The sequence below is a fragment of the Candidatus Magnetobacterium casense genome (assembly GCF_000714715.1).
GTDB lineage: Bacteria > Nitrospirota > Thermodesulfovibrionia > Thermodesulfovibrionales > Magnetobacteriaceae > Magnetobacterium > Magnetobacterium casense.
On record NZ_JMFO01000009.1, the window covers coordinates 1 to 57,671 of the forward strand.

A 57,671-nucleotide genomic window follows, 5' to 3' on the forward strand; every position below is an offset into this window, starting at 1 on the left:
AATAAGTAAAAATCAATCTTTGACAATAGACGATATTATCAGTGAGTTAGACATGATTCAAGAAATTATGGTGGAAATTGAAGAGATCAAAATTCCTGCAATTCAAACTCCATCTCCATTAGCCCAACGTATTCTCGATATCTTAAACATAACATTGCCACAACCTAAAACTGCTTAAGTTACTGTAGTGTCTACTGCTTATGGTGTGAACTTACTCTAACTGTTTGTTTTTTAAGCATTACATTGAAATTACGCTACCCTCTGTGCAGAACATCCGATATAGATAAAAGGTTTGCACGCATAATCAAGAAGTGCTTTCCCCTGTTTGGTGAGCAGATAGGTTATAATAGCTGTAATGATAGCTAAGATGATAAAATCCCTTAAATTAGTTGCAGGCGCCTTAGGCAACTCAAACACCTACGCTCTTCTTTGTGGTCATACTTATCTCCATACACTATTGTAATCACAGTGAAAAGAAAAAATCCAGTGAACAAAACTTCACATCCTGCCCCTCAAACTACCCTACCAGCCCATTACGGGGTCAAGCGGTTGATCCGGTTTTTGGACGTCTGCATGGTCAGCAACAAGACATGATAAACGTACCGTCCACAATAAGGATAGCCTTCCGGGCGCTGCGTGTGAACAAGATGCGTTCGGCCCTGACGATGATCGGCATTGTGATCGGTGTAGGTGCCGTGATAACGATGCTTGCCGTGGGCACGGGGGCACGTAAGCGAATTGCCGAGCAGGTGGCCAGCATGGGGAGCAATCTGCTGATCATACTGCCCGGTTCAACAACAGCCGGTGGGGTAAGGGCCGGCGGGGGGAGTCAGCCAACGCTTTCGCTCTCCGATGCCGATGCCATCCTGAAGGAGTGCCCTGCGGTGGACAACGTTGCCCCCAGGCTTAACGGAGTAGCCCAGGTGGTCTATGGCAGCCAGAACTGGTCAACGGCCGTGGAGGGCACAACCCCGGGCATCCTTGAGGTACGTGATTGGCCACTTGTTGCCGGACGCTCATTCACGATGGATGATGTCAGGGGTGCTGCAAAGGTCTGCCTGTTGGGTCAGACGGTGATAGAGAACCTCTTTGGCAGTATCAACCCTGTTGGTCAGATCGTCAGGATAAAGAACATCCCATTTACCGTTGTAGGGGTACTTGACAGGAAGGGGCAATCGCCAAACGGTCAGGACCAGGACGACGTCATATACATCCCCGTCACCACGGCGCAGAAAAAGGTCTTTGGCACGTCCTTCCCCGGAATGGTACGAACCATCATGGTAAAGGCAAAGGGGGTTGAGGAGTTGTATCAGGCCGAAAAACAGATAACCGATCTGTTGCGTCAGAGGCATCGTACAGGGCAAAAACGCGAAGATGACTTCACGGTGCGCAATCTCACCCAGGTGATGCAGACCGCACAGGAGTCCACTGACGTCATGACCCTGTTGCTGGGCGCCATAGCGTCGGTGTCTCTGCTCGTGGGGGGAATCGGGATAATGAACATCATGCTGGTGTCGGTTACGGAGAGGACCAGGGAGATTGGCATACGCATGGCAATAGGGGCCAACACTTGGGATATCAGGATGCAGTTTATCATAGAGGCCCTGACGCTGTCTCTCATTGGCGGTATCCTGGGGATTGCCGTGGGGTTGACGGCGGCTGAGGCAATCTCAATGATTGCGGGATGGCCAACGATTGTATCTGTCGTGTCGATAGTGCTTTCATTCTGCTTTTCCGGGGTAATCGGGATATTTTTCGGATTTTACCCCGCCTACAAGGCATCCCTCCTGGACCCCATCGAGGCACTGAGGTTCGAGTAAATCGAAAGAGAAGGGGGCGGCTCTGCTATGTTGAATTTTCTTATGGGGCTGTTGTACCATAAGAAAAGATAGATTGCTATGGAGGATAATTATGAGAGATACAAGTGGAAAAGCCTATGATCTGAATGCCTTGGTTAGTACATACAATATTGATAACGTCTATGAACAATATAAAAGGCTTGAATTTATTGAGAAACTGAGCCGCTACATAAAGTTGGAAACATCGCGGGTTATAGAATTTGGTTCAGCCATGGGGCATATGACGGCTCTTCTGTCGAGGATTGCCAAGACGGTTGTTGCCGTTGACGGCTCAGGGGATTTTATTGAGATAGCGCGCAGACGAATTGGCAACCCTGAAAATGTTAAATTTTACGAATCTTGTTTTGAAGACTTCAGGATTGACGAAACGTTTGATTGCATGATAATGCATCATACCTTAGAGCACATAGAAAGCCCTGCTCTTCTGCTGTCTGAGATAAAAAGTTTCCTTTATGATGATAGTCTGGTGGCAATTTCAGTCCCTAACGCTCATGCACTCTCACGACAGTTGGCCGTAAAAATGGGGTTATTGTCTTCCGTCTATGAGCTGACGGACAACGACAAGTGTCATGGGCATTATCGGGTTTATGACTGGAAGACATTGGAAAAACAAGTAGCAGAAAGCGGCTTTAACATTATTGGTAGGCATGGTCTTTCATTTAAACTATTTTCAGACAAACAAAATATCGAGATGTTAAACGCCAATATTATCGGAGAAGAGCAAATAAAAGGTCTTTGGCAACTGGGGGATGAATACCCTGATGTTGCCGGTGCAATTATGATAGTGGCGAAAAAAGACAACGTATGAAAAACGTATTGGTATTCCCTTGTGGTTCGGAATTGGGTCTGGAGGTCAATCGTGCCCTGGCTGATTCAAGGCACTTTACCTTGTTTGGGGCAAGCAGCGTTGATGACCACGGGAGATATGTTTATAAGAATTACATTGCAGGGCTTTCCTTTATAGACAGTGCTGATTTTATTGGTGAACTAAATAAGGTTGTAGAGCAATACGGCATTGATTTTATCATACCGGCTCATGATGGCGCCGTATTAAAGATGGCGGAGAATCAGGATAAAATCAAGGCCGTTGTGATTACCTCTTGCCGGCAGACATGCAGGGTTTGCAGGTCAAAGGGAAAGACCTATGAGGTCTTTGAGAAACTTATCCCGACCCCAAGGGTTTACACGGTAGCCGAAGAAATGACCTTCCCAGTGTTTCTGAAACCCGACACAGGCCAGGGAACAAAGGGAACTCATAAGGCAACCACAAAAGAAGCAGTTGACTTCTACCTAAGACAAGACCCGACATTACTCGTCCTGGAGTATCTGCCCGGAAAGGAATATACGGTTGATTGCTTTACGGACAGAAACGGAATCCTCCGGTTTGCCGCAGGACGACAACGAACAAGGATTTACAACGGCATCAGCGTTAATTCAAGGCAGGTGCAGGATGCCCGATTCCAGGAGATTGCAGCAATCATAAATGAGACGTTATCATTTCAGGGAGCCTGGTTTTATCAGGTCAAGGAGCGGACAAACGGCGAACTTGTCTTAATGGAAATTGCCCCGAGAATTGCCGGAACAATGGCGTTATTCAGGGTAGACGGTGTGAACTTCGTACAATTAAGCCTGTTTGACAGAATGGGACTTGAGGCGACTATCTTGTGCAACAGACTCGATATGGAAATAGACCGTGCCCTGTTTGCCAGATTCTCACCCGGAATAGATTATTCCTGTGTATATGTTGACTTTGATGACACCATCATTGTCAACAATTCAGTAAACACAAATATTATGAAGTTTCTTTATCAATCAAGAAATATGGGAAAAAAAATAGTCGTAATCTCAAAACACAAACATGACGTAAAAGAGACTCTGAGGAAATTCGCAATCAGCGAACTGTTGTTTGATGAAATAATCCTGCTTAATGAAAGCGAACACAAAAGTGACTATATCACGGAGATGAATTCCGTGTTCATTGACGATTCATTTGCAGAGCGAAAGGCAGTGCATGATAAATTGCATATCCCCGTTTTTGCATTGGATGCCGTGGAAGCATTATTGAGCTGGACAGTGTGATAAACTTTGTGTTGTTATTATATTGACATATCTATAAAGAAAATGCAAAACTATAAGTGGTATTTTAAAACCTGCATGAAGGAGGCAATAATGCCGCTTGATTATCGGGATGCAGCCCAAAGACACTATGAAGACGCCGAGTATCTTTTGGCAGATGCAAGATTGGCAAATGCAGACCACTTGTTCGGCTTTTCCGCTGAGTGTGCACTGAAGGCTGTTATGCTTTCATTGGGTATGCAATTCAAACAAAACAAAATACCTGTGGAGGAAAAGTACAGAGTTCATATAAACAATCTATGGGATGAATTCAGAGATTTTGCCAATAACAGAAATGGTGCCCATTATGTATCTATGCTCCCTGGTGGTTCCAATCCTTTTGCAACATGGGATGTTAGCCAGCGTTACGATCATCGTAGCGATATAATCGAAACTATAGTTGGAAATCACCGACAGGCTGCGAAGATAGTCAAACAAGTTCTTGATAGCGCTGTTTCAAATGGAGGTGTTATATGAGCACGGTATTTTTTAATAGTGCTTTGAATATTGCGCTCAATAAGATCAAGGATAACGTCGATAGCGGTAACATCATTCTGGTGCGAGACTTGCGCGGACGCATACGGGTATTAGCTGATGGACATGAGAGTGATCGGAAGGCAGCGTTTAAAAAGTGCAGCCAGGATTTGACAGATGCCCTTGGCGCTTACGGGTTTCCACAGGACAGGGCGGTGCTGTATGCAAGTGACATGGAACAGGTCTTTTCTCCTGCTGATCTGCAACTCATATATGAAAAAGGTGCCTTGAAGGTCTGGCTTCTTGACAGGCAGATCATTGGCCAGGACTGGATACGTGAACCGCTCAAACGCAGGACTACAAACCGGCGTGTTACGTTTTTCGGGATCAAAGGCGGCGTTGGTCGTTCAACCGCTCTGGTAATTTGGGCATGGCGGTTGGCCAAGCAAGGGAGAAAGGTACTGATTTTCGATCTGGACTTAGAGTCCCCGGGGGTAAGCAACACGTTACTACCTGATGCGTCTCTGCCGGATTACGGAATCGTGGATTGGTTTGTCGAAGACGGCGTAGGACAGGCCAATATCGTAGAAAATGCGATTATCGCCTCAAGCCCGTTGGCAAAAGACCTGCAAGGAGAAATCAGAATCGTACCGGCCTTCGGACAGGATAAGGAAAATTATCTGCCAAAACTCGCCAGGTGTTACGCAGAGTTCAGTGGCAATGAGCACAGGGCTTGGGGTGAGCGTCTGCAACAGATGGTTGAGACGGTGGAAGATAAAGAACAGCCTGACCTGGTTATCCTTGACAGCCGTGCCGGTTTGCATGATATCGCTGCAGTCTCTGTTACCAGAATGGACGCAGACACTTTTCTCTTTGCTGCTGACTCGTTGCAGACATGGAACGCTTACGCTTTTTTGTTCAAACACTGGCAGAAGTATCAACCAGATATAAGGGATTTACGAACAAGGTTGCAAATTGTGGGGGGCATGACACCGGAGACGGGGAGGGCAGAATACATCAATCGATTCATAGAGAGATCTTGGGATTTGTTCCGGGAGTATATTTACGATAAGACAGAAGCACAAACAACAGATACCTTCAGTTTTGATATGGACGATGAAGAAGCGCCACATTATCCGCTACAGGTAAATTGGCATCGGCCGTTGCAGGAGTTTGATCCCTTGCAAAACAGAGAGGTACTTGAAGAAGAGACTGTTCAGGCGGTCATGGGTAAGTTTATGACCGAAGCTGAACGTATAGTTTTTAGAGAGGAGGATCCCCTATGAAAACAGGTTGCAGATTCCCTCAAGAGATACGAGATCTGATAATAGATGCCTTGCCACAGGATACAGCGGTTTCAGGCGAGCCTCCGGATATTAAATATACCTTCATACCCAGGGGGCATTCAAAGGCATTGCAGCCTGATGCCATGCTGGTCAGTGGAATCCGAGGGGCAGGAAAGAGCTTTTGGTGGGCTGTCCTGCAACATGAGAAACGTCGCAAAATGGTAGCTCATCTCCTGCCTAAATCCAATATAGGTGAGAATACAAAAGTGTCATCAGGGTTTGGAGAGACCTCCAACACGAATAATTACCCTGGTAAAGATAAACTTGTGCAATTGAGTCAACAATTTGATCCCCGACAGATATGGCGTTGCGTTGTATTGCTCCAGGTTATCAAGGATACGGATGAAGGCATGTCATTGCCTGTTTCAGATTGGCCCGATAAAGTCCAATGGGTGATCGATAACCCGCAGAAGGTAGAGGAACTGTTGTATAGTGCCGATCAAAGGCTTGATCAAGCCGGTGTTTATCACCTGATTCTCTTTGATGCCCTAGACAGGACCGCTGATGATTGGCAAACAATGATAGCGATAATACGTGGCCTTTTGCAGGTTCTCCTGGAGTTTAGAGCCTACAGGCGTATCAGACCCAAGGCATTTGTAAGACCGGATCATATAGAAGATGCAAGCGTCTTTAGTTTTCCTGACGCATCGAAAATTCGTAGCCAAATGGTAGAATTACGCTGGCCTAGGAAAGAGTTATACGGTATGCTTTGGCAATACCTTGCAAATGAACCCAAACGAGGGGGGATTTTCAGGGAAGGCTGTCAAAATATCCTCAATCAATCGTGGGAACAGTATGAAGGTGTGTGGACGGTTCCTGAAAATATGCGAATCAACGAAGATATACAGAAAGAAATCTTTCATGCTATCACAGGCCCTTCGATGGGTAGAGGTAACCGCCGTGGTTTCCCATATACATGGTTACCGAACCACTTGGGAGACACCAGTGGGCAGGTAAGCCCAAGTAGCTTTCTCTCTGCCATCCGCAAAGCCGCTGAGGATAACCCGCGCTCAGAGTATGGATACACCCTTTACTATGAAAGTATCAAGAAGGGAGTTCAACAGGCCTCGCAGATTCGTGTTTGGGAAATGCAGGAAGATTATCCCTGGGTAGACAGATTAATGGAGAAACTGTCCGGTTTAACGGTTCCCTGTCACTCTGAGGAAATCACCCGTTGTTGGGAAAAAGACAATACACTAAATCGTCTTCAATCTGATATTGCCAAAGATCAGGATAAGGTTAAGCTCCTTCCTAAGCACTTGGACGAAGGACCCAATGGAGTCATGAAGGATATGGAATCACTGGGTGTCTTCAAGTTCATGCTGGACAAACGAGTTAATATTCCGGATGTCTATCGAATCGGTTATGGTTTGGGACGCAAGGGTGGTGTTAAAATTGCTGTCCGTGAATAAAAATTACCGAAATAATAAATGTATGCGATAGATACAAGTATGGAAGCCAAAAAGGTCTCGGTCCTTATGCCCACGTATAATAACGACGCATTTGTAGCGGAAGCCATTGAGGGCTGTCTTAGCCAGACGTACAAGAACCTCGAGATATGTATATCGGATGACTGCTCCACCGATAGGACTGTCGATGTCGTCATGGCATATAAGGAACGTTACCCTGACATCATAAAACTATTCGTTCAACCCTATAATATGGGCGTATACTCTATAGCGATAAACGTCAACAAGTCCCTGGATATGTGCCAGGGTCAATACATCGCAATTTGCGAGGGGGATGATATAATGCTGCCTGAGAGACTCCAACACCAGGTGGGGTTCCTTGAAAACAACCCTCACTGCATAGCCGTAACACATAACTGTGAGGTCTTTGACTCCGGGATGGGAAAGATTGATAACGACTTCTTCGGCTACCTAAACACCGCTGACCGCTCTACCAGTTATCTGATAAAGTTTGGCAACCATGTCCATACACCAACGGTGATGTTCAGAAATCTCAGGGATACCCCATTCAGGACCAATCCATCTATAAAGAGAATGCTTGACTGGTATCTGTTCATAGAGATGTCCATGCACGGCACAATCGCCCACCAAGACCTGACGCTGACACGATACCGACGACACGGTAACAATATAAGCAAGACAAACCTGACGGAAGATATACTCCTGACGCTTTCCCTCGTTGAGGCCAACTATCCCCGGTTTATCAGAGAAGTGCAGGAGGCAAGGGCATACATGTACCTGCATCAGTTCAGGAAAAACAAGATATCAGCCTATGGCAAGGGGCTTTTTTCGTATAACCCCCTGCTGCTGACCTACTCACTGGCAACGGCAGTTGCAGACAAGGTGGTAAAACGATGGCACCATTAAAAAAGCCGGGGGTTACAAGTCCCCTTGTGTTTGCTCTCGTTACAATATTTTTCATATGCTTGTGTGAGTTTATTATCGTTATATCCTTTGACGGTATAGCACACAGGCTTATATATCACAAAGAGCTGGTTGATACCGTGATGTTATCGGTGATGCTTACCGTGTTTCTGTACTACTTTTTGTTTCGTTCGCTGAGGGTGAAGCTCCTTGACAGTGTACGAGTCGTGGAAGATACAGAGAGGTCAAATCAAGAACTCCGGGGGCAAGTCTCCAGGATGCAGGAGACAGAAGTCTTGCACAAGTCCCTTATGGAAGCCATCCCTGATATAGTGTATAAGGTTGATTTGGATGGCAACTTCACATTCATAAACAGTGCCGTCAGGATGCTTGGCTATGAACCGGATGAACTGATTGGCAGGCATTTCAGCACGATAATAGCGCCGGAGGAGGTAGAGTATGTAAGCCGTGTGGCCGTGTTGCCAATGTACATGGGCAAGGCGCTCGGTGAGCATCACTCCCCTAAGCTCTTTGATGAACGTAGAACCTTCAACCGCAGTACACGTGGCCTGGAAGTACACATCATCAAAAAGCGTGTGTCCGATGCCGACAGTAATGCACAGGGTACTGATACAATTGTTGGTGAGGTAAACAGCTCCGGTGTATACAGATTTGACCCGGACAGGGGGCAACAGGAGTTTATCGGCTCACTTGGCATAATAAAGGCTGTTGAACAGTGGGGATCATCCGGGGTGATAAGAGACATCACTATGCGAAAACAGGAAGTAGACAGCCTGTTGAGACTAAAAAAGATGATGGAAGATATAACCCAGGGTGTCTCTGATAGCATGAGCCTCATGACCGATGATTTCAAAATATTGTGGGCAAACAAGGCTACTGAAAATAACACCGGATACACGATCGATGAACTTATAGGAAAGCACTGTTACGAAGTTACACACAACGTAGACAGTCCCTGTGACTCTCCCCTGCACCCATGCCCTATAAAAGAGGTCATGACCACGGGTAAGCCAACCACCATGTTGCACGTACACCTGGACAAGCACGGAAACAAGAGATACGTGGAAGTCACCGTATACCGAATGATCGAAGGAGATGGTAACAGTACCAACAGATACATCTACGTATCAAAGGATGTGACGGATAAAAAGAAAATGGAGGAGAGTCTGTTTGAGTTAAATAAACTCCTTCAAGAGCGGGTACAACAAGAGACCATGTTAAAGCTCGAAAAAGAGCAACTCCTGGTGCAACAGTCCAAGATGGCTTCCATGGGCGAAATGATCAACTCAATAACCCACCAGTGGAAACAGCCGTTAAATGCGATATCCGTTACGGTTATGGAGCTGGCTGAGGCACATACGTATGGAGAACTCAGCAGCGATTACCTTGATACGTTGAAAAACAATATACTGCAACAGATACAGTTCATGTCCAAAACGATGGATGATTTTAAGAACTTTTTGCGTCCGTCGAAAGAAAAAATCCCTTTTGACATAAAGGAGGCAATTCAGGATATAATAGCGATGTTTTCTCCTCTGTTTAAGAAGAGTAATATACTGATAAATCTTAGCGTTATCACGGAAGGGACATTTGAAATATCGGGTTATCCAAATGAGTTCAAACAGGTAGTACTGAACCTGCTCAACAATTCAAGGGATGCCATTATCTCAAAGACAGATCAGACACACCAGGAGGGTCGTATAGACATCAGTATAGGCACTGAAGATGAGAGGCTTATTGTTGTATCAATCCGTGATAATGGCGGTGGAATACCACCGGAGCTACTCGACAGGATTTTTGAGCCTTACTTTACAACGAAATCATCGGATAAGGGTACGGGCATAGGGCTATACATCTCAAAGACTATTATAGAGGACAGCATGGGGTGGCGACTTACGGCAAGAAATATTGAAGGTGGGGCAGAGTTCAAGATAGAGATACGTAACTTCTCAAAAAGTTGAGGTAACAGCCTTTTGACGCATGATTACATCCAAAAAGAGTAACCCACCACTGCCAAAAACCTACGCCTACGCAGAAAGGGGTCACAAGGGGACTGGTCCCCTTGCAGGGGAGGTCAAGGAGGGCCAGGTGCGACTTTTATGGCAGGGGTGCCTCACCCCCCTGGAGCGGAAAAGAAGCTCCGCCGCCCTCCTTGTTCTTCTTTGTTTCTTCTTTAGAATACGCCTTTGACTCTTCCTGTTTCGACGTCCACATCGACACGCCTGTAGGCCGGGTCTGAGGATGTGCCGGGCATCAGCTTTATGTCACCGGCCACGGGAACCACAAACCCTGCGCCCTTGTACAGGAGTATGTCTCTGACGAACAACTTCCAACCGGTGGGCACACCCTTTTTGTTGGGATTGTCCGAAACGCTGAGGTGTGTCTTGACCATGCATGTGCCGAGCTTGCTCAACTCTGGGTCGGACTCTATGTTTTGGGCCTTCTTCAGTGCATCGGCGGAGTACTCAACCCCGTCTGCGGCGTAGACCTTCGTTGCAATGTTGTGTATCCTCTCACGCAATGGCATCTCAAGCGGATAGAGAAACCTGAATTCGTTTTCTTCGTTGCAGGCGTCAACGACGGCATCGGCCAACTCAAGAGCGCCCTCGCCGCCTTTCTCCCAGTGCTTGGAGACTGCCACCCTGGCGCCGGCTGCCTCTGCCATGCGCTTGACGGCATTGATTTCGTTATCCGTATCCGTGTAGAAGGCGTTGATGCAGACAACCGGATTGATACCCGCACTCTTGACCGTCTTGATGTGATGAACAAGGTTGACGCAACCATTTTCAGTCCATCCGACGTTTTCGCCCTTGTACTCATCGGGGATCGGCCTGCCCGGAACCGGGATCGGGGCACCACCATGACACTTGAGCGCCCTCACCGTCGCCACAATAACGGCAGCATGTGGCTTCAGACCGGAGTATCTGCACTTGAGGTTCCAGAACTTCTCAAACCCGATATCGGCGCCAAATCCGCTCTCCGTCACGTTGTAGTCGGCCAGCTTCAGACCCACCCTGTCGGCGATGATCGACGATTGTCCAATGGCTATGTTGGCAAACGGCCCTGCGTGTACCAGGACGGGCTGTCCCTCGATTGACTGCAACAGGTTGGGGTTTAACGCCTCCACCATCCATGCCGTCATGGCCCCGGCAACTTCGAGGTCTTCCGTGGTGATAGGCTTACCGGTGCGGTCATAGGCGACTACGATCCTGCCCATACGTGCCCTGAAGTCCTTGAGGTCCGTGGCCACCGCCAGGATCGCCATTATCTCCGAGGACACGGCTATGTCAAAGCGCGTCTCCATCAGGGCGCCATCCATCTTGCCGCCAAGTCCGATGGTCATCTTTCTGAGCGACTGGGCACAGAAGTCCATTATCCATGCCATCTGGACGTTCTTGGGGTCTATGTCAAGACGCCTGAGTTTTCTCTTGGCCAACTGCTCATCCGTGTAGTTGTTCTCATGCTGCATCCTGGAGGTCAACGCAACCATGCCAAGGTTGTGTGCGTTCATTATGGCGTTGATATCACCCGTCAGACCCAGGGAAAACGGCGTCAGCGGGATGCACTGTGACAACCCTCCACCGGCAGCCGAACCCTTTATGTTCATCGTCGGGCCACCGGATGGCTGTCTGATGACTCCCACAACCCTCTTTTTCCTCTTGCCAAGGCCCTGGACAAGACCCATCGTTGTTGTCGATTTGCCCTCGCCAAGTGGGGTGGGCGTTATCGCCGTGACGTCTACGTATTTGCCATCGGGTCTGCCTGACGTGCGGCTTAGTACCTTCTTAAAGTCAACCTTGCCGACATAGTGTCCATGCGGCAAGAGCTCCTCTTTCTCAAGTCCCAGCTCCTCTGCGACCTGATATATCTGCTTCATGTGAGCYTCAGCCGCCTCGGCTATYTCCCAGTCGGCATGTTTTGTTGGATCCAGTGGCATTTAGTAATTCCTCCTTATGTTTGTTTAGAATCGCTTAACGTCTATCGCTTATCTATACCTTAACTGCCGCAATTTTGACAATGTCATGTTGAAAAGTATATCACATCCTGATGTTCAATTGTCAAGCCCTTTTCCTGATCAATCCGGGTGTATAAATTTTGTTACTGTAAATATTTCTGTGATGATAGAAGGTTACGCATTATGGGGTCAAGGGGACTTCTTCGTGCCCGGGGTGGCTCACCCCTCCCCTTGCGGGGGGTTCTGAAGGGGCCAGGAGCGTCCTGGAGCGAAAAAGAAGCGGAGCCGCCCCTTTCTTTCTTATTTGAGGGCCTCACAGCGTAATGAGGACGGCCTGTTCATCGCAGGCCGGGAACTTGGGACAGTTGATACAATCACCCCAGGTCTTGTGCGGCAGGAGGGACTTGTCGATCTTTTCAAATCCGTGCTTCAGAAAGAACTCCGGCACATACGTCAGGGCAAAGACCCTGTTTACGCCCAACTCTATGGCCTCCTTGAGGCATGAGTCAAGCAACCGTCCCCCGATGCCCCGCCGCTGACTGGAGGGATGTACGGCGAGCGACTTTATCTCCGCCAGGTCTTCCCAGAGGATGTGCAGGGAGCAGACCCCAACCAGAGGCTCCGGCAGGGATGATACTCCAGCCCCCTCTCCCTGGAGGTCCAACAGGGTATCTGCCGCAGTGTCACTACCGCAACAGACAAAGTACTCCCTGATGTTGCCGTATATCGTATGCAACGACCGCGGGAGCATCAACTGTATGGATGCAAAGTCGTTTATCAGCTTGTGCAGGGCTGTGGCATCAGTTATGGTTGCTTTTCTGATCTTCACCTATCCTGAACCCTCTAAGCAGGGCCTCCTTGTTGACGGACATGGCCTGTTCCTTACTCCTGGGCTGGTTGTTTTCAAGTGCGGCAAAGAGCACGTCCTGTGTAAAAAGCCCCGTTATGGCTGAAACGGCTCCGAGCATCACCATGTTTGCAATCCGGGTGTCTCCAAGTGCCGATGCTATGTAGTTGGCCTCAATCCCGCACGTGTCAACTTCGAGGCTGTTGTCTATGGTCATCAGCGATGAGTCGTAAAACAGTATGCCGCCCTTTTGCAGCCGCGGTGCAAACTTCCGCGATGATGCCTCCGTAAACGCTATCAGTATGTCTATCCACGTGATGACCGGTGGCCCTATGGCCTCTTCCGATATGACCACGCTGCAATTGGCCGTACCACACCTCATCTCTGCCCCGTAGGAGGGATACCACGTGACCTCCTTGCCCTCTATCATGGCAGCATAGGCCATGACCTTGCCCATAAACAGGATGCCCTGACCTCCACTGCCCCCTATAAGTACCTTCTTCTCCAACGCCTACTGCCCCGTCTTGTCCTTGAGCGTTGCAGGTCTGAAGACCTTTGACATCTCCGTGCTTATCCACTTCAGTGACTCCGTGGGGGACATGTGCCAGTCCGTCGGACAGGGAGAGAGCACCTCCAGGAAACTGAAACCAAGTCCGTTGAGTTGATTTTCAAAGAGTTTTTTGACGAGCCTCTTGGTGTTCAGGACGCTTTTGACGTTGTCAAGCGATGTGCGGGCGACAAAGACCGAGCCATCAATTGCAGCTATAAGCTCAGAGACCTTGAGGGGGTAGCCATCCGAAACAACGCTCTTGCCGCGCGGACAGGTTGTTGTGCGTTGGTTCAGGAGGGTTGTGGGGGCCATCTGCCCGCCCGTCATGCCATAGGTTGCGTTGTTGATGAAGAACACCGACAGGTTCTCACCCCTATTGGCGGCGTGTATGATTTCGGCCATCCCTATGGCTGCCAGGTCACCATCACCCTGGTAGGAAAACACCACCGTCTCAGGGTTGACTCGCTTAAGGGCCGTGGCCACGGCAGGGGGCCGACCGTGCGCACACTCGATTATGTCAAAGTTGAAGTAGTCATAGGCAAACACCGCACATCCCACCGGTGCTATCCCTATCACCCTGTGGCGAATCCCAAGCTCGTCTATGCTCTCCGCTATCATGCGGTGCAGGAGGCTGTGCCCACATCCTGGGCAAAACCTGAACGCAACATCCCGCAGACTCTCAGGCCTCTCAAATACCTTCTTCATCTATATCTGCTATATTATAGCACACTTTAAAAAATAGCTTGCCACCATGCGAATTGCCTCATCTAAAATCTATACGAAACAATACCCGTTGCCTCACATAAAAATCTAATTGCCTATTGAGTTAGCTCCGGTCAAAATCCCGCTCTAATGTCTGTGCTATCATAATGTGTAAATAACTCCCTCGTTGTTACCAACAGTCCTTTATAGACGGGCACGGTGAATTTATTCTACCATATTTGAAAGCTACCATTGCTTTAGCTTTTCGGTGATGAACTCAATGATCAACTGATGCTGCTGTATTCCCCTGTCTTTTATGTAAATGGGTTGTCCGAAGGCAAAGTATGCTGTTTTTGCCGGGTCTATGGCGCCAAAATCCTTGATTCGCTTTCCATTGCCCCAGACGTCGGTCTTAATGGCCAGGGGGATGACCGGTACATTGGCCCTGAGGGCCAGCTTGATCCCTATCGTATTAAACACCTTGGGGTCGAACGTGACACTCCTGCTGCTCTGAGGAAAGATCACCAGCGACCTGCCCTCTGCCAGGATGGTGCTGCCCTGCGTCAGGACTGCTGTGAGGTCCTCACGCGGATTGGTGCGGCTGACCACAATGGGGTTCATCGACATCAACAGATATCTGAAGACGGGATATGTAGCCAACTCCTTTTTTATGACAAACGTTACGTCCTTATAGGCCCCGATTATTGCCGGCATGGTAAGTGTCTCAAGGACGCTCATGTGGTTACCGATAACCACGCACGGACCACTGAGGTTCATCACGTTGTCCAAGCCTGATATATCAAACCGGACACCGGCGGCCTCAAGCCCGACAAGGATGCCCCTGCTGCTCATACACACCCCCGGATGCCCGTAGAACCGAGCGGCATACCTGGCCAGAAAACTGCCATGACAAACAACCGCCGCCATTGTCGGATAAAACATCAGCGTGGCCAGGTCCCTGGAGACCACTGGCCCGGGATCAGTCCTGTAACAACCGTCTTTTAATGGCAATTCCTTCATAACAGATAACCTGAAATTATTATAACATATTTCGGTAGTCCTGCACAAGTAGTGATGCTCGTAAATTTACCACCCTCCCCTAACCCCTCCCATAAAGGTAGGGGGATGGCAATATCACTATCACTGCAGGACTACCACTGTATCTACTCAAAAAAAAACCCAAGTATTACATACGGCAAACATCGGCCCATGCCCTGGGACTATGTAATCTGCCACCTGCAGGACCCTCTGCCTGCTCTGATGCTGTAGGGCCGGGTCTTCGCTGCACCGGCGCCACAGAGACTCATCCCTGATGTCGTCCTCACACTCGAACAGGTCACCAACAACGGCCACCGTCCCGATTGAGGCATCTACGATGACGCTGACATCCTGCGAGGTATGCCCTGGGGTTGCTATCACGCTGATGCCCGCAGCTATGATATACGGCCCGCCTGAAAAGTCATACACGGTGTATAAGTCCCCACGCGAGATGTCGCGACAGACTATAAACACCGCCTCCCGGAACAGGTTGTTGTTGCCGACGTGGTCGCAGTGGCCGTGCGTACAGACCACGTAATCAATGTCGCCAGTCCCCAGGCCCTCGCCATTGAGACAGTCAAGGATTATCTCCCTGTCATGCGGACTGCCGGTGTCTACGATGAGGTTCTTTGCCCCCTTGACAAGGGTTATCGTCCCATCCGCTCGTATCTGGTTGTTGCCAACATCAAGCGTGTAGCCAGGCTTTAGTACCTTTACCTCAATCAACGTCATAATAGTTCATCCCTAAAAAAAAGAAAGAACGGGGCGGCTCCACCTGGATTCCTGGTCAAGCCAGGAATGACACAATTGGAAAACGCCTATTACTGTCATTCCCGCAAAACATGTCCCTGGCTTGAACAGGGAGCGGGAATCCATGCCTTTGAACCATAAAATAAAGCTTACCATGCTTTTCTTAGAGGATACAATTCCTATACACAAATCCTGAATTCGCACCCGTCGTCAACATTTCTAACCGATATGGTAGCGTTCATGTTTTGTTCGATTAACGCTTTTGCCATATACAGGCCATTGCCTGTTCCACGTGCCTTGTGCTTGGTGGTAAAGTAGGGGTCAAATACCTTGTTTATTATATTCGGCTGGATGCCGCCACCGTTATCCTTGATGGTTATGATTGTATGGCCCGTGGAGTTGTCTTTGTATGCATTCAGCTTGATAACACCATTGATAACGTCTCTTTGTTCGAATACGTCCTTGGCATTGGTCAGGATGTTTAAGATTGCCTGGGCAAACTCATTGGGAAAACCCGGTATCATCAACTCATCATCCAATGTCTTGTCTATCACTATCCCCTTGTCTTTTATATATCCTGATAACAACATTATGGCTTTGTCTATCTCTTTGGCAATGTTGAAATGCCTCTGTTCTTTGTCGTTGACATAGAAGTTTTGGAAATTGACTATTATATCAGACAGTGCGTTAAGCTCAGACATCACGACATCAACATTGCCTTCTATGTAGGCAAGGTCTAATTCGTCATGCAAATAGGCGTCCTTTATGTCCTGGATTAACAGACCGATTGCACACAGGGGCTGCCTCCAGTGGTGGGATATGTTCATGAGCAACTCACTCATGGCTATATGGCGGGATTGCTCAAGCATGATCCTGTCTTTGACGCGATTCCTTTCAACCTCTTCATTGATCCTCTCTTGCAGATTATGGTTTATATCCTTTATTTTTCGTTCAATCTCTTTACGCTCGGATATGTCTATTCCAATGCCGACAAGACATTGTTTACCTTGAAGCTCTATCATAAATCCGTTGAAGTAGTATGGAATTAATCGGCCATCCTTAGTGTAAAGACTTGCCTCCACATTGCCTGCGCCATTTTTATACGTCTCGGTAATTGCGTTAATAACCGCTTCCCTATGCTCCCCTGTGAAGAAATCTGTCGGATGCATGGCAGATATCTCATTGCTCGAGTAACCTGTAACGGTCTCTATGTTTTGATTCCATCGCAAGAACTTGCCCGTATCGTCAAAGAGATAAAACACCCCTGGCAGGGAGTTTATAACAGCATCGGAAAATTTTATCTGCGCCAGAAACTTCTGTTCCAGCTCTCTTCGTTCTGTTATGTCGATATGTACCGCTACCCATACTGTACCATGCCCGCCATGCTGAAAGGTTGACACGGTGGCATAGCACCAAAAATGTGTGCCGTCTTTTTTGATGTTGAGTATCTCATCGCACCAGACACCGTTTTTATTGAGAGATTGCATGATCTCACGGGCCTTTTCCATGGGGTCTATGTCCGTTGGCGCATTCAGGACAGAGACGTGTCGGCCCGCCAAGTCATCCTGAGCATAGCCAAACATCCTGTCAAGCTGAGGATTGGTATAGACAATTACACCATCAGACGCCCTTACAAGTGATACCCCCTCGGCAACGTTGTTTAGTATCTCCTGGGATAACCTGACCTCGTCTTCGAGGAGTTTACGCTGCGTGATGTCGTGGATCGTTGAACATACGTAGTCCTTGCCGTCTATCTTGATTACCCCGGGATATACCTCCACATCTTTGATCTCACCCGTTGAGGTACGGTGACGGTTTGTCAGATACCGTAGCCTCCCCTGCCGGACACCCCTGACCATGTCGTTCAACTCTTCCTGCGGATTAAGTATGATATCGGTCAGTTGCTTGCGGCAAAACTCCTCCCTGTCATATCCGTAAAAGGCACACGCTGCATTATTTGCTTCGACAAAATACAAGATTTCCGGGTCATATATCCACATGATAGCCTGCGAGTGGGTGAATATCTCCCTGTACATCTCTTCGCCATTAAGCATGGTTGCCGACTACTGACAACAACGAAGCACGATCGTAAACTCCGCTCCGCCGTCAATGTTTCTGACCGTCAGATTGCCGCCCATGTTGGTCTCTATGATTGTCTTTGACATGTAAAGCCCTATGCCCGTGCCATCAGATTCCTTGGTCGTAAAATATGGCTCAAATATCCTCTCCATTATACCCTCCGGGATGCCACCGCCATTGTCTGTTATTGCTATTATTAGTTGGTCTCTGTCTTGAGAGTTGCGCAGTTGTATTTCGATCTTGCCATATATCCTGTCTCCGGTACTGCGTCTGTGCATTATTGCGTCTCGTGAGTTGTTGAGGACGTTGAGGATCACCTGCTTGAACTCATTGGGATAGCCTTCGGTAAACAGGCTTAAATCCTGTTGTGCCTGCACCTGGATGTCTATGCCGTGTTTGTTAAAGATATTGGCAAACATCGTCAGCAATTCCTCTATGGCCTGTTTTACATCAAAGCGGGCATTTTTCTTTGTCGGTTTGAAGAAATCCCTGAAGTCGTCGATTGTTTTTGCCATGAAATGGGTCTGACTCGTTATTAAATCAACCGACTTTTCAATATACTCCCTGGTAAGTTCACCAAAGCGATAGGCATCTTTTAAGTCCATGACGGTGAGTGCCACGGCATTGAGGGGTTGCTTCCACTGGTGGGCGATGAGGCCGATCATCTCTCCCATGGTGGCCATCTTGGATTGTTGCGTCAACATATGTTGCTGCCTCTGTGCCTTATCGATTGCCTGTTTTACACGGACTTCGAGGTTTACATTTAAGTCTCTCAGTTGCTCTTCCATCCTCTTGCGTTCAACCGCTATGGCATAGATGGAGGCCAGACGACTTATGATGTCGAGGTCTGTATCCGTATAGTCTCTCCCTGAATTTGCCAGGGCAATCTGACCAATCAGCCTGTCTTGTATGATTGCCGGCACCGACATAAACCTATGCAGCGGGACATGCCCCGGAGGGATACACCCCTTGTATGCCGGATGCCCCTGGGGATTGTTTGTGTAAAACCCCTGTCTGATATTTAACGCATGTCCCCCCAAGGCGTTATAGCCACCCTCACCCTTTGGAAAGATCAATCGCTGATGCCTGGTATCCACCGTGCAAATCCCGTCTTTCATCATATCCGTGAGGGAATGTGCCACCTCATCCTCGGTTGTCCTGTCTACTTCAGATACATACCCATGTGCACTGTCGGTCAACTGCATTGCCTGTCTGTTTACGATAACGGCAATATCAACAATGTCCTTATCCGGCGACAGCAGGGCCTCTGATAACTCAGCAACGGCCTTTTGGAGGTCCAGCTCCCTCTTCATCATCAACTGGGCGTCCTTAATGTCGGATATATCATGGAATATCTCAAACTTGGACACCGTTCCGTCGATATTTCGTATCGGGGTATCAAAGAGTGAGTACGTCCTGTTGTTCTTGTGGGAATACCACTGCCACGTAACGCTTCTGCCGGAGAATACCTCATCGTTCTTGCACCACGGACAGACTTCCGCCCTGCCGTGAAAGTACTCATGGCACTTACGGCCTCCCGGTTGACCAAACTCTTTGATTATCGCATCGTTTACAAACTCTATATCGCAGGCCTGGTTTACAATGTAGATGCCGTCTTTTATGGTCTCCATTATTCCCCTGAGCTTGTCCCTCTCGACCCTGATCTCTTCCACCATACGTTTTTTGTCGGTAATACCCTCTGCCATGGCGATATACAACACAGGTCGCTCATCCCCGATCCACAGCGGCACACATGTAAGACTCACCCACACCACGCTGCGGTCCCTGCGGATGTATCGCTTCTCCATGTTAAACTGAGATATCTCACCACTGACGAGACGCTCCATGCTGTCATGCTCGGGCCGTATGTCATCGGGATATGTTATCTCCTTAAACGTGTAGCTTAACACCTCATCCCTGGCGTAACCAAGAATGTCACAGTATGCCTGGTTGATCTGTATAAACTTGTCGGTGTATAACTCCTTGATGGCAATCCCCAGCGGCGCCTGTTCAAAGATGACCCTGGCCCTCTGTTCACTCTCCCTCAGTCTTTCCTCAATGGCCTTCTGCCCTGTGATATCTCCGGATATTCCGAGTTCATTGTCTACACTGATAACTTGGAGCTTCAACCTCAACTGCTTCAGCTCTGCTATGAGCTGCTCTTTTGTCTTGTCTTCATCTCGCATATAGTATATTATAGCAAATTTCGATTGCAGAAGAACCCTCCCCTAACCCCTCCCATAAAGGGAGGGGTACCCACTAATTTTCAGACACAGCCTCTATCTAAAACATTTGTGAGGGCTAAAAAAACCGCCAGCATTTTTTTATACACCCAAATTATGTCATCAGCAATCCTCAACGCAGGAGTATCTGCCAATCAGGTATCAGAGCTAAATTACCTGGTTTTAATGACCGACACTGCTTGCCACTCATGGCTCTGTATGACTATAACATTTTTATCTTCCGCCTCTTTTAAGAAATCCTTTGTTGCGAAGTGTGTTATCAATATGCGCACGATTTCTTTGGCGTTTCCGTCGGCATAGGTTTCAGCGTCCTTGCATTGAAGACGCACGGCCTCTACGTTCCTTTCCAGTTGTTCAAACACATCGACCATTTGCAAGTTGTCCAACGTACCGGTGGTATAGTATCGCTGGAGTCTTAGCTTTGCCTCGCCGACGATTAACACCGGTTTGCCATGTCTTGTGCCCTCGCCGAGGATATTTATCTCGAAATCTTTTTTGATTTCAGTTCTGATAAGGCTATCCAACAGTTCGATCCCGTACTTTGCCTTTAAAAATCCGGGTAGTTCTCTATATGCCTCATTTTCCAGGGCGTAGCTTACGCTCCTTGACAAGCCGCCAACGTCACGCCTAATAGAGGTTATATCCTTTGCCATCCTCTTCTGTTCAACCCCAACTCTCTCAAGCTCAACCCCCATTCTCTTCTGTTCAACCACAACTTTTTCAAGCTCAACCCCCATTCTCTTTTGCTCAACCTTAATCGAGGTTATATCCGTTGCCATACTCTCCAGTTTCTGCATCATCAACAAGAACATTTCCTTAAGCTCATCGAACTCACTTACACGCACGTAGCCGTTATTGTTGTCTTTAGCTATATCGTTATCTTTCACTGTCTGCTCCTATCTCCTGATTATCACCTTTGCCATTGGCTTTATAATAACAGGCCTTTACGCTCGTTTGCAATAGCACCCATACACATGGCATTTTTACGGCGCGTCAAGGGGACTTCTTTCCGGCCATACCACAACCGCCCCTTTCTTTATTTTGTTCGGACTAAGCCTTAAGGCAGGCTATGAACCCCTAAAGGGTTGAGTTTGTCCTGCAGCGCCATAGGATATAGGACACTACAGCGCCTGCCACAAGCATAGACAGGCTCAACAACTGCCCCATTGTCAGTGGGCCTGCAACCATTCCCAACTGTTGGTCAGGTTCCCTGAAAAATTCCACAATGAACCTGAAAAGCCCATACAGCATTATAAACAGAGCCAGGAGCGTCCCCCTTGGCCTCCCCCTGTCCTTAGCAAGCCACAGCACTGTAAACAGCACAACGCCCTCCAGTAAACACTCATAGAGCTGAGAGGGATGCCTGGGCATAGGTCCGGCAAAGGGGAACACCATCCCCCAGGGCATGGTCGTTGGTCTGCCGTAGAGTTCTGCGTTGATAAAGTTGCCGATCCTGCCCAGGCCCAGACCGACAGGGGCTGTGACAATCAGCAGGTCTGCCATAACCCAAAAGTCCAGCTTTTGCTTGCGGCAGTAGAGCAATCCCCCTGCCAAAGCACCTGCAAATCCGCCGTGGAAGGACATCCCGCCATGCCAGACGGCCATCAATTCCAAGGGGTACTCTGCATAGTATGCAAGGTTATAAAATGCTATGTACCCCAGTCGTGCCCCAATTATCAAACCAACGATGAGGTACAGGTAGAGGTTTTCAACGTCCTCTCTTGAGATAGTGAGCTTTTTCTTCTTTATCTGATGCAAAACCAGTGCGTAAGAAAAGACAAATCCCAACAGGTACATCAACCCATACCACCTGACCTGCATAGGCCCCAACTTAAAAATGTATGGCCTTATCTCAGGGTACTGAAGCATATCATGTCAATATAGCATAATGCAGACTATATAGCTTACCCCTTCAGGAGTTCAGATGCCGTTTTCAGGACATTATTAACGGTCAGGCCGAAGTACTCAAAGAGTTGTTTTGAGGGCGCCGAAATACCAAACCTGTCTATTCCGATCACCTTGCCCCTGAGACCGACGTATTTATACCAGCACAGGGTTGCCCCTGCCTCAATGGCTATCCTGTGTTCAACGTCAATGGGCAGAACCGACTCCTTGTATTGCGCAGACTGCCGCTCAAACAGCTCAAAAGACGGTACGCTGACCACCCTGACGGCAACCGACTCCTTCGACAACTGCTCGTATGCCCCGATGGCCAAATGCACCTCCGAACCGGAAGCCATGATTATCAGGTCTGGGTGCGCCCCGGAGTCGGCAAGGATGTAGGCGCCCTTTGTCAGTCCCTCGTGTGAGTTGTACTTTACGCGGTCAATAACCGGCACGGCCTGCCTGGTCAGGACGAGCGCCACCGGGCCATTTGGATGCTCCAAGATATAGCGCATGGCCGTTACGGTTTCGTTGGCATCAGCGGGTCTGATCACCGTGAGGTCTGGTATGGCCCGTAGTGCCGTAAGTTGTTCGATAGGGTGATGACTGGGACCGTCCTCGCCCACACCAATGGAGTCGTGCGTGAGGATGTACAGCACCCTGGCCTTCATCAGGGCAGACATCCGTATGGCCGCCATCATGTAGCTGGAAAACACCAGGTAGGTGCCACAGTACGGGATAAGGGAGTGACTAAGGGCCATGCCCGTCGTAATGGCTGCCATGGAGAACTCCCGTATGCCAAAGTGGATGTTCTTGCACGACCTTCCCGGTGCAAATATGTCGTACTTGGGCAGGTAGGTCATGTTAGACGGAGCAAGGTCGGCCGAACCTCCAAGCATCTGCGGTATGTAGTCGTTGACGATGTTGAGGACCTTTCCCGATACGGTACGGGTTGCTACCATGGGGGAGTCCAGGCCGTAGAGGGGCAAGGCTTCCTTCCAGCCATCCACAAACTTGCCGGCAATTACATCCTTCCAGCGGGTGTAATCTGCGGGGTATTTAGCCTCGTACTCCTTCAACAGCCGCAACCATGCCTGTTGTAGCTCATGCCCCTTGTCCACGGCAGTTCGACAGTGTGCCAGAACCTCATCGGGGACGTGGAAGGGTTCCGGTGGCCAATTAAAATGCTCCTTGGTCAGACGCAGCTCCTCCTCGCCCAGGGGGGCACCGTGGATGTCGGGGTTGTCCTGCTTGTTGGGACTGCCGTAGCCCAGGTGTGTATCAACTATGATCATAGAGGGCATGGTGTGTTCATTCCTTGCGGCGTCTATGGCCTGTTCAATGGCCTCAAGGTCGTAGCCATCAACGCGTTGCACGTGCCACCTTAATGCCTCAAACCGCTTACCAACATCCTCGGTAAAGGTCAGGTCTGTTGAACCGTCTATGGTATTGCTGTTGAACGAATACAGGTAAACGAGCTTGTCTAACTGCAGGTGTCCTGCCAGAGAGGCCGCCTCATAGGATATGCCCTCCATGACATCACCATCGCTTACTATTGCATAAATGTTGTAGTCTATAATTTTCAAGTCGGGTTTGTTAAAGAGGTCGGCCAGATATTTCTGGGCCATAGCCATCCCTACCCCCGCGGCAAAACCATACCCCAGAGGCCCCGTGGATACCTCTACACCGTGATCGATGTTGTACTCAGGATGTCCCGGGGTATTACTGTCAAACTGCCTGAACGCCTTTATATCTTCAAGCGTAATCTTGTGTCCCGTCAGATATAACAGCGAGTACAGGAGCATCGAGCCATGCCCTGCCGACAGAATAAACCTGTCTCTGTTGTGCCAGCGCGGGTCACGTGGATTGTGTCTTAAAAACTTAGTCCACAACACGTATGCCATATCGGCATCCCCCATAGGCATCCCCGGGTGCCCGGAGTTAGCCTTCTGCACCGCATCTATAGACAGCATTCTGATTGTGTTTATACATAGCTCATCAACCTTGGTCATTTATCAGCCTCCGATATTTTTAATTGAGATAGTGTATCATGGCCATAAGGAAAAATACAATGCTGCCGCAAATGCAGCTTCCTTCCCTTTCTCTTTCTTCTTCATTTTGCTTTTCTTGGGACAAATTGGTTACACTCAAATTAAAGGGCTTTGGAAAATGGGTGATAGTGAAAAGTTTTTAGAGTTAGGGGATAACTCACTGGACTTGGCGTTGCTCAAGGAGATATCCCTTACGTATGCACGGGGCAACCTGGTGCTGCCCCTGAGACGCGACGGCGACGTCCTGAGGGCGCTCGTCAGCGGTACGCAGGGGATGTTCGCCCTGCACGAGCTGGCACGAACGATGGGACTGACACCGGAGGCCATCAAGGTTGAACAGGACCGACTGCTCGACCTCATCAACCACGCCTACGGGATGATCGGTTCCGCTGCCGAGGTGATGAGCGACATGGCCGAGGGCGACTTCGACTCCGTAGCACGGACGTTCCAGTCCCCGCACGACATCATGGAACTCACCGAAGACGCACCCATCATCAGACTCCTCAACGCACTCCTGCAACAGGCCGTAAAGGAAAACGCCTCCGACATCCACATCGAACCATACGAAAAGGAACTCATCGTGCGGATGCGCATCGACGGTATGCTGAGAAAGGTCATCGCTCCGCCAAAAATAATCCAGGACGCCCTCATCAGCCGGATAAAGATAATGTCCGACCTTGATATTGCCGAAAAGCGCCTGCCCCAGGATGGCCGCATCCGGCTGCTCGTTGGTGGCAAGGACGTTGATGTCAGGGTATCCATCATACCGTCGGCGTTTGGGCAGCGGGCGGTGCTGAGGCTCCTGGACAGAAAACGCGGCACTCTTGGCCTTGACCAACTGGGGATGTCTCCAAAGTGTCAGGAGACCCTGGCCCGGATGCTTGCCTCTGCACACGGCATAATCCTCGTCACCGGTCCCACGGGCAGCGGCAAAACCACCACGCTCTATGCAGCGTTAAACAGCATATACAGCGACGAAAAAAACATCATCACTATCGAAGACCCCGTCGAGTACCAGATGCGAGGCGTCTGCCAGATAAACGTCAACCACAAGATCGGCCTGACCTTTGCCAAGGGCCTGCGCAGCATCCTCAGACACGACCCCGATATCATCATGGTAGGCGAAATAAGAGACATCGAAACGGCTGAGATAGCCATCCAGGCCTCCCTCACCGGCCACCTGGTGTTGAGCACGTTGCACACCAACGACGCCGCATCGGCCATCACGCGTCTGGTCGATATGGGGATAGAGCCGTTTCTGATCGCTTCGTCTGTCGTTGGCGTTCTGGCTCAGAGACTGCTCAGAAAGGTATGTCCCGAATGTGTACAGAGGGTTGTCCCCTCTGCCATCGAACTGGATTACTTCCGCTGCGATGCCACACCACCAGAGTTGTTGTCCCGCGGTGCCGGATGCCAACGTTGCAACCACACGGGCTATTGGGGCAGGATTGGCATATTCGAGCTGCTTGAGATGGACTCCGGGGTCATCTCACTCATAGACAAAGGAGTTGACTACACAAGGATAAAGACCCACGCCGTCAACAACGCAATGACCACACTACGGGCAGACGGTCTATCCAAGGTGGCCGCCGGTATCACGACCCTGGCCGAGGTGTTGCGTGTGACCCAGAAAGACCATGCCGATCAACCAACTCTAAGGGGTGAGTTATGATCTTTCGATATAGCGCCTACCGCACGGACGGCTCCAAGGAAACAGGCACCATCAACGCCGAAAACCACGCCGACTGTCTGCGACTCCTGCGCCAGAGAAACCTCTATCCCAGCGAAATCTCCGAAGAAAGCCGGATATCTTCCGGCAGGTTTTCACGCGGCAAGCGGGTGGTCAATCTCAGCGTCATCACCAGGCAGCTCTCCGTGCTGTTGTCCTCCGGTATTCCGATTGTGGAGGCGATCAGGACGCTTTCGGAGCAACAGCGTGGCTATGGTCGCGAGGTGCTGGCCGACATCAGGGACAAGCTCATGGCCGGGATGAGCCTCTGTCGGGCAATGGCAGGGTACCCCGATGTTTTTGCCGAGTTCTACGTCAACATGATAGGTGCCGCCGAAACCGGAGGCAACCTCGACGTAGTACTGGAGCACCTTGCACAGTTTCTGGAGACGCAGGAGGAGTTGCGGGCACGGGTGCGGGCGGCATCGGTCTATCCCATGATCATGCTGGGCGTGGGGTCTGTGGTGCTGTTATTCATCTTTATGTTTGTCGTGCCCAAGATAACGAAGATATTTGAGGACTCACGTCAGGCCTTGCCATTTGTTACGGTTGTCCTATTGTGGGTCAGCAACGTGGTGGAGCGTTACTGGTGGGCGTTGATTGCGCTGACGGGGGGGGGATGGTGGGCGTTGCGGGTCTTTGTTGCACGCAACCGGATGCTTGTCGGGGTGATGCTCAACAAGGTGCCGGTGTTAAATGCGCTCTATCTGTCGAGGTTTCTGCGGATATCGGGGTTTCTGCTAAACGGTGGAATTCCCGTGCTTGCGACACTCAAGCTGGCCGCCGGCTCCATCGGCAACGCCTACCTCCAACATCACATCATGGAGGCAGAGAGGGAGATTGCCGAGGGCGTGGATATGTCCGGTGCGTTGACTCTGCTACCCCCCCTCGTGCGCCAGATTATCGCCACCGGAGAAAAAACAGGTACCCTCCCGGACATGCTCCTGAAGGCAGCACAAGGCTATGAAAACGAATTCCACATGCAGGTCAAACGTCTGCTGACGATGCTGGAACCGGCGTTGTTGCTGCTTATGGGGTTGATCGTCGGCTTTATCGTATTTGCCGTGATGCTGCCAATCTTTGAGCTTAACCAGATTGTTAAATAGATACCGGGTAATAGTTCACCAGATATCACTTGTAACCTGCAGCGTTAAAGTGATATACTTTAGCTATGACCGATCAACTGAAGGACATAGAGGTTCTCTACCGCCGTGCATTTAAGGAATATGGAGCGGTTGCCCTGTGGAGTAGTTGCCCTGTGCCCAATCCGACCCGCGAAGATGCTTTAGCCATCACACGGAGTTTGAGGGTTGAAGGTGACCTTGCGGCACGGCGGCTGGCGGAACAGATCGAGGAGGCTTGTAGTGCCGCTGTCTAAGATTCAGACCGATATTTTGTGCCTTCTGGCAGCGCATCGCGACCTGGAAAGTTATGTTGCGGGCAGCACGCCGTTAAACAGGGATGCACCGCGCTATTCCGACGACATCGACATCTTCCATGACCGCGAAGAACGAGTGGCGCGGGCGTCTGAAGAAGATAGTGCCCTCTTGCAGGCCAATGGCTACACCCTCCAATGGCTACGACGCGAGCCAACCATTTACACCGTCCTGGCATCAAAGGAAGACGGGACAACAAAGCTGGAGTGGGTGGTTGACAGTGATTACCGATATTTTCCGACCGTGCGGGATGATGTTTTCGGCTACGTCCTTCATCCAGTTGATCTTGCTACAAATAAGGTTATGGCCGCAGCCGGACGGCGAGAACCGCGTGACGTGGTGGACTTAATAACGGTCAATGACCGGATTTTACCAATAGGAGCCGTTATCCTAGCCGCCGTCGATAAGTCTCCAGGTTTCACGCCCGAAGGGCTGATCAACGAAATCCGCCGCGTTGCCCGTTATACGGAGTCAGACTTTAGGCGCGTTGCCAGCGATCCGCCTGTTAATGCCGCCGAGATTATGACGCGGTTGCGGCAAGTCCTCAATGAAGCCGAAGCCTTTGTGGCCAGGATGCCGACCGATAAAATAGGGCTGCTCTTTTTGAAGGATGGCAAGGTGGTACAGCCTGATCCCGACCGCTTGGGAGATTATCAGACTCATACGGGGCAAAGACGCGGCCAATGGCCTTCAAGCCCTGAAATCTCAGTGGCCATGTTAGAACACTACAATCTGGCCAAGTCGCTTTAGGGTACATAGTTTTGTTGGCTATTTCTCAGCATTATAAAATAGGGGGACTTTATGAATTTGCATTTAATCAAATAGAAATTTGCTATAATATAATAATGGAACTTAACGAAGCCATAAGCCGATTAAAACAGCACGAAACCGAGTTGAAGCAACTTGGGGTTGAGCATCTTTTCATGTTTGGTTCAACCGTGCGTGGCGAAGCTAAAGACGATTCCGATGTTGACCTGTTTTTCGATCACCCCGAAGGATCAATGGGGCTTTTCCAGTTAATGGATATCAAGTACGCAGCCGCTGCAATACTTGGATGCAAAACCGACATCATGACACGGCGCAGCCTGCACCGTGTTTTGAAAGAGCAGATCGAGGCATCGGCCTTGCAAGTGTTCTGATGACCAGGCATTCGCCCGTACCACGTCTTACCGACAGGGGGGTTTGGGGAAGGAGATTAGAGATACGGCGGCAGATTCTCAAAGAGGGGGGTAGATTAGGGTTCGTTGAAAAATTTCTGGCAGTTGAAATATCCATGCAAGATATTTTAATATAGATCACCAATGCTGTTAATGCTGGTTATAACGTTTGGAGTTGTTTTTATCCCATCGGAGTGTTACGCGTGGGGGCCGTTGACCCACATGTACCTGGGCAGCGAAATTTTGGCCGCATCATACCTGATCCCTTCGGCAGTGTACAGACTCATCAACGCCTACAAGGATGACTTCCTGTATGGAAACATAGTTGCCGACATCGTCCTGGGCAAGAAGTACCTGCCACAGGACAGGAACTCGCATTCGTGGCGATTTGGCTTCTCCCTGCTCGACAACGCCAGAAACCACCAGCAGAGGGCCTTCGCATACGGCTACCTCAGTCACTTGGCCGCAGACACCGTCGCTCACGAAGTGTTGACCAAGGAAAAGAAAAACATCCAGCACACACTATACGAGCTCCAGGCCGACAGCCTCATCCAAAAAAAATACTGGCTCCAGGCAATCGCCATCGCCAAGAGCGTCCAGAGGCGAAACGACGTGTTGCTGGAGAACTCACTGTGTGACATCTTTTTCTCCTTCAAGACCAACAAAAGGATTTTCAAGAGCTTGGTCTACATGTCACTGTTTACATCGATCAGCTTTACGACGGTCTACGAACCAAAGGAGGTTTCCTATGTCCCCAAACGACGAACCATCCGAGAGCTGACGGAACAATCCCTCCTGCGGATAACCGACATCCTGACCAATGAACGCAACTCCCCAGTGGTCAAGATAAAACCTGCCGGAGAGATCGTCCACGGAAGACTGTTTAAGGGCCTGTTCTTAAAGTAACCCCCGGCCCTGCCCGTACCCGGCACATTTTCTTTTCCGTGCTCAAGTAGAATCGTCTACCGTAACGCCCCCTTTAATGCGCCGTAAATATGCTATAATAACAAAAAAAAGGACAATAGAAAAATGGCCAGAAGTCGTGATAAAGCAGTAATAACAGCCCTGCTGGTTGTGTTTTGTGTAATCCCCCTTGGTTGTTACAAACAACCAGCCGAACCGCTAAAAAAAGATGCACAACGCTTGAGACTCGCTACCAGCTCAACCACCGTTGAGTCCGGCCTGCTGGATAGACTTATCCCGGTCTTTGAGAGGAAGTACGGCATCAGCGTTGATATTATCATGGTAGGAAGCGGCGCATCCCTGGATTTGGCAAGAAATGGCAAGGCCGACGTTGTCCTGGTTCATTCCAGAGAGGCCGAGGATAAATTCGTATCGGATGGCTATGGCATCAACAGGATGGATGTCATGTATAACGACTTTGTAATCCTTGGCCCACCCGACGATCCCCTGCATTTAAAAGGGGAAACTGACGCCCTGACCGCCATGAAGGCGATTTACGATAAAGAGGCAACCTTCGTCTCACGGGGTGACAAATCCGGTACGTATGCCAGGGAGAAAATTCTATGGACAATGCTCAAGCTCAAACCATCGGGTAAATGGTATATCCAGGCAAGAAAAGACATACTAACAGCACTCAGAACAGCCTCGGAACGAAAGGCCTACATCCTCTCTGACAGGAGCACATACCTGTTTAACAGGGAAGAGTTAAACCTCGTTGTTGTCGTGGAGGCAGACAAGAAATTATTTAACCCTTACGGGGTCATTGCCGTTAATCCAACCAAAGTTTCCGGAGTAAATTATGAAGGGGCCATGAAGTTTATCAACTTTATCACATCCACAGACGGACAGGAGATAATCTGCTTTTACGGCAAGATGAGATTCGGTAAGCCATTATTTGTGCCATTGGCTGTTAAAAATAGCATCTGTCAATGAAAAAACTGCAAAACTCAATACTGGCTGGTTTTCTTCCTCTGGTCATACTGCCGGCGGTAATTATCGTGATAGCCTGCATAGCCGTACTGGGCAGACAGATCGATAAGAGTTCCAGATTGATGCTCACCAGAAGCGTAAATGGGGCTGAGATGGAGCTTCACTCCATAGGACATGACCTGATCGGTATCGCAGACTCAATAGCCGATGATGAAAGCATCATGAATACGACTAAACTTCGCGACAAAGAAGCCCTGTCAGACATATTACCAAGGATAAAAACCCTCTCAGGGGCAAGTGCCATCAAGGTTCTAACCCCGGACGGGATGGTCCTGGCACATGGATATTACACTGCCTCAACGCAATCATACGTTCACTATAGAGATATCATAAAGCGGGTGATAAACGGTGCAGATGTTACCAGCATGTTGAGTGTTGATACGGCAATCGTGATTGCATCATTTGTGCGAATCAGGGTAAACGATAAAACTGTTGGGGTACTGGAGGTTGCCAGGTCTGTGGATTATGGCTTACTGACTCAAATAAAGGCAAAGTACGGGTTAGACGCAATCGTTTACAGCGGCGACTTCCCGCAGGCAACTACGTTTAACGATTCCGCCATAATCCTCGACGCTGACCTCAAGGTCTTGGCAGATGAGGTTAAAGTCATCCGAAGGCAGACCATTAAAGAGATAACTCTTGGAGGAGCGAGATATTATGTCGTGGCCAACCCCATTGAGTTTGGCAATGAGTTATCAGGGGTGTTGATATTTGCATCATCAATGGAAAATGCCTTTCGTCAGAGGACAATATTAGAGATAGCCTTGCTGGGGGCTATTGCCGTCTTAGTGCTGATTACCGTCTTTATCTCTCATCGCATATCGCTGAAGATCGTGCAACCGATAAAGACCCTGTGCAAGGCTACGCAGGAGATATCCGACGGCTCTCTGTCCGTTGTGGTAGATGTAAAAACTCAGGATGAGGTCGGCGTCCTGGCCAACGCTTTTAACAAGATGGTTGAAGAGCTAAGGATATATCACAACCACCTCAACGATCTCGTATCAGAGAAAACCATGGAATTAGTAAAGATCAACGAGGAACTGACAAACGAGGTCTCCGTGCGTAAGGAGACGGAGGCCGCACTGCAGGAATTAAACTCACACCTCGAAAAAAGGGTGCGAGAGAAGATTAACGAGTTAAGACAACAGGAACAGATGCTCATCCAACAATCCAAGATGGCTGTCATGGGTGAGATGATAGGCGTCATAGCGCATCAGTGGAAGCAGCCCCTTAACGCCATCGCCATGATAATACAAGACTTGCAGGATGCCCACGAGTTTGGCGAATTCACCAGGAGTTATCTCGCCGATGCGGTGGAAAAAACAATGGCGCAAATCATGTACATGTCCGATACTATAGACGACTTCAGGAATTTCTTAACGCCGAGCAAACAAAAAAAGCCCTTTAAGATCAACTCCGCCATAAAGGAGGTAATCCATCTGCTGCACGATCAGTTGTCAAGGGCCGGCATAAGGGTTACCGTTGAGTGCATATACGATACCGTCCGGAGGAAGTGCAACGATGTTGAACCTGAGGTGTGTACCTGCAAGTCGGAGCTTATAACAGAGGGCTACCCCAACGAATTCAAGCAGGTCATCCTCAACATCCTCTGCAACGCCAGAGACGCCATCGTCAACAAAAGACGGCTCAACATCTCCGCCAACTCAAACGAAACCGGAGCTATACTCATCGTATTGTCTAAAACAGATCACTCTGTAACACTGGAGATACATGACGATGGCGGCGGCATACCACCGGAGGTAGCAGAGAATATATTCGCTCAGTACTTTACGACAAAAGGAAACGAAGGCACGGGAATAGGGCTGCATATGGCAAGGCTCATCATAGAGCAAAACATGGGAGGCAGAATTTTTGCCTCAAATGACACAAAGGGCGCAGTCTTTACGATAGTGCTACCATCCGTAGACGCAGGCGAAGAGACTCAAGTAACATCAACGCAAACGGCTATTAATTGATTGTCACACCTTACCCCTCCTCAACCGTCACCTGCTCAAACTCCTTCAGGACACCGTTTAGTTCTTCCTCCGTCCTTCGCAGCCTGCCCTTGCAGTCCTTTATCAGTTCTATGGCGGTCTTGACGCGCTCGGTCAGGACGTCAACATCGATGGTCTCCTTTTCTATGTCGGTGATGATTGCCTCTATTTCCTTAATAGCCTGAGAATAGGTCTTTTCTTCCTTCATCCTTTACCTCTTTGGGTTTATCTTCGATGACCCTCACACGGGTCTTGGGTCGCACGGTGCTGTAAATCACGCCCTGCATGAGCTGTGTGCTCAGGACATCGCCCGTTTTTACCGCATCGGCTGATTTCAACACCTTGCCGTTGACGGAGGTAATGCTGTAGCCACGCTTGAGGATGTTTTCCGGGTTGAGGTGGGTGATGCTGTCATTGAGGGCCTTCAGACGCTCCCCCTGACGCACAATGTAACGCCTGGCGCTAAACATGAGGGTCGTCGTCCTTGTAAACAGGTCGTTGCTGCGACGCCGGATGTCCTTTACGTCCCTGTTCAGCAGGAGCCTGAGCCTGTCGGTCATCGACGCAAGCACGCCCATGTGTCTGGATATCAACCGCCCCGAACCATATACCACCTTGACGTAATTGTTCAGCGCATACTTGTTTTTCAACACCACTGCCCCGGCTGCGCTCTTGAGCGCCTTTGCAAGAGACTCTATCCGTTCTTCAAAGGTCCTCAGACGTTCTATCAGAAATACCGCAGCAGCCGTTGGGGTCTTGACCGTCATGTGCGCCACGACATCAACCACCGTCCTGTCCCTCTCATGGCCGATACCGGATATCACCGGCATGGACATCATCGCTATCTGACGGCCTATGGCATAGCTGTCAAAACAATCGAGGTCCGCCGCCCCTCCGCCACCCCTGACGATGACCACAACGTCAATGTCATCCCTGGCCGCCTCACAGGCAAGCAGCGCCTTTATGATCGAACCCTCCGCAGCATCGCCCTGCATGACGGCCGCAAACAGACTGACCCTGAAGCTGTAACCAAAGGAGTTGGCTCGCAGGTGTTTTGTGAAGTCCTCATAGCCGGCCGCCTTCAACGACGATATAACGGCTATGCGCTGAGGCACCAAGGGTATCACCAAAGCCTTGTTTCTGTCTGTGAGACCCTCACGGCTGAGGCGGTCAATGATCTCCTGTCGTTTTCTTGCCATATCGCCGAGGGTGTAGGAGGGGTCGATCTTGGCGATGTTAAGGCTCAGACCGTAACGCTCGTGGTAGGTCAGATTGGCCTCGATGAGTATCTTCATCCCCTTGGAGAGCGTCCGTGCGGTGACTGTCTGGAACTCCCTGGCGATCGCCTTGTAGCGCGATGACCATATGGCCGCACGCAGTTGCGCCTTGATGGTAGAGTCGTCCTTTTCTACAAGCTCAAGGTAGCAGTGGCCTTTGGCATCGACGTTGAGAGCGGCTATCTCGGCCGTTATATAGTACGAATCAGGGAATGTCTGCGATACTATATCTTTTATGTAGAGATTAAACTCATACAGGCTTAATATTGCCTTTGGCACCTTTGTCCTCTATTGTCAAAGCCTTGAGTCTTTCTTCCGATGCTTGCCGCCATGGTCATTCAAGTCCGGCAGAGTATAATACGATAGCCTTCACCATTTCGTTTGCCTGTTTTTATATTAACATCTTTTGGCCATAAGTTGGAAGTGATGGCAGTGTATACTGATTTTTATTCAGGGCTGCTTCCTATTGCTATATTGTGAGGGTTTTTTAAGATAAAAGAACGCCCTTCCCGCGTTAGTGATCCCATACAGTAGATTGTATCCTGATTGCCATGAGCTTGAAGGGCCTTCTGATAGTCCGTGTCTATCATTTCCATCTGTATTTTTTTAGGTTGCTCATCCACAAATGCAAGGATAGTTACTTTGCCCATCGTAGCTCCATCTGCTGCTCTTTCGAGTTTTACAACGGGGCCACAAAGCTCAAAGTCATCTCGTGCATTTGTGTCTCGAAACAGCCTGGCGGCTTCCTTGAAAATAGGTATACTATCCGGAAGAAATACGATTTTGCTTTGGATGTTTGGGTCATTCAATGGGCGGCTCCTTGACCAGGAAAAACTGATCTCTAATCCCTTATCGGATTCCCCTCCTGATGCAAGGCCATAGATAGCATCGCATAGATTTGCACTGACTCCTTCATTAACCACAGCTTGAAAATCCTGAAAACTACTTTTTGCAACAGCGCTGCTTGCCGCATGATTTGCCGCTGAAATAGCCTTGGCTAATGTTATTACTACCTGCCTTTCAAAAGGTTCTTCCATTTCAGGAGTTTGCACCTTTAAATCCGGCACAACACGCGAAATGACAGTTATCACATAACTTCCATGTTCAGTTTGTCCCAATCGAACTTTTTTTAAATATTCCATAACCCGTGTTGGTTTTCTGGTTTGATAGATTGCTCGTTTCTCTATTGCGGCACAAGCACTTGCCATAATTAAGTCACGTGAACTTTGAACTATTTTAGACCCCTCTTCTATAGAAATAGTGCCATCCGTTGATTCAGCATCAGAAACACGCAGACGTATTATATCAGCAGAAGCAGTATTTAAATCATTAACTATCTCGAATTGAGAGCGTTCCTCAACTACCTCTAAGGTCTTGAGCATATCTAACATACGTAAAACAAAATCACTATATTGGTTGGTTAATGGCAAGATTATTTCAAAATCACCCTCCTTAATCAATACTGTCCACTTATCTGGAACTGTCTTCACCTCATGCCATCCAGTTGCACGTAGATACATAAGAATATCAAGTGGTTTAAGGTTTGAGAGTACTTGTTTATCGTGAATAGAAGCCTTCATGGTAATCCCCCATTACTTATACGTTCCATTATTTGGCATATGTCATTAACCTTAAATTGTTGTGTTCTGGGTAGGGTAACAGTTATCGTTTCTTCATTGTCTGTTTCAGGAAATCCACGCAATGACATCCAGTATCCACAATGCCGCATTGATAGTTCATCTTCTGAATGTAGTAACCACTCATTTATATCCTCCGGTACAACAACAACAACCAGCAGACGAGGTATTAGGTAGTCTTCACCCCTCAGCTCATTGTAGTTCTTAATTTTAAGAGGATACCTTACACCATCACTAAATATTATGTCTTTTGCAGTACATTTTAACTGTAATTCTATTTTTGGTGATTTAGCGGTTCCTACTCCTCCAATTCCACTGATGCCCATATCTATACTGTCAACATCTGTGTCATATTTATAGCAAATAAAACCGGCTGCTGCTACTACAGCTCTAACATAAGCAATACTAAACTGCTCTTTCTGTTGGTTCATATCCATCGTAATTAAGTAGCACCCACATTTCTATTGTAACGCTCTCAAAGAATCCCTGTCAATCCCCTGTGGACAAACAACATCCTCATTTCCCTATGGTATGTTCTATGCTCGTCTTCATTCTATGTAATAAGCATCAGAGAACGTCTGCGATATAATGTCTCGTATGCAGAGGTTAAACTCATACAGGCTTAATATTGCCTTTGGCACCTTTGTCCTCTATTCTCAGGGCATTGATCTTTTCCTCTGATGCCGGGGGTACTATCTTTATTGCCATCAGTTCGTCGATGCCACGAAAGACGGAGACATCGACCATGTCCCTGTGTTTTTTGTCACTGTAGCGGGCCGTCATGGATGCCGCCAGTCTCAGGAGTGCATCATCGACCTTGTCCTCTGTGGTTGTTAGCAGTGTGAGCGGGCTTCCGGTTGACATGACCTGCATTGTGATATCGCCTGATGTCACCTGTGTTTCAAGAAAGTTGTTGTCGGCCTCATTTCTGCCGATAATGGCCTTACACGTCTCAGAGAGCCTGAAGTGTCTGCCGGCCCGCAGCACGTTTATGTCACGCATGGATGGGTTGGGGTCGTGTGCCAGCAACTCCCTCAGTCTGTAGGAGTATATTGCATCGGTGAGCAGGCATCCACCGGCCGGGACTGGGTAGTCAGTCAATCCGAGGCTTGCCGCCAGGCCCATCTGAGGCTTTCTGTTGCGACCGTTGAACCCGTACAAGTGTCGCCTATCGACAAACCCGGCCAGTTCAGGGATGGTAGGTTTGAGGTGTTTTGCACACAGCGGTCGCAGCACCAGGCCATCGACCCCGGCCTGCCTGTCTATCACCGGGAAGGTGTCGCGTCGCTGACTCATCGGGCGTTGTCCGATGACCTCGCCAGTGACGAGGAAATCCGCCCCGACAAGGCCCATCAGGCGCTTGGCCTCCTTGAGCATCAGGATGCGGCAGTCGATGCAGGGGTTCATGTTTTTTCCGTGGCCGTACTGGGGGTTTTTGACGAGGTCAACGAAGGGTTGTCCCAGGTGGCAGAACCTGACCTTGAAGCCAAACTGCCCTGCGTGCGGGATGTCGTCGTTGAGGTAGGCCGTGTTCTCTCCTGTGTCGCAGCCAAAGTGCGTCAGAAAGCGCACCGCTATCACCTCCACACCAAGCTCCACCATCACAATGGCAGCAAGGGTGCTGTCCAGTCCACCGGAGTATAATACGATAGCCTTAACCATTTCGTTTGCCTGCCTTTATATTAACATCTTTTGCCCGCAAGTTGAAAGTACATAGTCACACACTTGGGTTTTTTCCAAACAGGCACACACGGAGAGAGGCACATAGTATTCATGCTGGTTTACAGTCAAAAAACAGCCTAAAAATTCAAACCTCGTAGATACACGCTATTCAAAATAAATCTTGACGTAACGTAGGTATGTATTTGAGAACAACAACTCGTAAAAATACGGATGGTTCAGTAACCACATACTACCAGCTTGCACATAACACACGAAACCCTAAAACCAAAGTCCCAGAGGTCAAAGCGAGGCTGGGCTATACACCAGAAGAGACTTGGCGACTAAGGACTACTTGTTTAAGGTAGAGACCAGACTCAAGGAAAATATAGCCAAAGTCAAGGAAGACGTCAACAAGACAGAACTCAGACTCAGGGACGAAATCGCTAAGGTCAAGGAAGACAGCGCCAAGATCAGGGAAGACGTTGCCAGGATTGGCGGTGAAATGGTCTTGCTCAAGTTGATGTTGGGCGGTATGCTGGCCGGCATGATATCCCTTATCGTTAAGACGTTTTTCATGCAATAGCCGATTTCTTTTTCCCGCTGCATAATCGACCGATGTCCCACCCACAAACTCAAGGCTCTCGCAGGAAGGGGTCAAGGGGCTCGCCGACCCTCTATGTTTTTCTTCAGACTGCGCACAATATCGGGGTTGCTTGCAAAGTGCAGGTGTATGTAGCTTGCGAGGCAGTTGGGGGCGAGCCAGATGCCCTGTGTCCCTTGTGATGTTTCCAGGGCGTTTTTGACACCGGATGGCATTTCAACGATCTCCGAGTAATGGAACTCGTGCCCCCTGACGATGTTGCCCTTCCTGCCGATAATCGTGTCCTCAAGCAGGACGGCCTGCCTGTAGCCGAGGCTCACGCGCCTGTCTCTCATCACTGCCCTGGCTGCAAATACGCCGACCATCGGGTAAAAGACGCCGTCCAGACCGGTGACGCCCTCCGAAAGATACATGAACCCTCCACACTCGGCATACGTCACCCCCCCGGCGGCCACAAAGCCCCGTATGCTTTCGAGCATGGAGGCATTGGCCGAAAGCCTTCCGGCGTACAGTTCGGGATAGCCGCCGCCCAGGTACAGGGCATCTGTGCCATCGGGCAGTTTTTCATCGTTGAGGGGGCTGAAGGTGACAATGGTCATCCCTTGGTGTTGTAACATTTCGAGGTTGTCTTCATAGTAGAAGCAAAATGCGTTGTCGCGGGCAACTGCAATCCTCAGAGTGGGGAGACTGGCGACGTTGCTTGTTGCAACGCTGACAGATGGCCCTGGTTTTGCGTCAACGGTACGGGTGTTTTTCAGCAAGGCGTTGAGGTCGATATTATCTTGGATGAGGCGGGTGAGTTTGTCTATGACTTGGGGATTGAGGCATCCGTCCTCGGCAGTGAAGAGACCGAGGTGTCTCTGTGCAAGTCCGGCGTCGGGGGCAAACGGTATGCCGCCCAACACGTTGACATCGCAGTATCGTGTGATGGCGTCACTGACAAGACGGATGTGTCTGTCGCTGCCGACCCTGTTGAGGATCACCCCTGCGATGGCGAGTTCGGGGGCAATGCCTCTGACGCCGGCAACGATAGCGGCTGCACTTTGCGCCATCCCGCGCACGTCAACCACCAGGACAACGGGCAGTGACAGCAGCCGTGCGACAGCAGCCGTGGAGGCGTCTTCGCCGTCAAACAGCCCCATCACGCCCTCTGCAACCGCAACATCGGCGGCGGCGGACTTGTCGTTGAACAGGTCTCTGACGTATGGGGCATCGCACATATAGGTGTCCAGGTTGTAGGACGTCCTGCCGGTGACTACCCTGTGCAGTCCCGGGTCTATGAAGTCCGGCCCGACCTTGAAGGGTGCCACTTTCAGTTCCAGTCTGCCCAGGGCCGACATCACTCCAAGCGAAAGCGTCGTCTTGCCCGTCCCACTCTGGATGGCTGCTATGGTAAAAGCGTGTCTCATGTCAAGTGATAGTTGCCTGTAACAAGTCAATCGCATTTGACCGTAAGAGAAAAGAAAGGGGCGGTTTGTGGCAGGGGTGCCTCACCCCCTCCGCCCCCCTTCAGAACCCCCCGCAAGGGGAGGGGTGAGCCACCCCGGGCACGAAGAAGTCCCCTTGACCCCATAAAGGATAGCTTGTTTATCCACCGAAAACTTATGCACCTTTTATGATACAATATTAGTTTAACAATGTGTTATAATATACCCGGCAAAAGAAAAAAAAAGGAGGACATCGTACTATGAGTTACAAAACAGGGATTTATATTTTTTTGATGATGTTGTTCATCACCACGGCAAGCGCTGAGATGAAACAATCTGCCAAACCAAAGGACCCTTTAAGGGGAGCGCCGTTTTCTGACCCGGCAAAGATATTTCAGATGCCGGACAGTTGGGTCAAACAACCCATCAAGTATGAGCAATGGGCCGAAGGGGCGGACTTGGCCGTGGCGTTAGACCAGCAACTCTATCCGGCGATCCTGCCGCTGATACGGCAGTACGAAAAACAGAACAACCTCAAGATAGCCGTCGTGGAGGGGACGTGTGGAACGGTGGCTGGAGCGGCAATGCGAAAGAATGCCGATATCACCGGAATGTGTTGTCCACCGGGGGATAATGACCGCCTGCCAAACTTAAAGTATCACACGCTTGGCATATCGTCGGTTGCCCTGCTGGTCAACAAGGACAATCCCGTTGACAACATCTCCATTGATGATGCCCGCAAGGTATTTATGGGAAAGCTCCACAAATGGTCTGATACCAAGGGAGCAGGCGCTATCAAGACAGACATGCCGATAAAGCCGGTCGTTCGTCTTCACTGCAAGACACGCCCTGGGCACTGGTGCCTGCTCCTGGCCAACGAGGACCTCTTTGGACACCGCCTGACCGAAATCGGCACCATCGCCGACATGCTTGCCACGGTGGCATCTCTCAAGGGCGCCGTTGGATACGAAACCCTCTGGCACATGGAAAATCTCAAGTACGCAGACAAGGTCAAGCCCCTGAAGATCGAAGGTATTGACCCCGCAGACAACGACAAACTCGCCAGAGGCATGTACACAATATATCGGACGTTTAGCATTACGACGTGGGAGCAGCCTGGCCTATCCAAGCCACAGGCAAACAAGCTTGTACAGCATATTTTGCAAAACCTCAATGCCATCGACAAGAGCTACTACCTGGCGCCCGTAGACCAGTTGAAGAAGTACGGGTGGAAGTTCCAGGAAAACGAACTCGTCGGTGAACCGTAGGCAATGAACAAACTCTTGCGGTTGATTTCGGGGCTATCCCTTACGGTACGGATGCTTGTGCTGACCGTGATCGTAGGGTTGAGCGCCGGAGGGCTGCTGGGGATGCTCCTTGACAAGAGGATCAACGATGCCCTCAACACTCAGCTCAGAGAAAGGTTAAGCGTCAAGGCCAAGGACGAAAGGAGTCATTTTGACAACGTGATGATTAGCTATCACCAGTCAATCAAGCTGTTTGTACAACGTGTAGACTTTGCCAAATACGTAGCCAGGGCCAACTTTAGTGCACAGGACAAGGCAGAACCGGTTATCAGCCTTAAACACCCATCCTGGTTGCCAAAGTCATCGGTATTGCGCTTCTTTGCGCATATAGAATACGCTATGCTCTTGGACCCTGCCGGAAGGGTCAGGGAGATATACCAAGCAACTGACAGGCCTATACCTAAGCAATTGTTAAAACCCGATCCGGCTCTTATCAGTAGTATTAATAGCCAGTATTTTATTACCACCTTTAACAACGTCCCCTACATCCTGGCCGGTGACTCCCTGGAAAACGACGACGGCTCACCCCTGGCAACCATGATAATAGCAAGCCCCATAGACGACAGCTTTCTTGCCGATGCCATAAAGCCAATCAATCAAGCGGAGGCCGTGGTGCTTGTGGACAGTTTCACCAAGAGGGTTATGTGCAGCAACACACCGGATTTATTACAGGCAGGTACGCACATCGACTCACTGAAGGAGCGTTATCTGATGATGGGCAAGTCGTTTCTTGACTACGGTGAGGCGGATACCTCCATGCAGTTTATATCCCTTATAGCCAATAGTGAGGTCAACAGGTTAAAACTCATAATCCTGTCCGAGGACAGGAAACACCGACTGTTTATGGCCACAATGCTGATACTGTCCTTTATGATAGTCCTGTTTTATATAATGAGACGCATAAAGGGTGTAAACATGCGCATCGAGGAGTTTTCCAAGAATGTACTTGGTGTAAACGGCTTTACGTCAAGCGGACACGCAGACCAGCTTGCCATGCTTGAGAAGCGTTTTCTGCGATTGTTTGATGAGATGCGTCTGACCAAAGACCGGTTGTTTGAAAAAACCGTAGAGTTGGGCAGGAGCGAACAACGTGTACGCACTATCATAGACAACATCCCGATGGGGATTGTGACACTCCATGAGGGTGCAAAGATACTATCCATAAACCCGGCCACGGAGAAGCTCTTTGGCTACACGGAGAGTGAGGCAATGGCGCTTGACATTGGGACATTTTTGGGGGATAACACTAATATCGGCGAATTTTACAACCCTACCGAGATAAGGGTCTTTGAGATGACGGCAAGAGGCAAGGACGGTTTTTTCCTTCCCATAGAGGTGGCCATAAACTCCGTTGAAATGGGTGGTGAACGGATATCAATAGCCATCATACGAGACATCACACGCCGCAAGCAGACCGAAGAGGCCATAAAACGTGCAAGGGAAAACCTCGAAAGCAGGGTCGAACAACGCACCAGCGAGCTATCCCTTGCCAACCAGCAGCTCTCCCTTGAGATATACGAGCGAAAAAAGACCGAAGAACTCCTGCGGCGCAACTACGACATACAGCGTGTCATAAGCTCCGTGCTGACAATTGCCCTGGAACCGTTGCCGTTGGCGAAGCAGTTGTCGCGCATCCTTGACGTGATACTCTCAATTCCCTGGCTGTCGATCCAGTCCAAGGGGTGCATATTCCTTGTGGGCGATGAACCCGGGGTGCTTGAGATGGTGGCCTCACATGGGTTTTTCCAGGAACAGATAGAGACGTGTTCGAGGCTACCCTTTGGCAGGTGCGTCTGTGGTAAGGCAGCCGGCTTAAAACAGGTGGTCTTTGTCAGTGAGATAAACGAGCTACACGACATACGATACGAACACGTTGCACAACACGGTCACTACTGTGTGCCGGTTGTATCGAGGGAGCATGTCCTGGGGGTCATCAACCTCTACGTTGTGGCCGGACACGTCAGAGATACACAGGAGGAGGGGTTCCTCACAACCATAGCCAACACACTCACCGGGATACTTGAGCGAAGATTTACAGAACGCAAACTCAAGTATGCCCAGGATATGTTTTTCAGCTTCATGAAAAACTCCCCCATGGCCGCATTTATAAAGGACGAAACCGGCAAGTACATCTATGCAAACGAACAAATCGCCCGCTTTACAAACATGAAGATAGAGGACATCGTCGGTAAGACCGATCTTGACCTCTTCCCCCCCGACACTGCCGCCGAAATACGTGCCCACGACGACATGGTGTTGGCCGTCAACAAGACGATTGACCTGGTAGAGACCTTCCGGCAGGAGGATGGCGTACATCAGTGGCTTGTCATCAAATTTCCGTTCAGGGACGAAACGGGAAAGCGAATGCTTGCCGGCATGTCTATCGATATGACCGCACGCAAGCGCATCGAGGAGGCCCTCAGGAAGTCGGAGGAGAAGTACCACAACATTATCAACACCACCCCGGAGGGGTTTTTCGAAGTAGACCACAACATGCGTATAACCGAGGTCAACGACTCCCTGTGTCAGATGCTCAACATGACACACGCCGAGCTTGCAGGGCAACAGTTGTACGACCCAAATACGGCACCTCTGCTCATAGTTGGACAAGAGGACGAAGACGTCCTGGTCAACAGCCTTGCCAACGTATTTAAGACCGGCAACAGTACGGCGGCAAATGTCACGTTTAAGAGGCATGACGGCAGGCAATTCCACAGTCGCATAAACATCTCCGCCATAAGGGACACGGACGGTGTCATCACGGGTGCATTTGCCCTGCTTGCCGATATCAGTGAGTTGGTGGAGATGAGGGATGCCCTGTCGCTGCACGCACGGGAACTCAAGCGCAGTAACGAAGAGCTTCAGGAGTTTGCCGGCGTGGCCTCACACGACCTGCAGGAGCCCCTCAGAAAGATCATCGCCTTTGGTGACCGCTTAAAGGACAAGCACGCCGCCAACATCCCCGCCGATGGCCTGGACTATCTGTCACGGATGCAGGGTGCGGCACAGCGGATGCAAACCCTCATCGACGGCCTGCTCAACTTCGCACGCGTCACCACCAGGGCAAAGCCCTTCTCACCCACAAACCTCAATGACATCATACGGGATGTGTTGTCGGACCTGGAGGCTCGTTTAATCAAGTCCGGCGGGCGGGTTGAAACGGACATGCTGCCCACCATTGACGCCGATAAGTTGCAGATGCACCAATTGTTTATGAACCTCATTGGCAACGGGTTGAAGTTCCACAAGGTGGGCGTTCCCCCCGTGGTATCGGTCAAGTGCATGGTTGCCCATGACGGTTTTTGCGAAATCACGGTGGCCGACAATGGTATCGGGTTTGACGAAAAATACCTTGACAGATTGTTTAAGCCCTTTCAGCGCCTCGTAGGCAAGGACAAATACGAGGGCACGGGTATGGGTTTGGCCATCTGCGAAAAGATCGTCAAGCGTCACGGCGGAGAAATCATCGCACAAAGCGCCCCAAACATGGGGGCAACGTTTCGCATCAGATTGCCGTACTCACAATCCCAGCAGGGACAGCATCAAACCGAAACAACGTGATGATAAAATCCCCTTTAAGGCAAGAAAGAAAGGGGCGGCTCCGCTTCTTGGCGCTCCAGGTCGCACCTGGCCCCTTCAGAACCCCCCGCAAGGGGAGGGGTGAGCCACCCCGGGCACGAAGAAGTCCCCTTGACCCCATTTTACCATGCTTTTTTTTGCTTTATTGACAATCCGGTCTGATTAATTGTACCCTACTTGATAATGTGTCAAGGGGTGAGGTGCGTGGTGCAATTTATCCCCTGGCACTGAATAAGATTAAGGAGCAAGTGGTCAAATGGACAAGGCAAGGGTGCAAATCGTGGAGGATGAGGGGATCATAGCGTTGAGCTTAACGCGGAAACTGGAAAAGCTGGGATATATAATTACGTCGGTGGTTCCGTCGTCTGAGGAAGCTATCAAAAAGGCCGAAACAGATATGCCCGATATCATACTTATGGATATAGCAATCCAGGGCGCAATGGACGGCATAGATACTGCCGCAGAGGTATCACGACGATTTAATATCCCCATTATATTCATGACCGCATACGCCGATGAACAACTGCTGGAACGTGCAAAGATAACGGAACCTTACGGTTACATTGTAAAACCCTCCACCGACAAAGAGATACATATAATGATCAAGATGGCTCTGTACAAGCATGGCATGGAGCAATGGCGCAAATCGGCAGAATACAAGGAAACACTCCTGCGGGAAATCCACCACAGGGTCAAAAACAACTTCCAGATAATCACGAGCCTACTGAGCCTGCAGTCCGAAAATATCACCGACAGACGCATTGTAAATGTCTTCGTAGACAGTTTTAACCGAATCAAGGCAATGTCCACCATACATACAAAGCTGTATCAGTCCGACGATCTGTCAAAACTCGACTTTGGGGAGTATGTTAGCGAACTCTGCACAGAACTTGTCAATTCATATGACATGCATCCAAACACACCGGTTTTAAAGCTGGATATAGATATCGCACAAATAGCCATTGACGTTGACATTGCAACCCCCTGTGGACTGATCATCAATGAGATCGTCTCAAATTCCATGAAATACGCATTTCCCGACAACGCTTCTGGTGAGATATTTGTCAGCTTTAAAAAAGATGATGACGACAATTACGTCTTGCTGGTTGGCGATAACGGCGTTGGCATTCCAAAGGACTTTGATCTGAGCAAATCGAGGTCGTTAGGTATGCAGTTGGTACATGACCTGGCAAAGAAAAAACTAAAGGGCAGTATCGAAGTAGACACCACAAAAGGAACCGTCTACAGGATTGTCTTTAAGAAATTAAAAATCGACATACCGTAACTGAAACAGGCAGGACAGAATTCGTCTGCTTATCACGGATATAGGTTTAAAGGACATATGGACTTATCCGCACAACGAAAGCATAGCATATTTTGGGACAATGTTTCCCTCACGATAAAGATCGCCACCATTATGGTAATCCTGGGTATAACGTTGCTACTGGTATTAAGCCATATACATAGAAAAATGATGGATGAGATATTTAATGCACAACTCCATAAACAGTTGGAGTCTCAGAACAAAGAAAACAGACAGATGTTTGATAGTTACTTTCTCAGCTATCAGCACAGTGTGGGGGCATTGGCAAATAACTATGAACTAATCGCCTATATACAAAACGCCTCATGGGACGGCGGCAAACCGCCAAACACGGCTGACGACCATGAACTCCCCCCGTGGCTGCCCAAGGCATCGGTGCTCAAGTTTTTTGTAGGGTTTGACTATGCGATGCTCTACGACAAAGACGGCAAACTCCGGGGGGCGTATAACGCAACCAACACCCCCCTGCCTGCCGAGTTCAGGGAGCTGACACCTCTGCGGTTGTATCCGGGGCAATCTTACATGAAACGCCTTGACAGCGGCAACTACGTCCTGGCCTCCAAGGACGTCAAAGACGCCACAGGCAACAAAATGGCCGTCCTTGTAATAGCCCATCCCATCAATGATGACTTACTCACAGACGCTATGGGGCCTCTCTCCAATGAAAATACCGTGGTATTGGCCGGCGCCAACGACCATACCATAATGGCAAGCAATAAACCCGAACTGATACCAAATGCAAAAAGGATTGAAGACCTGAAGGATAAATTCATATTTGTCGGCAAACATTTCCTGGACTATGGTGAAGATGAGGTCCATGTAATGCTTGCCTCGATAATCTCAATGGATGAGGTTAAAGAGATCAGGGCAAATGTGCTCTCAGGCAGCCTCAGATTTAACATTATTACCGCCGTTGCGCTTATATTGTCTTTTATCGTGATCATGCTCTATATCACGATGCGTATCAGGAAACTGGACGACTATGTGGCAGACGTCTCCAGGGCACATCTTGGCCTGCATTCGATTGAATCAATGGGCGGGGATCAGCTCCGTGTCCTTGAGCGGAGGTTTCACCGCCTGTTTGACGAGCTGATGACGTCAAGATCGCAACTTGAGCGACGTGCCTCCGATATGGAAAAACTCAACGACGAATTAAAAGAAGCCACCGCACAGTTGATCCAGTCGGCAAAGCTATCGGCCCTGGGAGAGCTTACCGCCGGTGTCGCACACGAACTCAACCAACCCCTGAATGGCATAAAAATAGTCTGCCAGTCGGTCATTAAAGACATACAAAAAGGCCGCCATAACACCGACGAATTGCAAACCGACCTTACCGATATCGTGGAACAGGTTGATAAGATGGCTGCCATCATTGACCATATGCGGATATTCACGCGCCGTACCGAGGCCATGAACACGGAACTCATAGATATAAACATCGTAGTGGAAGGGCCGTTTAAACTGTTGGGGCAGCAATTGAAACTCAACGGAATCGATGTGATAAAAAACATGGCACCCGACCTCCCCCGTATTAATGGCGACATCATAAGGCTTGAACAGGTGTTTATAAACCTGATAAATAACGCCAAAAACGCCTTGAAAAATGTACCGGAAACCAACCCGGCTACGGACAAGACCCTTAAAGTGAGTACCTACCTGACAACCAACAGCGACCTGCCCTCCTGCCCCAATGCCATAGTCGTAGAGGTAGAGGACAACGGCTCCGGTATCCCCGAATCTATACGGGATAAGATATTTCAACCATTTTTCACTACCAACGACCCCGGCAAAGGCACCGGTCTGGGGCTTTCCGTATCAAAGAAGATCGTAGACGAACACGGTGGTACGATCTCTGTCCAGAGCGATGCCGACAGGGCAACGATATTCAGGGTCGTGCTGCCGATAGGCGAAAATAAACCTTAAGTAGTCTTTGTATGGAGGCAATTAAAATGTACAAGGTACTGGTGATAGAAGACGATGAGGTAGCCAGAAAGCAATTGGCTAAATTCATTAAACATGAGGGGTTTGAGGTAACCGAGGCAGAGGATGGTCGTGCAGGGATTGATCTGTTTCGTTCGGAGAAGCCGCATATTGTCATTACGGATGTGAAGATGCCCAACGTTGGCGGTATGGAGGTAGTTCATACTATCAAGGAGTTATCACCTCATACCGATATAATCCTGGTTACCGCCTTTGGCGAAACGGACGTTGCCATAGCGGCGCTTCGTGAAGGGGTCATGGACTATCTGAAAAAACCCGTAGACCTTAAGCTAATGAGAACGGCACTTGGAAGGGCAAAGGAAAATATTCTTATGCGGGAAGAGTACAACTTGCAACCGGCCATATTGCTGGTTGAAGACGAAGACCTGCCCCGCAAACGCCTGGTGAGGGTCCTGGAGAAAGAGAGCTGGAAGGTTATTCAGGCCGCAGACGGCGAGGAAGCTGTAAAGCTCTTTAAATCAAATAAAATAGATATTGTCCTGACGGACATCAAGATGCCTAAAATGAACGGTCTTCAGGCCCTGCATAACATGAGAGCCATAAGCACAGATTTTGAGTCTATCATCTTTACCGGATACGGCGACGAGGAAAGCGCCATACAGGCAATGCGTGAGGGGGCTATCAGCATGCTGAAAAAACCCGTCGATCTTGACCAGTTGATTGTGACGATAGAAAAGGCCGTAGAAAACCTCCAACTCGACAGGGTGTTAAGGTACCGCAACCGTGAACTTGAACTTGCCAAACAGATAATCACCCAGATAACCGCTGAACATGAAGTCATCATTAACCTGCAGCAGTCGGTTATACAGCAGACGATGGATTTTGCAAGGAAGTTACTGGATGCCATCCCTATGGCACTGCTTGTTATAAAAAGGGATTTTACTGTGGTATACGTCAACAAGTCTCTTTCAAATATAATAGGTAATACCCCTGAGAGGTTAGATGAACCCATGCTCATGAAAATGAAAAACATGGGTATAAAAGAGCTTTCCACCAATCAACTGACTGAAAAGATCAGCCGTCTGTATGAAACCCCGGGCAGTATAGAGGTCATTAAAACCGGTGAGTTCTCATACCTCACCCTGACTCTGATTAAGATCGTTGCCGAGGAACGGGATAGCTATGTCTTGATTGCAGTGCGCGGGGAGAGACCCGATGCCAGAGTCTAGAGCATGAATGCCAATAAGGTAACCGTACTGATTGTCGATGATGACAAGATAATAAGAGAGCAGTTAGAGAAAGAGGTGCTGAGGGGATTTTTTAACGTTGAGGTGGCAGAGGATGGCAAAACGGCCATTGAAATAATAAAACGCAGAGAGATCGGAATTCTCCTTGTTGACGTAAACCTCCCTGACATCAATGGGATTGACCTTATTCGCAAGGTCAAGGAGATAAAGTCCGGATGTGAGTTGATAGTCATCACCGGCTATGGTAACATCGACGTAGCCATCCAATCGCTGAGAAACGGCGCCATTGACTACATAGAAAAACCCGTCAACATCGATGAGTTTCAGGCAGCCCTGGGCAGGGCGCAGGAGAGACTCTCAGAGAGAGACCTGCTTATTGCCACCAGTTCAATTCTGATCATAGACGATGACGAAATAGTTACAAGAAGGCTTAGAACCTTTTTTGAACGAGAGGGCTATGAGGTCTTCACCGCGGCAAATGGATTAAGCGGACTGGAGACCATTGAGTTCAATAAAATAGACGTCGTCATCACGGATATACGGATGAAGGATATGGACGGCATAGAAGTGCTCAAAAGGGCAAAGAGTTACTACAAGGATATCGAGTGCATAATGGTAACCGGTGTTAAAGACAACGATTATGCCATAAAATCGCTTCGTGCCGGGGCTGCCGATTACATAACCAAGCCCGTCAATCTCGACGAACTGCTCATGTCGGTAAAGAAGACCGTGGAGAGAATAAATCTCAATCGGACTCGTCTCTATAGGGCCAGGGAGCTTAAGATATCCTCAGAGATTATCTCAAGGATGAACGAAGAGCTTGAAAAACGTATACAGGAGCGTTCACGTGAACTTGACCATATCCAGGCACAGCTATTTCAGACCTCCAAGCTGGCCACCCTGGGGGAGATGTCGGCGGGGATTGCCCATGAGATGAATCAACCCCTGGGGGGCATAGCACTCGTTGCCAAGAGCTTTCGCAAACTCCTTGAGAGGGACAAGCTGACAAGGCAGGAGGTGGAATCAGGCCTTAATGATATAGAGACGTCGGTTAAGCGAATGTCCAGGATAATTCAGCATATACGGACCTTTGCCCGGCAGGATACCTTGAAATTCACGGAAGTGGATGTCATTGATACGGTAACCTCAGCATTCAGTCTCCTGGATGAGCAACTCAGGTTGCATGAGATAGAGGTTGTTAAAGACCTTGCCCCCGGCCTGCCCAAGATTATCGGCGAACCCTTTCAGCTGGAGCAGGTATGGATAAACCTCATCACAAACGCAAGGGATGCGCTCAATGAAAAGGCCAGGCAACTGAAGGCCAACAAGGCCAATTCCACGGCCTACAACAAATGTCTGAAGTTTTCCGTCCGGCACAACATCGACACTGCCTCGGTGGTTGTTTCGGTGAGCGACAACGGCACGGGAATGTCTCCGCATGTCAGGGAGAGGGTGCTGGAGCCGTTCTTTACAACCAAGGAAGTCGGACAGGCAACCGGCTTGGGGCTGTCCATAAGCTATGGCATCATCAAGAGTCACAAGGGCAGGTTGGAAATAGACAGCATCGAAGGCGAAAGCTCTACAATCAGGGTATTGCTTTCAACGGACTATCCCCAGGAGGATGTCTCTGCCTGAGCATCAAAATCTTTTCGTGTATTGCAGTTGCCTGAAAGAGAGTTTAAACTCTGTTCCGCCCTTTGTGTTCATTTCGATTTTCCCTTTGAGCTGATACTCAGCCAGTATCTTTATCAGCTTTAATCCCAGCGACGACGACTTGTTTATGTCAAAGCCATCAGGGATGCCCTTGCCGTTATCCCTGACGATTAATTCGTATGCCTTTTCATGACCATTGGTGGCACAGACCTCTCTGAGTGATATGTGAAGCTCACCCGATGTCATTTCGGTAAAGGCGTGTTTGAGGGCGTTTGTCACAAGTTCGTTTATGATAAGGCAGCATGGCACGGCCGTGTCCATTGCTATATAGACGTCATTGATATCCATGTTCAGTGCAATCCTGGATGGTTCAACGCAGTATGAATGAAGGATATCGGTTACGAGTTCCCTAGTGTAATCGGCAAAGTTCACCTCGGAGAGATTGTCGCTTTGGTATAGCATCTTGTGTACGAGGGACATGGACCTTATTCTGTTTTTCATTTCCTGGCACATGCTTATGGTTTTTTTATCCCCGATGTCTTCAATATGTAGGTCTATGAGGCTTGAGATGATCTCCATATTGTTTTTTACCCTGTGATGAATCTCTCGTAGCAAGAGGGTTTTTTCCTGAAGTGATGCCTGGATTTTCTCTTCGTAGAGCTTTCTCTGGGTGATGTCCTTGAATATGTGGATTGAGCCTTTAAACTTGCCATCTTTGGTAAATATGGGAGAAGCGGTTATCTCAAAATGGGCATTAAGTGCCGGATAAAAAATCTCTTTCATACACGCCCCCCTGCCATCATAGGTCCTGAGATGAAGACACTGGGAGATATCGTTGTCAATGCAATCGAATATCTCATAGCATGGATTGATGCCGGAGGCATCCGGTTTAAATCCGAAGGTATCGGTGAAGGCCCTGTTTGCCTTAATTATGTTATAGTGTTCGTCATGAATGGACAGGCAATCAGTGACACAGTTAAAGGTGATCTCCCATTCGTTGACACTTGTTTCGAGTTTCCTGACGTATGTATCTATTTTCGCCTGCATGGTCTGTTTTTCTGTTGCCTTGTCGATTGCGATCTTAAGTTCGTCGTATTCCAGGGGTTTCTGGATGTAGCCAAAGGCGCCCTCTTTCATTGCCTCGATAGCCGTATCAACGCCTCCGTGGCCGGTTATGAAGATGACCTCGGTTGTTTTGTTTTTCTTTTTCACCTGTTTTAAAACCTCTATGCCATCCATCCTGGGCATTTTTATATCGGCAACGATAACGTCAGGGGCTTCACGTTCAAATACCTCCAGGCCCTCGATACCATTTTCAGCCGAATAAGTCTCAAAGTCATCAAGCACAAGGAGGTTCTTGAGTCTCTCTCTGATAATAATCTCATCGTCTATTACTAATATCTTTGTCATTGGGATGTCAGAATTTCGAGGATTTGTCTGTATCTGTCGGCGGTCTTTGACACGACGTTATCGGGCAGTACCGGGCCGGGATAGGTCTGTGCCCAGTCCTGCGTCAACAGGTAGTCCCTGACTATTTGTTTGTCGAAGCTGTCCTGCCCTCGTCCGGATGCATAGCCGGCAGCCGGCCAGAACCGTGAGGAGTCCGGGGTCAGGACTTCGTCTATGAGGATCAGCCCGTTATCGCAGAGGCCAAACTCAAACTTCGTATCGGCGATGATGATCCCCCTGGACAGGGCGTGATTGGCTGCCCGGTTGTAGATATCTATGCTCAAACTCTTTAGCGTTTCGGCCATCTCCGCACCAACAATGGAGACGGTCTCCGCAAAGGATATGTTGACGTCGTGTCCGGTATCGGCCTTGGTGCTTGGGGTGAAGATTGGTTGTGGCAATCGCTGTGATTCCTGCAGTCCTTCCGGCAGGGGTATGCCGCAGATGCAGCCGCTTCTCTGGTAGTCCTTCCAGCCGGAACCGGTGATGTAGCCGCGCACTATGCACTCAACGGGCAGGGGGGTTGCCTTTTTCACAAGCATGGTTCTGCCGCTGAGGATTGCCCTGTCTTCTTCCCCTGTGATGCCGGGGAAGTCGTTGACCTCGGCAGAGACCAGATGGTTGCCAATGATATCCTCCACGAGCCTGAACCAGAACACGGATAGCCTGGTCAGTATCTCCCCCTTTGACGGTATCCCCGATGGCAGTACCACGTCAAAGGCAGACAACCTGTCCGTGACCACCATCAACAGGTGTTGTCCGCAGTCGTATATGTCTCTGACCTTGCCACGCTTGATGAGCCTAAGCCCCTTGATGTCTGTCTGTAGAACTATTTCACTCCTTGATGTCATAATAAAATCCTTTCAGTCGTTTTTTTTGACAGTACTACACAAGCAGCGAACCCCCATCACCCCTCCTACCATACAAGGAGGATTGCACATCACACACTCTTTCTGAGGTCGGCAATGTCCTGCAGGGTAGTGTCGAGTTTATTTTTGATATCTGCGTACTTTGATGGTGCCGATGATTGTGTGAAGATTGTCAGGGCCTCCTCATATGCCTTGACGGCCCGCTGTAGGTTGTCCTCGGCGTTATGGACAAGGGCAAGGGCACAGTAGCAGTTACCCAGACTGTGCTGAGTCATACCATACTTGAAGGGATACTGTTGCGCAAACTCGAACTTGAGCGCCTTTTCATAGTACCGGATTGCCTTGTAGAGGTTCTCCGCCTTGTCGCAACACGTGGAGAGTTCGCCGTAGGCGTTACCCAGATGGCATTGCGTTATAAAGTAGTCAAAGGTGGAGCGTTGTGGCGAATAGACCTTGAGGGCCTCCTTGAAGGAAAAGACGGCCAATTTAAGGTTTGACTCCTTGTTCTGCGTCTGGGACAGTATGCTGTAGGCGCTGCCGAGATTGTTTTGAGTCATACCGTACTCCATCGGATACTTATCGGGCGTGTAGACCTTCAATGATTCATTAAATGCCTGTATCGCCTCTGCCAGGTTGTTTTCCCTGTCGCGTATCTCAGAGAGCAGTCCGAAGGTGCTTCCCAGGTTGTTTTGTGCCATTCCGTAGTCTTTTGCGTATTCGGTGGGCGTCCACACCCGCAGTGACTCCTTGTAGGCAGTAACGGCCATCTGGAGGTTTTCTTCCTTATCCTTTAGTTCCGCCAGGTCACAGAGAGAGTTTCCGAGGTCGTTTTGTGTTATTGCGTACTCTGTGGCAGAGAACTCCAGCGAGCGAACCGTCAGGGCATCCCTGTAGGCCTCCACCGACTTGGTCAGAAATTCGGCCCGGTCCTGGAACGATGCAAGTTCCCAGTAGGCGTGCCCCAGGCTGATCTTTATGTGTCCGTATTCGATGGCATGTTCCTGGTTGTTTCTGACCCTCAGGGCCTCTTCGTAGGCGACAATGGCCTTGGTAAGGTGCTTCTCCCTGTCGCGGCATACCGAGATTGCCCTGAAGGCATGACCGAGGCTGGTCTGGACGTGTCCATACTTTTCGGGGTTGTTTTCGGCGGTGTATACCTTGAGCACCTTTTCGTAGGCCTGGATGGTTTTTTGGATATTTTCCTCCTTGTTGCACATTTCGGAGAGCGCCCACCACGCATTTGCAAGGTTATTCTGTGCTGCTCCGTAGTCAGCGGGATAATCCTTTACCGTATACACGGTCAGGGCGTCTTCATAGGCCTCCAGTGCCTTGAGGATGTTTTCCTCCCTCTTGTTGCCAACGGCCAGCTTACGAAAACAGATACCCATGTTGTTCTTTATATGGCCATAGAGTACGGGCATTTTCTTCTCCGACACACGCTCCAGCACATCGGAATATATGCCCAGGGCATCCTCGTGGTTGTTTTCCTCAAGCAGTATATCGGCCCTCTCCACGGCGTCTGTGATGACGCTAAGGGCTTTGTGTCTCATATGCTTTACGTACACAATCAGTATGACAACTATCGCAACCGGTACTCCAAGCAGAACTAATTGTATGTTTTCAGTCATCCCCCCCACCTTTATTTAAAACAGATAATATCGAATCTATTGAATCTTGGGCAGTTTGTGCCACTTCCGTGTTTTCATCAGCCAGCAGCCCCTGAAGCGGAACGATATGTCTCTCCTGCCCGATGATACCAAAGGCATAAGCCACATCACCTCTGACATTGGGACTATCGTCACTCAACAACGGCACGATGCTGTCGGCAATATCCTGTACAATATCAAGACCCTGCTCCTTCAGCGCCTCGACCAGCGCAATGGCCCCTATGCGCACACGCAGCCTCTCATCCCTCAAGAGCACCGCAACAACACCGTACATACCGGCGTCATACCTGAGCATGTCGATGATATTATCAAGGAAACCCTTTTCCATATAATCGGCTATCATTGCTTCAAGCCCCTGCTGATTCCCAGATGAATCCATGTCTACTAACGTAACCGTTGCTTCATTTTTAATGTATGTTCCAAATATACTCAAACTATTTTACAGGATTAGGTAAAAAAAGTGCCAATATGCAATATAAAAATTTTGTATCTTCTTTATATGGTAGCACTCCGGTCCGGCGTGGTCACATCGCTTAAACACAGTGACAATGGCATGCTACGAAAACATAAAAGTGGCTTAAATCCTGACAACCACGGTTGATTGTGGTGCTACCGCAATTCGCACCCTTGACAATAATACGACAGCCTATTAGTATATATTGTTGAAAGAAATTAAGCGACAGATTGCCATTGGAGATATACATGGTTGTTATGGCCTCATGGTTGACCTGCTGGAGGACGTCATAAGGTTTGACCCTGAGACGGACCAACTGGTCTTTATCGGTGACTACATAGACAGAGGCGATAAGAGTATGCACGTGGTGACATACGTTGACGCCCTGAGAAAAAAGTATCCCGACAACGTAGTCCTCCTGATGGGTAATCACGAGCTGCTTGCCCACAGTGCATTTAAAACCAGGGAAAGCAATCACGTTCAACTGTGGTTTATCAACGGCGGCATCAACACGATAAACAGCTATGGTAACTACGAAAATGCACAAAAGCACCTAGTCCCCTTCATAGACACGCTCCGGTACTACTATGAGACGCCTTCCCACATCTTTGTCCACGGAGGCATCCCCATGGGCGAAACACTCCAGAGTGCCCAGCCAAAGGCCCTGCTGTGGGACAGGAACTACGATCGCTACCGTGGTAAGACAATCATCGTAGGACACACCCCCCACAAGGTCGTCACAAAGTACAAGAGTGCCGTTGCCATAGACACGGGGGCCGTCTATACCGGCAAGCTATCCGCCTACGACCCAATCAACGATTGCATATACGAGACGGTAGACCTCGACAGTCGTAAGTCGGCCAAGTAGACAGCGATGCGATTTTCACTGCTCAACGTAGACGGCAATGCCAGGGTCGGGACGCTTCAGGTGGGTGCGTGGACGTTGCCAACGCCGATGTTTATGCCCGTGGCAACACAGGGGACGGTCAAGGCCATGACCCCGTTGGCGTTGCGGGAGGTTGGGGCCGATATCATCCTTTGTAACACCTACCACCTGTACCTGCGTCCGGGGCATGATGTGGTTGCGGCAGCCGGCGGACTGCGCGGATTCACCTCCTGGGACGGCCCCGTGTTGACCGACAGTGGCGGATTTCAGGTCTACAGTCTCTCCCCCCTTAGGAAAATCAAAGAGGACGGTGTGCAGTTCAAGTCCCACATAGACGGGTCAACCCACTTCATCGGCCCCATAGAGGCAATGCAGATACAGCGGGCACTGGGGGCTGACATCGTAATGGCCTTTGACGAGTGTCCGCCATACCCTGCTACCTATGAATACGTCCTCAGCTCCCTGCAGTTGACCACCCGCTGGGCAAGGCAGTGCAAGGAGACACACGACGGACAACAACTGCTCTTTGGCATCATTCAGGGCGGGGAGTACAAGGACCTGCGGCGTCAGAGTGCGGCAGAATTAAAGGCGCTGGACTTTGACGGCTATGCCCTTGGCGGGGTCAGCGTTGGGGAGCCAAAGGACATCATGTACGACATCGTCGGTTACATGGCCCCGGAGATGCCACGAGACAAACCCCGGTATCTCATGGGCGTTGGCTTCCCGCAGGACATTATGCACGCCGTTGAGGCCGGCTTTGACATGTTCGACTGCGTCATCCCCACCAGAACCGCCAGACACGGCACCCTCCTAACGCATTCGGGCAGGATCAGTATCAAGGCCCAACGCTACAAAACCGATCCCGCACCCCTCGACCCTCAGTGTCAGTGCTACACCTGCCAGAACTTCTCCCGCGCATACCTCAACCACCTCTTCCGTGCAAAGGAAATCCTCTCCATCACCCTCAACACGATCCACAACCTCCACTTCTACTTCGAGCTTATGAGGGACATCAGAGCGGCTATCACGCAAGGCAGATTCAGGGAGTTCAAGGCACAGTGGGCTGAAGGACTGTGGTTAGGTACGTGATAGGGGGCAAAGGGTGCTATCCGGTTAATCCTGCCCTTGTTCTTCGTCTTCCTTGTACTGTTTTATTGCCTGCGTAATTGTGTCGTTATCAAAACCCTTCCTTGACAGCAGGTCATGCATCTTCTTCAGTTTAACGTAAAAGGGGAATTTTTTTAGATGCCTCGTTTTTTTTGAGATGACTTTGAGGGCTTTTTCCAGTTCCCGTTGTTCGGTAAAGACCAGTTCGTCGATGATCGCTCGGTCAATGCCTCTGGCCCTCAACTCCTCCTTACATGCAAAGGCGCCCAAGTTCTTTGAGTCTTCGTAGTAGTCCAACAGTACGTTGGATGCCCTGCGGTCGTCCAAGAGGCCGAGGTCTGTGAGGCGGAGGAGTTCGGCCTCGATGTCCTGAGCTGGGTAGCCGCGCTCAATCAGCTTGCGATAGAGTTCGACCCTGGTGTAGTCCCTGCGGTTTAACAGCCTGTAGCAATACTTTCTGATGTCGTTGGCTGCACTGCCCCCCGGTGTTTTCATTTGAACACGGAGTCGCCTCTCTCTTTTTTTTGTATCGCACGCAATCTGAAACAACCTTTCCTGTATTATCGATTCTCAGTCATTGGCATAAGGGCAATGTTCTCTCCTGCCGTTGCTGGGCCAGGAGGAAGGAGTTTGTCTTTATGTCCTTGTCTATGGTGAATCTGATATGCAGGTTTAACATACGCTCAAGTTCCTGGGCCAACTTTGGGGACGGCATCAGCCTGCCCAACATCTCCCAGCGCCACTGCCGAATCTTTTCATAGACGCTGATTGCCCCCATGGAGAGTTCAACCTTGGGACTGCCCCCCCCAGATCGGTTTCCACCGGAATCGCCCCGCCCCATGCCGCCCAGACAACCACCACACACGATCGAGCCATCATGAAAGTAAAACGACGTCCCCGTCCGCCCACACCTGGCACAACCACTGAGACGCGGCAGAAATCCCGACAACATCAACAGCTTGACCTTGTAAAACAGATATACGCGGTAGGGCAATCTGTCTGTTTCTATGAGCTTGAGGGCCTTGAGCATGATATCAAACAGCTCCCTGTGGGGTGCCATTTCGGGTA

At 49.6% G+C, this 57,671-nt stretch carries 48 protein-coding genes and 1 pseudogene (1 of these 49 running past the window's edge); 26 read left to right on the plus strand and 23 right to left on the minus strand.

Annotation, left to right across the window (positions count from 1 at the left end):
- Positions 1 to 590 precede the first annotated feature (590 nt).
- The 8 genes from Mcas_RS06580 to Mcas_RS16445 all read left to right on the plus strand — a co-directional run bounded on the left by Mcas_RS06580 (position 591) and on the right by Mcas_RS16445 (position 10,109).
- A complete protein-coding gene (locus tag Mcas_RS06580; RefSeq protein ID WP_040334740.1) occupies positions 591 to 1,820 on the plus strand; it encodes an ABC transporter permease in 1,230 nt (409 codons plus the stop codon).
- 91 nt (positions 1,821 to 1,911) lie between these two features.
- A complete protein-coding gene (locus Mcas_RS06585; RefSeq protein ID WP_052566947.1) occupies positions 1,912 to 2,667 on the plus strand; it encodes a class I SAM-dependent methyltransferase in 756 nt (251 codons plus the stop codon).
- A complete protein-coding gene (locus tag Mcas_RS06590) occupies positions 2,664 to 3,938 on the plus strand; it encodes an ATP-grasp domain-containing protein (RefSeq protein ID WP_040334741.1) in 1,275 nt (424 codons plus the stop codon). The genes Mcas_RS06585 and Mcas_RS06590 overlap by 4 nt, the downstream gene beginning before the upstream one ends.
- Positions 3,939 to 4,028: 90 nt before the next feature.
- Positions 4,029 to 4,451, plus strand: a complete 423-nt coding sequence (locus tag Mcas_RS06595; RefSeq protein WP_040334742.1) for a hypothetical protein — start codon at positions 4,029 to 4,031, stop codon at positions 4,449 to 4,451.
- Positions 4,448 to 5,734, plus strand: a complete 1,287-nt coding sequence (locus Mcas_RS06600; protein WP_052566948.1) for a ParA family protein — start codon at positions 4,448 to 4,450, stop codon at positions 5,732 to 5,734. The genes Mcas_RS06595 and Mcas_RS06600 overlap by 4 nt, the downstream gene beginning before the upstream one ends.
- Positions 5,731 to 7,206, plus strand: coding sequence for a hypothetical protein (locus Mcas_RS06605; protein ID WP_040334743.1), 1,476 nt, complete (start codon positions 5,731 to 5,733; stop codon positions 7,204 to 7,206). The genes Mcas_RS06600 and Mcas_RS06605 overlap by 4 nt, the downstream gene beginning before the upstream one ends.
- A gap of 39 nt (positions 7,207 to 7,245) precedes the next feature.
- Positions 7,246 to 8,130 (plus strand): glycosyltransferase, encoded by an 885-nt coding sequence (locus Mcas_RS06610; RefSeq protein WP_040334744.1) that lies wholly within the window; start codon positions 7,246 to 7,248, stop codon positions 8,128 to 8,130.
- Positions 8,118 to 10,109, plus strand: a complete 1,992-nt coding sequence (locus Mcas_RS16445; RefSeq protein ID WP_052566949.1) for a sensor histidine kinase — start codon at positions 8,118 to 8,120, stop codon at positions 10,107 to 10,109. The genes Mcas_RS06610 and Mcas_RS16445 overlap by 13 nt, the downstream gene beginning before the upstream one ends.
- 212 nt (positions 10,110 to 10,321) lie before the next feature.
- Here Mcas_RS16445 and Mcas_RS06625 read toward each other — a convergent pair whose 3' ends face one another.
- The 11 genes from Mcas_RS06625 to tkt form a co-directional block, all read right to left on the minus strand.
- On the minus strand, positions 10,322 to 12,085 hold the full coding sequence (locus Mcas_RS06625) for a formate--tetrahydrofolate ligase (RefSeq protein ID WP_040334746.1): 1,764 nt from the start codon (positions 12,083 to 12,085) through the stop codon (positions 10,322 to 10,324).
- 331 nt (positions 12,086 to 12,416) lie between these two features.
- On the minus strand, positions 12,417 to 12,932 hold the full coding sequence (locus Mcas_RS06630; RefSeq protein WP_040334747.1) for a GNAT family N-acetyltransferase: 516 nt from the start codon (positions 12,930 to 12,932) through the stop codon (positions 12,417 to 12,419).
- Positions 12,904 to 13,458, minus strand: coding sequence for a 2-oxoacid:ferredoxin oxidoreductase subunit gamma family protein (locus Mcas_RS06635; RefSeq protein ID WP_040334748.1), 555 nt, complete (start codon positions 13,456 to 13,458; stop codon positions 12,904 to 12,906). The genes Mcas_RS06630 and Mcas_RS06635 overlap by 29 nt, the downstream gene beginning before the upstream one ends.
- A 3-nt stretch (positions 13,459 to 13,461) precedes the next feature.
- Positions 13,462 to 14,205 carry a thiamine pyrophosphate-dependent enzyme gene (locus Mcas_RS06640; RefSeq protein ID WP_040334749.1) on the minus strand — a complete coding sequence of 248 codons (744 nt, stop codon included), beginning with the start codon at positions 14,203 to 14,205 and terminating at the stop codon, positions 13,462 to 13,464.
- A gap of 243 nt (positions 14,206 to 14,448) precedes the next feature.
- Positions 14,449 to 15,222 carry a lysophospholipid acyltransferase family protein gene (locus Mcas_RS06645; RefSeq protein WP_052566950.1) on the minus strand — a complete coding sequence of 258 codons (774 nt, stop codon included), beginning with the start codon at positions 15,220 to 15,222 and terminating at the stop codon, positions 14,449 to 14,451.
- A gap of 147 nt (positions 15,223 to 15,369) precedes the next feature.
- Entirely contained in the window at positions 15,370 to 15,972 is a 603-nt protein-coding gene (locus tag Mcas_RS06650) for an MBL fold metallo-hydrolase (protein WP_040334750.1), read from the minus strand.
- 197 nt (positions 15,973 to 16,169) lie between these two features.
- Positions 16,170 to 18,044 carry a PAS domain-containing sensor histidine kinase gene (locus Mcas_RS06655; RefSeq protein ID WP_040334751.1) on the minus strand — a complete coding sequence of 625 codons (1,875 nt, stop codon included), beginning with the start codon at positions 18,042 to 18,044 and terminating at the stop codon, positions 16,170 to 16,172.
- Between the two features lie 9 nt (positions 18,045 to 18,053).
- The gene (locus tag Mcas_RS16450; protein ID WP_052566951.1) at positions 18,054 to 20,255 is read right to left on the minus strand and encodes a PAS domain S-box protein; all 2,202 of its coding nucleotides are present in this window, start codon (positions 20,253 to 20,255) and stop codon (positions 18,054 to 18,056) included.
- A 209-nt stretch (positions 20,256 to 20,464) separates the two neighbouring features.
- Positions 20,465 to 21,199, minus strand: coding sequence for a hypothetical protein (locus tag Mcas_RS16455; RefSeq protein WP_052566952.1), 735 nt, complete (start codon positions 21,197 to 21,199; stop codon positions 20,465 to 20,467).
- A gap of 190 nt (positions 21,200 to 21,389) precedes the next feature.
- Positions 21,390 to 22,181, minus strand: a complete 792-nt coding sequence (lgt, locus tag Mcas_RS06670) for a prolipoprotein diacylglyceryl transferase (protein ID WP_040334752.1) — start codon at positions 22,179 to 22,181, stop codon at positions 21,390 to 21,392.
- A gap of 35 nt (positions 22,182 to 22,216) precedes the next feature.
- Positions 22,217 to 24,208, minus strand: coding sequence for a transketolase (gene tkt, locus Mcas_RS06675; protein WP_040334753.1), 1,992 nt, complete (start codon positions 24,206 to 24,208; stop codon positions 22,217 to 22,219).
- A 157-nt stretch (positions 24,209 to 24,365) separates the two neighbouring features.
- Between tkt and gspE the strand changes: the two genes are divergently transcribed.
- The 8 genes from gspE to Mcas_RS06715 all read left to right on the plus strand — a co-directional run bounded on the left by gspE (position 24,366) and on the right by Mcas_RS06715 (position 32,498).
- Positions 24,366 to 25,919, plus strand: coding sequence for a type II secretion system ATPase GspE (gspE, locus tag Mcas_RS06680; protein WP_040334754.1), 1,554 nt, complete (start codon positions 24,366 to 24,368; stop codon positions 25,917 to 25,919).
- A complete protein-coding gene (locus tag Mcas_RS06685) occupies positions 25,916 to 27,082 on the plus strand; it encodes a type II secretion system F family protein (RefSeq protein ID WP_040334755.1) in 1,167 nt (388 codons plus the stop codon). Before gspE ends, Mcas_RS06685 begins: the two co-directional genes overlap by 4 nt.
- Before the next feature lie 65 nt (positions 27,083 to 27,147).
- Positions 27,148 to 27,354: a hypothetical protein gene (locus Mcas_RS06690; RefSeq protein ID WP_040334756.1), complete on the plus strand. Its 207-nt coding sequence runs from the start codon at positions 27,148 to 27,150 to the stop codon at positions 27,352 to 27,354.
- A 136-nt stretch (positions 27,355 to 27,490) separates the two neighbouring features.
- Positions 27,491 to 28,162, plus strand: coding sequence for a hypothetical protein (locus Mcas_RS06695; RefSeq protein ID WP_156033226.1), 672 nt, complete (start codon positions 27,491 to 27,493; stop codon positions 28,160 to 28,162).
- A 95-nt stretch (positions 28,163 to 28,257) separates the two neighbouring features.
- Positions 28,258 to 28,551: a nucleotidyltransferase family protein gene (locus Mcas_RS06700; RefSeq protein ID WP_040334821.1), complete on the plus strand. Its 294-nt coding sequence runs from the start codon at positions 28,258 to 28,260 to the stop codon at positions 28,549 to 28,551.
- A 162-nt stretch (positions 28,552 to 28,713) separates the two neighbouring features.
- The gene (locus tag Mcas_RS06705; protein WP_052566954.1) at positions 28,714 to 29,475 is read left to right on the plus strand and encodes a zinc dependent phospholipase C family protein; all 762 of its coding nucleotides are present in this window, start codon (positions 28,714 to 28,716) and stop codon (positions 29,473 to 29,475) included.
- 123 nt (positions 29,476 to 29,598) lie between these two features.
- On the plus strand, positions 29,599 to 30,465 hold the full coding sequence (locus tag Mcas_RS06710; RefSeq protein WP_040334757.1) for an ABC transporter substrate-binding protein: 867 nt from the start codon (positions 29,599 to 29,601) through the stop codon (positions 30,463 to 30,465).
- The gene (locus Mcas_RS06715; protein WP_040334758.1) at positions 30,462 to 32,498 is read left to right on the plus strand and encodes an ATP-binding protein; all 2,037 of its coding nucleotides are present in this window, start codon (positions 30,462 to 30,464) and stop codon (positions 32,496 to 32,498) included. The genes Mcas_RS06710 and Mcas_RS06715 overlap by 4 nt, the downstream gene beginning before the upstream one ends.
- Positions 32,499 to 32,508: 10 nt before the next feature.
- On the opposite strand, the gene xseB is transcribed toward Mcas_RS06715, so the two are convergent.
- From xseB to Mcas_RS06740, 5 genes are all read right to left on the minus strand, one after another.
- A complete protein-coding gene (gene xseB / locus Mcas_RS06720; protein ID WP_040334759.1) occupies positions 32,509 to 32,724 on the minus strand; it encodes an exodeoxyribonuclease VII small subunit in 216 nt (71 codons plus the stop codon).
- Positions 32,690 to 34,072 (minus strand): exodeoxyribonuclease VII large subunit, encoded by a 1,383-nt coding sequence (xseA, locus tag Mcas_RS06725; RefSeq protein ID WP_052566955.1) that lies wholly within the window; start codon positions 34,070 to 34,072, stop codon positions 32,690 to 32,692. The genes xseB and xseA overlap by 35 nt, the downstream gene beginning before the upstream one ends.
- Before the next feature lie 167 nt (positions 34,073 to 34,239).
- On the minus strand, positions 34,240 to 35,373 hold the full coding sequence (locus Mcas_RS06730) for a hypothetical protein (protein ID WP_040334760.1): 1,134 nt from the start codon (positions 35,371 to 35,373) through the stop codon (positions 34,240 to 34,242).
- Positions 35,370 to 35,867, minus strand: coding sequence for a DUF4365 domain-containing protein (locus tag Mcas_RS06735; protein ID WP_040334761.1), 498 nt, complete (start codon positions 35,865 to 35,867; stop codon positions 35,370 to 35,372). The genes Mcas_RS06730 and Mcas_RS06735 overlap by 4 nt, the downstream gene beginning before the upstream one ends.
- A 175-nt stretch (positions 35,868 to 36,042) precedes the next feature.
- Positions 36,043 to 37,092, minus strand: a complete 1,050-nt coding sequence (locus tag Mcas_RS06740; protein ID WP_052566956.1) for a DUF814 domain-containing protein — start codon at positions 37,090 to 37,092, stop codon at positions 36,043 to 36,045.
- Between the two features lie 197 nt (positions 37,093 to 37,289).
- On the opposite strand from Mcas_RS06740, the pseudogene Mcas_RS19435 reads away from it, so the two are divergent.
- Positions 37,290 to 37,427, plus strand: a pseudogene (locus Mcas_RS19435) (hypothetical protein); the annotation flags it as partial.
- Entirely contained in the window at positions 37,427 to 37,675 is a 249-nt protein-coding gene (locus tag Mcas_RS06745; RefSeq protein WP_040334762.1) for a hypothetical protein, read from the plus strand. The pseudogene Mcas_RS19435 and the gene Mcas_RS06745, both read left to right, overlap by 1 nt.
- A 71-nt stretch (positions 37,676 to 37,746) precedes the next feature.
- Here Mcas_RS06745 and Mcas_RS06750 read toward each other — a convergent pair whose 3' ends face one another.
- On the minus strand, positions 37,747 to 39,102 hold the full coding sequence (locus tag Mcas_RS06750; RefSeq protein WP_040334763.1) for a cobyrinic acid a,c-diamide synthase CobB: 1,356 nt from the start codon (positions 39,100 to 39,102) through the stop codon (positions 37,747 to 37,749).
- 278 nt (positions 39,103 to 39,380) lie between these two features.
- Between Mcas_RS06750 and Mcas_RS06755 the strand changes: the two genes are divergently transcribed.
- From Mcas_RS06755 to Mcas_RS16475, 6 genes are all read left to right on the plus strand, one after another.
- Positions 39,381 to 40,388 (plus strand): substrate-binding domain-containing protein, encoded by a 1,008-nt coding sequence (locus Mcas_RS06755; protein WP_040334764.1) that lies wholly within the window; start codon positions 39,381 to 39,383, stop codon positions 40,386 to 40,388.
- A gap of 3 nt (positions 40,389 to 40,391) precedes the next feature.
- Positions 40,392 to 43,988, plus strand: coding sequence for a PAS domain S-box protein (locus Mcas_RS16460; RefSeq protein ID WP_081853671.1), 3,597 nt, complete (start codon positions 40,392 to 40,394; stop codon positions 43,986 to 43,988).
- Between the two features lie 274 nt (positions 43,989 to 44,262).
- Positions 44,263 to 45,291, plus strand: a complete 1,029-nt coding sequence (locus Mcas_RS16465; protein ID WP_052566958.1) for a sensor histidine kinase — start codon at positions 44,263 to 44,265, stop codon at positions 45,289 to 45,291.
- Between the two features lie 132 nt (positions 45,292 to 45,423).
- Positions 45,424 to 47,253, plus strand: coding sequence for a sensor histidine kinase (locus Mcas_RS16470; RefSeq protein WP_162176272.1), 1,830 nt, complete (start codon positions 45,424 to 45,426; stop codon positions 47,251 to 47,253).
- An 11-nt stretch (positions 47,254 to 47,264) separates the two neighbouring features.
- Complete coding sequence (locus tag Mcas_RS06775; protein WP_081853672.1) at positions 47,265 to 48,500, plus strand: response regulator; 1,236 nt, start codon at positions 47,265 to 47,267, stop codon at positions 48,498 to 48,500.
- Between the two features lie 3 nt (positions 48,501 to 48,503).
- The gene (locus Mcas_RS16475) at positions 48,504 to 50,153 is read left to right on the plus strand and encodes a hybrid sensor histidine kinase/response regulator (protein ID WP_052566960.1); all 1,650 of its coding nucleotides are present in this window, start codon (positions 48,504 to 48,506) and stop codon (positions 50,151 to 50,153) included.
- Positions 50,154 to 50,156: 3 nt separating this feature from the next.
- Here the strand turns inward: Mcas_RS16475 and Mcas_RS16480 are convergent, their stop codons facing one another.
- The 4 genes from Mcas_RS16480 to Mcas_RS06800 form a co-directional block, all read right to left on the minus strand.
- Positions 50,157 to 51,581: a response regulator gene (locus Mcas_RS16480; protein ID WP_052566961.1), complete on the minus strand. Its 1,425-nt coding sequence runs from the start codon at positions 51,579 to 51,581 to the stop codon at positions 50,157 to 50,159.
- A complete protein-coding gene (locus Mcas_RS06790; RefSeq protein WP_040334766.1) occupies positions 51,578 to 52,471 on the minus strand; it encodes a phosphoribosylaminoimidazolesuccinocarboxamide synthase in 894 nt (297 codons plus the stop codon). The genes Mcas_RS16480 and Mcas_RS06790 overlap by 4 nt, the downstream gene beginning before the upstream one ends.
- A gap of 89 nt (positions 52,472 to 52,560) precedes the next feature.
- Positions 52,561 to 54,117 carry a tetratricopeptide repeat protein gene (locus Mcas_RS06795; RefSeq protein WP_040334767.1) on the minus strand — a complete coding sequence of 519 codons (1,557 nt, stop codon included), beginning with the start codon at positions 54,115 to 54,117 and terminating at the stop codon, positions 52,561 to 52,563.
- A complete protein-coding gene (locus Mcas_RS06800) occupies positions 54,110 to 54,535 on the minus strand; it encodes a HEAT repeat domain-containing protein (RefSeq protein ID WP_081853673.1) in 426 nt (141 codons plus the stop codon). The genes Mcas_RS06795 and Mcas_RS06800 overlap by 8 nt, the downstream gene beginning before the upstream one ends.
- A 283-nt stretch (positions 54,536 to 54,818) precedes the next feature.
- Here Mcas_RS06800 and Mcas_RS06805 point away from each other — a divergent pair, with 283 nt between their 5' ends.
- Positions 54,819 to 55,478, plus strand: a complete 660-nt coding sequence (locus Mcas_RS06805; protein WP_156033228.1) for a metallophosphoesterase family protein — start codon at positions 54,819 to 54,821, stop codon at positions 55,476 to 55,478.
- A gap of 6 nt (positions 55,479 to 55,484) precedes the next feature.
- A complete protein-coding gene (gene tgt / locus Mcas_RS06810) occupies positions 55,485 to 56,585 on the plus strand; it encodes a tRNA guanosine(34) transglycosylase Tgt (protein ID WP_040334769.1) in 1,101 nt (366 codons plus the stop codon).
- A gap of 24 nt (positions 56,586 to 56,609) precedes the next feature.
- Here the strand turns inward: tgt and Mcas_RS06815 are convergent, their stop codons facing one another.
- Positions 56,610 to 57,098 (minus strand): regulatory protein RecX, encoded by a 489-nt coding sequence (locus Mcas_RS06815; protein ID WP_040334770.1) that lies wholly within the window; start codon positions 57,096 to 57,098, stop codon positions 56,610 to 56,612.
- Positions 57,099 to 57,177: 79 nt separating this feature from the next.
- A protein-coding gene (gene recO, locus Mcas_RS06820) for a DNA repair protein RecO (protein WP_040334771.1) crosses the window boundary here: on the minus strand, positions 57,178 to 57,671 show its 3' portion. It continues 310 nt past the right edge of the window; the window shows 494 of its 804 coding nt (coding positions 311-804); the start codon falls outside the window, past its right edge; its stop codon occupies positions 57,178 to 57,180.

Excerpts from the sequence above, each read along its gene's own strand:
- Mcas_RS06580 (WP_040334740.1), top strand. The coding sequence starts at position 591 with ATGATAAACGTACCGTCCACAATAAGGATAGCCTTCCGGGCGCTGCGT.
- Mcas_RS06585 (WP_052566947.1), top strand. The coding sequence starts at position 1,912 with ATGAGAGATACAAGTGGAAAAGCCTATGATCTGAATGCCTTGGTTAGT.
- Mcas_RS06590 (WP_040334741.1), top strand. The coding sequence starts at position 2,664 with ATGAAAAACGTATTGGTATTCCCTTGTGGTTCGGAATTGGGTCTGGAG.
- Mcas_RS06595 (WP_040334742.1), top strand. The coding sequence starts at position 4,029 with ATGCCGCTTGATTATCGGGATGCAGCCCAAAGACACTATGAAGACGCC.
- Mcas_RS06600 (WP_052566948.1), top strand. The coding sequence starts at position 4,448 with ATGAGCACGGTATTTTTTAATAGTGCTTTGAATATTGCGCTCAATAAG.
- Mcas_RS06605 (WP_040334743.1), top strand. The coding sequence starts at position 5,731 with ATGAAAACAGGTTGCAGATTCCCTCAAGAGATACGAGATCTGATAATA.
- Mcas_RS06610 (WP_040334744.1), top strand. The coding sequence starts at position 7,246 with ATGGAAGCCAAAAAGGTCTCGGTCCTTATGCCCACGTATAATAACGAC.
- Mcas_RS16445 (WP_052566949.1), top strand. The coding sequence starts at position 8,118 with ATGGCACCATTAAAAAAGCCGGGGGTTACAAGTCCCCTTGTGTTTGCT.
- Mcas_RS06640 (WP_040334749.1), bottom strand. The coding sequence starts at position 14,205 with ATGAAGAAGGTATTTGAGAGGCCTGAGAGTCTGCGGGATGTTGCGTTC.
- Mcas_RS06645 (WP_052566950.1), bottom strand. The coding sequence starts at position 15,222 with ATGAAGGAATTGCCATTAAAAGACGGTTGTTACAGGACTGATCCCGGG.
- Mcas_RS06650 (WP_040334750.1), bottom strand. The coding sequence starts at position 15,972 with ATGACGTTGATTGAGGTAAAGGTACTAAAGCCTGGCTACACGCTTGAT.
- Mcas_RS06655 (WP_040334751.1), bottom strand. The coding sequence starts at position 18,044 with ATGCTTAATGGCGAAGAGATGTACAGGGAGATATTCACCCACTCGCAG.
- Mcas_RS16450 (WP_052566951.1), bottom strand. The coding sequence starts at position 20,255 with ATGCGAGATGAAGACAAGACAAAAGAGCAGCTCATAGCAGAGCTGAAG.
- lgt (WP_040334752.1), bottom strand. The coding sequence starts at position 22,181 with ATGCTTCAGTACCCTGAGATAAGGCCATACATTTTTAAGTTGGGGCCT.
- tkt (WP_040334753.1), bottom strand. The coding sequence starts at position 24,208 with ATGACCAAGGTTGATGAGCTATGTATAAACACAATCAGAATGCTGTCT.
- gspE (WP_040334754.1), top strand. The coding sequence starts at position 24,366 with ATGGGTGATAGTGAAAAGTTTTTAGAGTTAGGGGATAACTCACTGGAC.
- Mcas_RS06685 (WP_040334755.1), top strand. The coding sequence starts at position 25,916 with ATGATCTTTCGATATAGCGCCTACCGCACGGACGGCTCCAAGGAAACA.
- Mcas_RS06690 (WP_040334756.1), top strand. The coding sequence starts at position 27,148 with ATGACCGATCAACTGAAGGACATAGAGGTTCTCTACCGCCGTGCATTT.
- Mcas_RS06700 (WP_040334821.1), top strand. The coding sequence starts at position 28,258 with ATGGAACTTAACGAAGCCATAAGCCGATTAAAACAGCACGAAACCGAG.
- Mcas_RS06705 (WP_052566954.1), top strand. The coding sequence starts at position 28,714 with ATGCTGTTAATGCTGGTTATAACGTTTGGAGTTGTTTTTATCCCATCG.
- Mcas_RS06710 (WP_040334757.1), top strand. The coding sequence starts at position 29,599 with ATGGCCAGAAGTCGTGATAAAGCAGTAATAACAGCCCTGCTGGTTGTG.
- Mcas_RS06715 (WP_040334758.1), top strand. The coding sequence starts at position 30,462 with ATGAAAAAACTGCAAAACTCAATACTGGCTGGTTTTCTTCCTCTGGTC.
- xseB (WP_040334759.1), bottom strand. The coding sequence starts at position 32,724 with ATGAAGGAAGAAAAGACCTATTCTCAGGCTATTAAGGAAATAGAGGCA.
- Mcas_RS06730 (WP_040334760.1), bottom strand. The coding sequence starts at position 35,373 with ATGAAGGCTTCTATTCACGATAAACAAGTACTCTCAAACCTTAAACCA.
- Mcas_RS06735 (WP_040334761.1), bottom strand. The coding sequence starts at position 35,867 with ATGGATATGAACCAACAGAAAGAGCAGTTTAGTATTGCTTATGTTAGA.
- Mcas_RS06740 (WP_052566956.1), bottom strand. The coding sequence starts at position 37,092 with ATGGTTAAGGCTATCGTATTATACTCCGGTGGACTGGACAGCACCCTT.
- Mcas_RS06750 (WP_040334763.1), bottom strand. The coding sequence starts at position 39,102 with ATGAGACACGCTTTTACCATAGCAGCCATCCAGAGTGGGACGGGCAAG.
- Mcas_RS06755 (WP_040334764.1), top strand. The coding sequence starts at position 39,381 with ATGAGTTACAAAACAGGGATTTATATTTTTTTGATGATGTTGTTCATC.
- Mcas_RS16460 (WP_081853671.1), top strand. The coding sequence starts at position 40,392 with ATGAACAAACTCTTGCGGTTGATTTCGGGGCTATCCCTTACGGTACGG.
- Mcas_RS16465 (WP_052566958.1), top strand. The coding sequence starts at position 44,263 with ATGGACAAGGCAAGGGTGCAAATCGTGGAGGATGAGGGGATCATAGCG.
- Mcas_RS16470 (WP_162176272.1), top strand. The coding sequence starts at position 45,424 with ATGGTAATCCTGGGTATAACGTTGCTACTGGTATTAAGCCATATACAT.
- Mcas_RS06775 (WP_081853672.1), top strand. The coding sequence starts at position 47,265 with ATGGAGGCAATTAAAATGTACAAGGTACTGGTGATAGAAGACGATGAG.
- Mcas_RS16475 (WP_052566960.1), top strand. The coding sequence starts at position 48,504 with ATGAATGCCAATAAGGTAACCGTACTGATTGTCGATGATGACAAGATA.
- Mcas_RS16480 (WP_052566961.1), bottom strand. The coding sequence starts at position 51,581 with ATGACAAAGATATTAGTAATAGACGATGAGATTATTATCAGAGAGAGA.
- Mcas_RS06790 (WP_040334766.1), bottom strand. The coding sequence starts at position 52,471 with ATGACATCAAGGAGTGAAATAGTTCTACAGACAGACATCAAGGGGCTT.
- Mcas_RS06795 (WP_040334767.1), bottom strand. The coding sequence starts at position 54,117 with ATGACTGAAAACATACAATTAGTTCTGCTTGGAGTACCGGTTGCGATA.
- Mcas_RS06800 (WP_081853673.1), bottom strand. The coding sequence starts at position 54,535 with ATGGATTCATCTGGGAATCAGCAGGGGCTTGAAGCAATGATAGCCGAT.
- tgt (WP_040334769.1), top strand. The coding sequence starts at position 55,485 with ATGCGATTTTCACTGCTCAACGTAGACGGCAATGCCAGGGTCGGGACG.
- Mcas_RS06815 (WP_040334770.1), bottom strand. The coding sequence starts at position 57,098 with ATGAAAACACCGGGGGGCAGTGCAGCCAACGACATCAGAAAGTATTGC.